The organism is Paenibacillus sp. P13VS (assembly GCF_015143645.1).
GTDB classification, from domain to species: Bacteria; Bacillota; Bacilli; order Paenibacillales; family Paenibacillaceae; genus Paenibacillus; species Paenibacillus xylanilyticus_A.
The window spans coordinates 461,373-519,043 of sequence record NZ_WYEV01000005.1; the positions used below are offsets into that span (position 1 = coordinate 461,373).

Here is a 57,671-nt window from a genome sequence, read left to right on the forward strand (position 1 = left end):
CTGCGGCACTCCATAAGTGCTTTGAATCCCAGAGCCAGCACATCCAGTACCGTATAATCATCCAGCCCTTCCGGTACCTGGGCTACATAGCCGATCCGTGTATCCTTTTTGATCATCAATTGCCCTTCGTCCGGCTGATTCAGCCGGGCCATCAGGCGCATCAGTGTCGTTTTGCCGCTTCCGTTGCGGCCGATAAGGGCGACTTTGTCCCCCTCCATAATTTCAAAAGTAATGCCGTCCAGCACCAGATGTGCTCCGTGGTATTGAGTCAGTTGTTGCGCGCTAATGATCATCATAATAAGGTTCCTCCTATGGTATGGAAGATCCTGACCGCAACACAAAAAGAGCCGCAGAGGTTAGCTCCGCGGCCCTTCAGAATTCAAGCTTAATCGCTTATCGTCCGAATGAGGTCAAGGCAGGCATCTTCTCGCAATGGTTAACTTCCGTATATTCAAAATTGGACAGACTTCTCCCGTTGTAGCAAAAAGTGTGAACAATGCCAGCCATAGCAATCGGCAGCTGGCTAATACGGTTGTTAAGCATCTCGTGATTCACCTGTCTTCACCTCCCTTGTCATAATTAATGCCAATATATCACAGACGATTGCATCTCTGCAACCATGTCATGCGCCTAGCATCAAGTCCAAGGCTCTTTCCCCCAAGACCTGATCATTTCCTTCTCCGACGCTGCAGCACCAGAGCCGTAATGGCGACCGTGATCAACGTTAATAAGCCCGATGTACCCAGAGCTGCACCAAGCAGCGCATAACCGATACCGTTCCATCCACCCATATCGATGCTGATCATGATTACAATAGCCCCTCCGAGCAAAGTCACACAAGGCAGGATGGACTGAACCCATGTCATTCGGCGGCCCTGGATCCGGTACACAAGCCATTCCAATAACAGCTGTACTGTCCACATGCCAAGCGTCCATAGAATAACGATATCCACAAAATCCTCTCCTCACAGTTGGAGTCTGCTGCTCATCAGCTTATTTCAACCAATCTGCAAAAAACGTCCGGTACCCTTCCTTCATAATTGTGCGCGAAAAGGCTCCAAACGCATACTCACGGTTGTCCTCCGATACATTGCGCGGTGCAGCAGCAGCCATATTCACCAGCTCAAACCAGTTATCCTCATTGCCTGCAAAGGCATGTGTAGAACGAATATGGCCGTAGCACGCATGCTCAGGCTTCACGATCATTTTGCCCATAGCCATCGCTTCCGTCAGGGGCATCGCGAACGTATCAAACGCAGAGCAGCTCCAATATACCTTGGCAGAGTTCATCAGAGTAAAGACTTCATCCTGGGTCAATGCAAACTGAAGTTTCACATTGTCCGGTATGTCATATTTCTTCATGCTCTCCTCATAACGCCGTCCGCCAAATACCATGTACACTTCCTTGTCCGGGTTCTGCCGGGCATATTCCAGCACCAGATCCGGGCGACGATTCGCTTCATCCCGGCCGATCCAGAGCACGCGGTTGTGCACGACCTGACTTGGGTCATAATGGCGGTGTGCCAGCTCCTCATTGAAGCCGATCGGAATGACGCTCACATCATGTACGCCGAAGTTACGTCCGAGTTCTGTTTTCAAAAACTCCGTTTGCACAATGGCTTTATCCACCATGGTATAGAATGGCTTCATCATCTCATACCCCGTCAGTGCCGGGTCAGGGAAGCTGTGCGGAAACAGCACACTTTTGGGCAAAAACATCTTCAAAAATGTAAACCCGGATACCGTGTAGATGACATGCTCTATATTTTGGCTATAAATCTGGTCCAGCACGATATCGTAGTTTACCAGATCTCCCTTCTCGTGTTCATAACCGGGCAGCCAGTCATACCCGCTCACATGGCGCTCCGGCGATATAAACACAATATCTACCCCAAGCTCCAGACCGATCTGCTTCAGCCGATCAGCGAATACGCGTGGTCCCTGCGCCTCGGTGAATTGAATTTTGCGCATAACGAGTCCTACTTTACGCATGTTCTGCCCCCTCATGTCTATTCGGTAAATAGCTGGTTCATGCACTGTTCCAGCGTGGCTGCCGTCTCATTCCATTGATTGCGCAGCTGCTCCTCCGGCCATACGCAGTCTGCCTTCTGCAGATCCGAATCAATCAAGCGCAGCATCCAGAGCGAGAATACAACGGCATACGCTGCATACCATCTTCGAAAAGAAATTCTCTCGGTCCGCTGTCCGCGCTGCTCCAGCTCGTTCAGATACGTCTGAATGATCCGCTCCCGAAGCTGTGGTGTAATATGTCTCGGAAACAGCGGATGAGACAGATCCACCAGATGATATACATCCCAGAGGGGCGTATTCAGATGGGCATGTTCCCAATCGATAATGACAAGTCTGCCATTCACATCGGCCATATTGCCGGGATGCAGATCCCCGTGACACAGGACAAGCGGAAGTTCTTTGTCAGCTGTTTGAATAAGTGCCCTGATCTCGTCCCAATCAGATGCAGAGAGCGTCATTCCCAGCTTGGACAGCAATTCATCCGTTGATTCCTGGGCATCCCGGAGTTCCTGCAGCATGTTCCCAATGGACGGCTTCTGGCCCACACGGGGCAGCTCGTCCCATTGAGGTGCCCAGAGCGTGTGCCATTCCGCCATATGTACAGCTGCAGACAGCAATGTATCTTCCTGCAAATCATGCACAAGCGGCCCAAGGTCCTCGTAGATCAGCCAGCTCTGTTCCGGAGCAACGGCTTCCTCCGAGGAATCGATTAGCGTCGGGTAGATGGAGGGCAGTAAGGACAGTACATGCCTGGATATCCACCGTTCACGCCCATGCTGCCCCAGATTCGTGAGTGGTTTGAAAATGTAACTCTCTCCGCTGTGGACCGTAAATCGCTCCACATACCTGGCGTTCATCCCCTTATAGAGCGGTTCCCGGCTGGTTATAGCCTGTTCATTCAGGGTCCCTTCAGCCGTGACCCAGCCATGTGCATGTTTGTTCATGATCAACACCGTCCATTCGTCCTTCCGTACCTGCTCATTGATATGTTCTATCCATCATACGTTGCTGCGCACATGCCCGCAAGCGTGAAACGAAGTACTCTCGCCCAAGGAAAACAAAAAAAGACGCACATGAGGATAATCCAGGATTATCTGCATGTACGCCTTTTTCTTCGTCATTGCTCGCTCTGCTTCATCATCAATATCGCAGTTCGGACTTGCTATACCAGGGAGGCTAAACTTCGACCGACAACCTTTCATAGAAACGACGAATAACACGCTCTGCCGGTTTACCATACACGCCGTAACCATTATCGGTCAGGGCATTCTTTTCCTGATACAGGTTCGCACTCCAGTCCCATAAACCGAATCCCCGCACCCAATCCCGCTGGCTGGCATGCCTAAACATGGCCTCGTAGAAACGCTCCTGTTCCTCTACACTGACCGCACCTTCCAGACCCCAGTCATTCGGTACCTGGGCTGATCCACTGCGGCTGGGACAGCCTGCTTCGGCGAAGAAAAAGGGTTTCTTGTAATGCGCAATCTCCTGTTCAATACGGTCCAGCTGCGCTTCCCAGTCTCCGATGGGATAATATCCGCTCGATGAGATCACATCCACTGCATCCCACCATGTCACATGACCTTCCTGATACTTGTCCGTATTGTACGACACAAGTCCGGAGTACACCTCACGTACAGCCGCAATCACCTCGCGCCATTCCGCGCTTCGACGCTCGGACTGTACCATCTCGCAGCCAACGATAAACATCTCGCATTTCTCCTGCTCCGCAATGGCTGCATAGTGCTTCTGATAAGCGGTATAACTGCGGAACCAGTCCTTCCACTTCGGCTCACACGGCACATCAATATCAAAAAAGTTAATGTGTGCACGCCACGTGCCATCAGTGCAATTAACGGTTGGTTTCAAAATCACGCGCAGCCCAAGGGTGCGGGCGTAACGAATCATGTCCAGCAATTCGTCATCCTCCACCATATGCTCTCCCCGATACTTCACTTCTACCGCCTGCGGGTGATCCTGGAGTGCCGCCAGCGCAAAAATGACATGTGAACTGCCCGTTCGTTCAGCCATCAGGCGCAGAGACTCTTTGGCTTCCGGTTTACGGAATTCCCCTCTGCCGCTCATCCAGCCAAATGTAAATCCCTTAATGTACTCCATATGCATTGCGCTGTAGAGCCCCTTTCATGTTCAACATATTTCTAAAATAAACAGACGATCTTTCCACTCGTCACTCCGATTGCAGCACCATCTTCCGATCGCCGTTATCCCCGGATTTTCTTTTAATCCCTTTATTAAGGGTAAAATCCGGGGATAAATGCGAACGCTCCGCTTCTTCAGATTGGTTCTGCACTCTCCGTTGTTGTGTAAACCATAGCTTCATTTTAAATTGTTTCACTGCAATTAAAGCTTGCCTTCCTCGCGGTCTCCGGCGATGACTTCGTCGGTCTCGATGACGTAATTTACGATCTCTTCCACGGTGGTATACGCCACGCCAACATACGTATCCGCTGCACCATAATAAATAGCGATTCGTCCTGTCTCCGCATCATGCAGTGTAGCGCATGGGAAGATGACATTGTCCACAAAGCCTTGCTCCTCATACCATTTCTCAGGGGTCAGCACGAAATTCGAGGAGCGATATTTTACTTTCGATGGCTCATCCAGATCCAGAATGACTGCACCCATGCTGTATACAAAACCGTTGCACGTTCCGGTGACACCATGGTAGAACATCAGCCAGCCTTCAGATGTTTCAATCGGAGCAGGACCGCCGCCAATCTTGACCGATTGCCACCAGCCCTGACCGCCTTTGCTCATGACATGGCGATGCTTGCCCCAGTACACAAGATCAGGACTTTCACTCAGGAAAATGTCGCCGAATGGTGTGTGGCCGCTGTCACTCGGTCTGGACAGCATGACATAGTTATCATTGATTTTGCGTGGAAACAATACGCCATTGCGGTTGAACGGCAGCATCGGGTTTTCAAGGCGCACAAACGTTTTGAAATCATCCGTTTGGGCCAATCCCAGCGCTGCACCGTAGAAATCAGTACACCAGATGATATAATACGTGTCTTCCACCTTAACCAGACGCGGATCGTACGCATAGTTCGGCATGAAGGGATCACCATTCTCATCCACAAAAGGAATACGCTCCTCTTCAATGATCCATGAAAGACCGTCTTCACTCGAACCCATATGCAGGTGCGGACGACCATTAATCGTTTCGGCGCGGAACACACCAATAAACTTTCCTTCATAAGGAACAACGGCACTGTTGAAAATGCGGGCAACTCCTTTGACCGGGTTACGCGGCACGACCGGATTGGCTGAATGTCTCCAGACCGGCCCTTCTGTTCCCTCCGGTTTATCCTCCCAAGGCATATTCGGCAGGGCATCTCCAACAATGTGTACGTTTTTCGGTTTAACAACTGTCATCGTTTCATTTCTCCCTTCGGTGATAAAGGCGACTATGTTTCTCCAGACTTTTACTGCCCTCTCCGTTCCTGGGCATGTTCCATATCCATTTCATACAACCTTCGCATCTTATTTCACAGAGCCTTGTGCGAAGCCGTTGTAGATGTACTTCTGTAACAGCAGGAAGATGATCATCGTTGGAATAATGGCAATCATGATGCCTGCGCTGATAACCTCCCACTGGGAACCGAATGGCCCCTTGAATTTGAACAAGGCAGTAGATATGACCTGCAAATCGGTCTTTGGCATGTATAGAAACGGTGTGTAGAAATCGTTGTAGATGTTGACCCCTTTTACGATAATGACCGTAACAATCGCCGGTTTCAGCAAGGGCAAAATAATTTTCCAGTAGATCGTGAAGTAGGAGGCCCCATCCAGCATGGCGGATTCATCGAGTGCATTGGAGATGGAACCCAGGAACTGGAGGAAAATATACACGGCAATGATATCTGTCCCCAGATACATCACAATGGCTGCCCAGCGGGTGTTGAACAGATCCAGGGCGTTAATAATCTGGAATGTGGCGACCTGTGTCGTAACACTGGGTATCAGGGTAGCGAGCAGGAACGCGGCAACCATGATTTTTTTACCTTTAAACTTGAAACGATCCAGCACGTAAGCGATCATGGAGCCCGTTAAAGTCGCACCCACGATGGAAATGATCAGGATAATAATCGTATTTTTGAAACCGACCAGCATGTTGCCGTCCACAAAAGCCTTGGTATAGTTCGCAAAGTTCAGCCAGTTGGCTGGCGGGGCAAGTGGACTGCTCGTGGCATATTCGGCGTTGGTCTTAAGTGATGCAAACAGCACCACAACAATGGGTACAAGCGCAATGAACGCTGCAAGAATAAGTGAGGCATATTTGAATAGGCTCGCAAGGGTGTATTTGAGTTGATGCACGTTCATTCCTCCCCTTTCATGGTCACACGCTGAACGAGCGTAACGAGAATGACGATGAACAGCAGCACAACGGCCATTGCCGATGCCAAGCCCAGTTTGCCGTACTTAAATGCCAAGTGGACAGTCTGGATGACAAAGGTCTCACTTCCGTTGGAGCCGTCGGTCATAATATATGGAATATCGAACGCACTGATTGCGCCGCTAATCGCCAAGATCAGGTTGAGCTGCAGGATACGTGTAATACTCGGCAGGATGATATGGCGGAACTGCTGCCAGCGATTGGCCCCGTCAATATCCGAAGCTTCATAGACATCCTTTTGAATGGAAGAGATCGCACCGAGGAAGATGATGAAGTTGAAGCCCATGTATCTCCATACGGATGCGCCTGCAAGTGACACGTTAATAATATTCGGATTCCCCAGCCAGAGCTGGGTATACTGCCCAAGTCCAACCGCCTGCATGAGAGTATCGAGGGTACCGTCCGGTTTGAAGAAAAAGAGGAAGATAAATCCGATAGCTACGCCATTCAGCAGATAGGGGAAGAACAATATCCCTTTAAAAAAGTTTTTGCCTCGAATTTTGAAACTCAGGATGGTTGCAAAGTATAGGGCCAGGCCCATCTGTATGAACGTGGCAGCAAAATAGTAGAGACTGACAATAAACACTTTGAAATATTCAGGGTCACTGAAGATCCGCGTGTAGTTCTCAAACCCAACATAGTCGAATCTTTTGCTGTATCCGTTCCAATCGGTGAAGCTGTATTTAAACATGTTAATGACAGGTAAATAAGCAAACGTGAACAGCAGTGCCAACGGAATAATTGAGAAGGCACAGATGATAAATATGCGCTGCGCTGAATAACCCCAATTCGAAATCTTTAAGTATTTCATGCTCTCCACACCTCCAAGCGGTTCTGCCGCTTTTATATCGAAAGACTCCCGCCCAATTACGCTGATATATCCACTACTGAAGATGGCATTTCACATCCGTTAAACAGATGCAAAATGCCTTGATGAAAAAGGGAATCCCTTCTTCCTTCAGTCCGTGTGCGATGCCTCGCTGTATGTCAACGGTGGTCAGACGTACGTATTGCAGTGACAACGATGCATCTGCTGTAAACTGCTTACTTCGTGAGTTCTGCCCGCGCTTTCACCCATTTGTCATTCAGATCCTTCATGATGTCGTCATACGATTCGCTGCGGTTACCGATGGCTGCTTCGATAATGCGTTTCTTGAAGTCCGGCTGCCAGAGGCCGATCTCGCCTTCATTGTCGATTTTATCAACCAAGCCCTCCTGTCCTTCTTTGGCAGGGGTTAATGTGGAGAATGTAACGTCCTTGTATTGATCCAAAATGGGTGGCAGCTCCGCATTTTTGTCTGCGCTCATGCCTCCGCCTTGCTCAACTGCATAGTTGGATTTCGCGAGGAACCAGTCGATCCATGCTTTCGCAGCAGGCTTGTTCTCGCTGTTCACGTTCATGCCGATGTTATAGTCTGCGGCGAGCGGAACGACGACCTCACTTGCATTTGTAGGGAATGGCAAGAATCCGATATTATCCGGTGTATCCGTCAAGCCCTGGATTTGCGTAATCGCCCATGATCCAAGTGCCATCGTTGCAATTTTGCCGTTCGCAAGGTCAGCCTTGGAGCTTTCCCAATCGGTTGTGGTTGGATCCTTCTCGATCAGGCCATTCTTGGCAGCATCGTACAGCACTTTGTACAGTTCATAATGCGGCTTGCCGGCCACAAAGTTCTCATCCGTGTTCGGCTGATCAATGTTAACGTAGTCCACACTGCCTGCAACCGTCGCCAGATCGGACTCCCACTGCGTCAAAGCCCAACCGGACGCATAGTTGGTGTACAGAGGAATTGCATCTGTATTGTCTTTCACAAGTTGGAGAGCTGCCTGGAACTGCTCAGGCGTCTTGGGCACTTCTGTAATGCCGGCATCCTTGAATACCTGCTTGTTATAGATAATTCCAGAGAACGTGATGACGGTAGGGATACCATACACCTGGCCATCGACCATACGTTCTTCAATCCCTGTGTACTTGTCTTTCAACTCGTCATACGTGCCCAGCGGTTCAAAAAAGTCCGGGATATCGGCAATAGGTACGCTGGTCGGAATCATCAGCACGTCACCGTAGTCTTTGGTACTCATCCGGATTTTCACTTGGCCCTCGTAATCGGCCAGTGACTGGAAGTTTACTTTGACATCCGGATACTCCTTGTTAAATGCTGCTGCGTAATCCTTGAACACGGTATCCACAATATCCGTACGCTGCGTCAAAACGGTAATCTCACCTTTGATATCCGCAGGATCTGTGCTGATTTCCTCCCCTGCTTGTGAAGATTCACCTCCTGAAGAGCAAGCTGCGAGTAGTGAAGTAATGAGCAGCATGGTAAGCAGAAGCATCCAGCCTTTGTTTTTCTTCAATCGATTCGACCCCTTTGCTAAGTTAATTTAAGTTATCGTTAAGGTTACAAAATGGATTTTATTATGGTAACGCTTACCTGTCAATTAAATTATTTATTACTTAACAAAAGTTTTTCTCAAACGACTCGTTGACAACATCTATATCCGAATCTAATATTATTAAATAAAGTTACCGATAACTTAAATAAACTTGATCCTGTAATTCAAAGGGGCGCTTACTTATGACGAACAGCAGTGACATCCGGACTGAAATAAAAGAACACTGGGAAGGACATATTTTGCCATTTTGGTCTGCCCTCAAGGACCATACCCACGGCGGATTCTATGGTTGGGTTGCCAATGATCTTCAGGTCGACCCTCTCGCTCCCAAAGGCGGAATCGCCACGGCACGACAGCTGTGGTCTTTTGCAGCAGCTTACCGGGTAACCGGAAATGAAATCTGGCGTGATCACGCAGAACACGCTTACCGTTTTCTGGCGGACCATGTCCTTGATACGGAATTTGGCGGGTTGTATTGGATGGTGGATGCCCAAGGAGCACCACTCGATACGAGTAAACATGTGTATACGCAATCCTTCGGGGTGTATTCACTGAGCGAGTACTACCGTGCTACTGGGGATGCCTCTGCTTTGAAACTTGCAAAAACGCTTTTTGCTCTGATTGAGGATAAGGGCCTGAATGCAGAATTACCTGCGTATAAGGAACAATTCGACCGCTTCTGGAATGAACAGCCGAACGAAATGCTGAGTGAGAACGGCGTGATGGCGGATTATACGATGAATACACATATCCATGTGCTGGAGGCCTATACCACCCTCTACCGAGTATGGCCGGATCAGCAGGTGAGAGCGGCGCTAGAACGCCTGCTGGGCATCTTGTATGAACGGGTGTACGACAAGGACACGAAGTTTCTCGGGGTATTTTTCAACAAGGCGTGGGAATCCATTATCGATCTGCAATCCTTCGGGCATGACATTGAAGCCAGCTGGTTAATTGACGACACGTTGAGAGTGCTGGGGCTGGATCACCATCCGGAGTACTCCGCGATGGTGACGGATATTGCCTATAACATTTCCAATGTGGCCGTACAGGCCGACGGCTCTCTGATGAACGAACAAGAGGGAACTCATGTGGATGAGAAACGGATATGGTGGGTGCAGGCAGAGGCGATGGTCGGCTTCTATAACGCCTATCAGCGTACAGGCGACCCTATGTTTCTGGAGAGAGTGAACCGCTTGTGGGCATATACGAAGGAACATATTATCGATCGTCGTGCTGGCGGGGAATGGTACTGGTCGGTAGACGGAGACGGCGTTCCGGATCAGAGTGAAATTGCCGGACCATGGAAATGCCCGTATCACAATAGCAGGTTTTGTATTGAACTAATCGAGAGGATGGGATAACGATGATACACCCAAAGTACAAGGAGTTACTGGAGCAACAGGAGCAGCTGCTTACACGCCAAAATGAGATTGATCCTGCATTCTACAACGGTGTATATGATCGGTATCGTTATCCAGTGATTACTCGCCATCACGTGCCGCTCCACTGGAGATTCGATCTGGACGATACGACCAACCCCCATTTCATGGAGCGTCTGGGTATTAACGCTACGCTTAATCCGGGGGCCATCTACTTCAATGGCAAATACGTGATGGTCATCCGAACCGAAGGGTTGGACCGCAAATCGATCTTTGCTCTCGCTGAGAGCGACAACGGCATCGACGGATTCCGCTTCACGGGCAAGCCATTGGTGTGGGAAGACATCGATCAAGAAGAGACCAACCAATATGATATGCGACTCGTTCAGCATGAAGATGGCTGGATCTACGGCATCTACTGCTCTGAGCGCAAAGACCCCGAAGCACCGGCATTTGATACGTCCAGCGCGGTGGCACAGGCAGGTCTTGTGCGCACACGTGATCTGGTTAGCTGGGAGCGCCTGCCCAACATTACGACAGGCTCACCACAACAGCGGAATGTGGTTCTGCATCCGGAGTTTGTCGATGACAAATATGCATTTTACACCCGCCCACAGGACGGATTCATCTCCACCGGCAGCGGCGGCGGAATCGCCTTTGGGCTGTGTGATGATATTCTGAATCCGGTTATTGCCAAGGAAACCATCATCGACGAGCGCAAATATCATACGGTTTACGAAGTAAAAAACGGCCAGGGACCTGCCCCGCTCAAGACAGATCACGGCTGGATTCACATTGCGCACGGGGTACGCAACACGGCGGCGGGTCTGCGTTATGTACTGTACACATTCGCCACGGATCTGAATGATCCGGCACGAATCATCGCCAAGCCGGGCGGGCATTTCATTGCACCTTATGACGACGAGCGTGTAGGCGATGTATCCAATGTTATTTTTTGCAACGGTGCGGTGGTTAATGAACAGGGTAAAGTCTTCATTTATTACGCATCCAGCGATACCCGCTGTCATGTGGCGACAACGACGCTGGATAAACTGGTTGATTACACCTTCAACACCCCGGCCGATCCGTACCGTTCCCTGGATTGTGCCAGCCAGCGTGGTGATCTGATCGAACGGAACTTGGAACTTTTGCAAAAACAATCGGTTTAATATGAAGACCAGCCTTCAACCCAAAAACGCAAGATGCTGAAAAATTAGCGCAGATCCTGCCAGAATTTCTTTATTCCATGTGGGTAACGATGTATACTGATATGGGTGGTTATTATGTTTAAGTAAGCGCTAATCATAATGACAGCACATTGTATGTAAACCGGCTTGAAGGAGGCGACCAAAGCTGAAGAACAATATCACCATGCGGGATATCGCCGATAAGCTCGGAGTTAGCAGTGTGACGGTCTCGAAAGCATTAAATGATAAAGATGGCGTCAGTGGCGAATTGAAGGAAAAAATCAAAGTGCTTGCCGTTCAGATGGGCTATCGGTATAATGCTGCAGCCCGCTCGATGAAGGAAGGCTTGACTCATAATATAGGCGTTATTATCCCGGAGCGTTTTACCGGACCTACCCAATCGTTCTACGTACGCGTATTCCAGCGCATCACCAAGCATTTGGAGGACCAAGGATACTATGGCATTCTGCACATTCTGAATGGTCAGGACGAAGAGGATTTAACACTGCCCAAACTATACAGCGACAGCAAAGTGGATGGTTTCATTGTACTTGGGCAGATCAGCAAAGAGTATATCGAACTGGTGCAGTCGATGGACGTTCCCAAAATGTTTCTTGATTTCTACGACGAGCATGCGGATATCGATTCTGTCGTTACCGATAACTTTTACGCTGCTTACGAGCTGACCAACGTTCTGGTCCAGCAGGGACACCGACGTATTGCTTATGTCGGGAATCTATATTCTACAAGCAGCATTCAGGATCGATTCCTGGGATATTACAAATCATTGCTGGAGCATCGGTTGCCGATGAATCAGGAGCTTGTGCTTAACGACAGGGATGAGCGGGGTACGTTCATTGAGATCGATCTGCCCGAGCAGCTGCCGACGGCTTTTGTATGCAATTGCGATCAGGTCGCTCATTTACTCGTTCAGAAACTGACCTCCTTGGGGATACAGGTGCCCGCACAATGCTCCGTGGTTGGTTTCGATAACGATATCTATGCCACGCTCTCCGACCCCCAACTAACTACGGTTGAAGTCGATGTGGAACAGATGGCGCGCACGGCAGTTCAATCCATGCTCAAAAAGATTGATAACCCAAGTCGCAGCTTCGGACGCGTACACGTGAAGGGCAATATCATTTATCGTGATTCGGTGAGCGCTGCACCTGCCTCTCAGGATGATGGATTGGTTTAACTAAGGACTTCTGTTGCTTAAAAAGAGTGCTCCCGGCCATGGTGGCTGCAGGAGCACTCTTTGTTTATAAAAAATGCGGTGGAGCGGGTTGGCATCCCCCACCCCTCATTCAATCATCACATTACCTGCTGCATTGGGTTATCTAGTAGCTCGTCTTCAGCCAATTGTCTTTGGACCAGGTTAATTTGCCTGCACCCGCTCCACTTGATCCCGTCAGTCGGGCATTCAGCGTCGCCGGATCATCCGTGGTGTAACTGTAAGGAAGGGACGAAAATCCGTTCCAGGAGAAGCTCTTCACTGCAGCCGGTACCGGGCTGAGCGGACTGCCTGAAGTATCACTGCTGCCGCGGAATGAGCTTCCATCCAGGGAATACATCGTGTCCGTCACCCGAATTTTGCCTGTATACGCAGCATCGGCCGGATCCGTCTGATTATTCCGAACCGGGAACTGTACGTCCTTGATCACCGATTTCTCCACCAGCACCGCCCCGTTCTCTGTAGAGATGGCCCCGTTGCTGATGATATCAAAATGATAGCCTTTGGACGAGATCGCAGCAGCCATCGCCGACATAATTTTGGATTTGGCTGCACGCGCTCCTGTCGCATCCATTACGATATTATAGGCATGTGCATTCCCTCCACGCAGGCGCGGCATGCGATCCTGAATGTCCTTGTACAAGTTATGGTGCAGGGTCATGGACAGATTGGCGTTAGCTGATTCGAAGCTCGTTGAGCCAACCAAATGTCCTTTTTTCTGAGGGGACGAAATGGCAATGATATCAGCTTTGCTGAGCCCTACCGCGCTGCTGCGCAGATAGTTGTACATCGGATAGGATGCTTTGTTCGCTTCCAGCTCATTGATCTGCTGGGTAACCCAGCTGTTCGCGCTGCCGTCATCCCCTTTGAACAGAGACCAGGAAATGGTCACACCGCTGGTTCCCTTTTTCGAATCCACAAGCCCGTCGTAGGCTTTATTGAATGTGCAGTGGTCAATCCATACATTACTGTTCTCTTCAAGGGTGATATAATCCCAGTCGTTTTTGTCATAATCGCCCTTGGTTGCTTCATCCCATTCCCATAACTCGTCAAATTCAAGGTTACGAATGATAACATTGGAGCTGCGTTTGACGCTGATGGCTGCATGTTTGATCTTGGCCCCGTTAGCAGAGAAAATGGTCAGTCCATTGAAGCTGTCAATCGTCAGCTTGCTTACGCCCGTCTGCTTCAGTACGGGGTGAGTCAGTGCATCATTATGCTTCGCAAAAGGGGATGTCTGGGCGGCGCTCGGAATTTCGTTCCACCCCAGATTCAGGTCGTTCATGATCTCGACGACTTTGACACCGGAGTTCTTTTTCAACGCTGCAGCCAGATCCGCTGCATTATAGACCTTTTTATACCTGGACGTATCCGATTCGCTGATGGAACCCCCGCCCGTGTTCCCCTGGGAGAAACCTGTAAGATTGTAATCTGCGTTTCCTGCTGCCTGTACACTTGTTGGGCCAGACAGTAGGGTCAGCCCCAATGTAAGAGCCAGTGCGGCACTGCACCATGTTCGAATCCTGCTTTTCATAGAACGATTCCTCCCTGAATTATAATAAGCATGTCCGTCCAACCCTGCCAGTGCAGGTCATGTAGGACATGTCCACAATGTACATCCTGAAAGCGATTACAACAATAATCCCTATTTTAGGTTCTTGATAATCGTTGTCGGAGCTGCATGGGTACTGCGAGGATTGTACTCTAGGCAACCACCAATCGTACGAAATTAACTTCTAAGGAAGTTCTTCAGGGATAAGGAAAAGCAATGAAACCGAAACTGCTCACAAAAAAACAGGCCTGCAGCGCGGCATGCCTGTCTTATCCTATTTTTTGATCGAGCGTGTCCAAAATCCGCCATGGAACTGCTTCGGTTCTACAGTGATCACGAATGCCTTCGGGTCCAGTTCCAGAATGGTCTGGTACAGCAATTTCTGATTTTTCCGTTTCGCCAGAATCTCCATGACCAAACGATCTCCGTCACGTCCACTGCCTACCCAGGCCGTAACCCCATAACCTCTATCTCGCAGCGCATTGGCTACATTCCCGCCCATCTGATTACAGATCACTTTAACCGTAACATAACCGAGCGCAATCTTTTCTTCAATCCAGGCTCCGAGCAATACACCCAGGCCATAGCCTACGGCATAAACGATCAATGCAGACGGTTGGGTCAGGTACTTCAAGACCAAATTCAGCCCCAGTACATAAATGACGATCTCACCCATGCTGATGAGGGCTGCGATATATTTCTGTCCTTTGAGTGTCAGAATCATCCGAAGCGTATACGCCGACACATACACGATTTGGATCAAAAAGATAAACAACAATATTTTAAGCAACGACAATCCCTCTTTCCTGGCATGCACAACGGCTGGCCCACGATCCGGGCTGCGGTCCGTTTCCTGTACGTTTTTCCATATCTCCATCATTGGACATTATGCGAGCTTTTTAAACGGTTAAAAGCAAATCTCGGGCTTTCCTGTCGAATGCCACGCTGGAATTGCCATTATAGAACCGTTTGTCCCGATTATCAACCCGGCTGAAGACCCAGGGGCGAAACCAGGTTTTGGTGAATAGAATGAAGAGCAGTGAACGGAGAGCAAACACTCAGACGACTTGATGGGTACAAGGTGACATAAGGGGGAAGGGCCATGCTGCTATGGCAGGAAATGGAGCGCGAAGGCCTCGAAGAACTCGTGTTTTGTCATGATCCGCACAGCGGACTGCGGGCTGTCATTGCCATCCACAGCACCGTCCTTGGACCGGCACTGGGAGGCTGCCGCTGCTGGTCGTATGCTTCGGAGGAAGACGCTGTTCGTGATGCAATCAAGCTGGCCAAAGGCATGACTTACAAAAATGCCGTTTCCAACCTGCCGTATGGCGGCGGAAAAGCCGTGGTCTGGGAGCTGCCGGCGGCAGAGCAAGTATCGGGCGTGGAGCCGCCCGGCAATAACAGCTTGAACCTGAGTGTCTCTCAACGTGCACATATCTTCCGCTCGCTGGGACGCTTCCTGGAACGACTGAATGGACGCTATGTTACAGGCCTTGATCTGGGGACTACGGCAGCGGACATGGACCAGATCCGATTGGAGACCACCTATGTGACGGATACAACCGGGTCACTGGGGGCACAAAATGACTTCACCGCCGAGATGACTGCCTACGGGGTGTATACAGGCATTGTGACCTCGCTGCAGCATCAGGGGGTCACTACTCTTCAGGGCATTCCCATTGCCGTCCAGGGACTGGGCAAGGTTGGTCACGCCCTGTGCCGTCACCTGCATGCAGCCGGGGCACGGCTCATTGTGGCAGACGTTGTACCGGAACGTGTACAACGTGCCCTTGTGCAGTTCAGCGGCGCTACCCCGGCCGATCCGGCCCATATTCACGCCGCTGACTGCAAGGTGTTCGCCCCCTGTGCACTAGGGGGCGTCTTGACCCCGGCAACCGTGGAGGAGCTGCGCTGCTCCATTGTTGCCGGGGCGGCGAACAACCAGCTCAGCCACCGGGAGCCGGTTGTTCGCCGCATGCAGGCGCGGGGCATTCTGTACGCGCCTGACTATGTGCTTAACGCAGGCGGCATCATCAGCACCGCCTACGAGCTGGAGGGTGAGGGGCCGGACCAGATCCGCCAGCGGGTGGCGGAAATCGCGGATACACTCACCCAGGTCTACCAGCTAGCTGCGGCATCAAGCATCTCCACTGCTGATGCAGCGGACCAGATGGCTGAGGCCCGACTTGCTCAGCCATGAATTCCCCTTCCTCTTTCTTGACCAATGATCTTCAAAGGCAAAAGGCCAACCTGGTTCAGATGAACGGGTTGGCCTTCGTTCTTATAGTTTACTATCGTGCATTTTGTTCCTTGCCTGTTTCTTACCTGTTCCTTGCTTGCTCCCCCAGTCCCTTCAAACCTGAACATGCACCCGCTTAACCCGGTAAAGCATGGTCCAGAGCAGCACATTGGTCACAATCAGAAGTCCACCGAAGATCCAGATGCCTCCTGGCAGCGTACGAAAGAAAACATGAATTCCCCATAGCAAGGCAATCACCGGAAATGCAGCGAATACGAACCAGCCATCACTTTGCTGGGCAATACTAAAGGACAGGGAGAATGGCGGCTTGCGCAATAGAAGTTTGCTTGTTAACGGGATCAGCGCTGTACCCACCAGCAAAATCACCGCCAGATCAGGCAGAATCCGCAGCCCAAATGTCCAGGTGAACACAATGGCATTCAGCAGAAAAACCGGAAAGAACATATTGCACATAAATGCCTTCAGTGCACCCTTATAGAGCACATGTTCATTCGCAATCGGTGCAGCCCGGAAGGTCCAGAATGCCTTGTATTGGCCCGAATATTTCAGCATGATAATCACCGAAACCACAAGAATCAGCATGATGTACAGCGTATAAAAGAACGAGCCCTCTCTAAGCTCCGCCCACGTGGAGGACTGCAGCTGGGTGAACCAGAATACATAAGGCAGGACAAAGGATAATCCAATGGATGGATATACCTTCAGCTTGAATTCCCGCTCGTTCCGCATCATGCTCGCTGACAGCCGGAAGCAGGCCTGCTCCTCTCCGGAACGGCAGAACACTCTGGCAAGCGTGCGATCCCATGACCCTTTTCTTCGCCCCGAGGTCGATCCGGAATGGGCCATTTTCTCCAAATACAGTTCAAAGGAAGGCATCAGCTTCACATAGATAACCAAACTGATCATTGGAACAACAACAGCCAGTGCGCTGAAGGTATACAGCCATACATCCCCACCACCACCGAACAGCCATTCATATACAGCTGCATACCACACGGGAGGAAGTAAGAGCTGCCACCAGGTTGGTGTGAAGACCATGTCAAAATCGATGATACTGAATGACCTTGCCACCAGCTGATATCCAACAGCGATGCCAACGGATAACAAAATCTGTACCATGTTGATCATGTCTTTCAGCTTCTCTCCATCGAGGAACTTCATCATGAACAGGTAAACTAGAGAGGTGGTGACCAGGATGAACATATTAATCAGAATGAGTTCCGCAATGAATAACAGGAAGAATCCGATGCCATGTGTGATTAAGCCTGCCACCAGTGGTACGGCTGTCAGGGAACCTGTCAGCAGCAGCAAATACACTCCGGCATGAATAGCCCGGGCCATGCCAACCGTACGGGCATTCACCGGCTTGGTCATAATGATATTCCGATCCCGGATATCCAGCAGCACAGAGGAAAAGTCCGAGATCATGGATGTCATAATGATAAACATCAGCACAGCGGTGACCAGACCCATCTGGAGCATATAATGACCCGTATCCCACACGACAAATGGCACCAGAAGCAAACCCATTAATCCGTACAACCAGAGGGACCGAAGGTACAGATTGCCTTCCTTCTGCTCCTTATTACCGCTCCGCGACGACAATACAGTTGGTACCCTGCGCTGATCCATCTGAAATTTCACTTTCAATATAAGCCGCAGTACATCATAATCCGCACCCGTCTTCGTAATGATATGGCGAAAATGATCCAGAATCTTCAGCGTACGGAATTCGGAGGATTCCGCCATATCAATACACCTCCTGTACAATCGATACAAAGCGTTCAGCTATCGCCTTATGCTCATTAAAGCCTGTCAATTGGTTAAACACCTCTTCAAGCGTGCCTTCCATGGACTGCTGCTGCAGCTGCCTGAATGTCCCGTCTGCCATCACTCTTCCTTCCGCAATCAGGATGATCCGGCTGCTGATCTTCTCCACCACATCCATGATGTGTGAGGAATAGAAGATGGTTGTCCCTTTGGCCGACAGCTGTGACAATATCTCCTTGACCACCATCACGCTGTTGGCATCGAGTCCACTGAGCGGTTCATCCAAAAACAACAGATCCGGATCATGCAGCAATGCTGAGATGAGCAGCACCTTCTGGCGCATCCCCTTCGAGAACGAGGCAATGCGGGAATGATAGGATTTTTCGAGTCCAAAACAATCCATCAGCTGCTTCGCCTTGTAATCGGCATCCTCATAAGACAAGCCATACAGCTCTCCAATAAAGGTCAGGTATTCTGCTGGCGTCAGTTGTTCATACAGCTCCGCAACTTCGGGGACATAACCGATTCTGCGTTTATATTCTGTATCGCCATCTGCGATATCCTTGCCAAAGATGCAAACCTTGCCCACATATCCCTCAACCAGTCCCAGCAGGATTTTGACCGTGGTGCTTTTGCCGGCTCCATTGGGACCGATGTACCCGATCATCTCTCCCCGCTTCACCACAAGATCAATTCCGTTCAGGACATAACGTCCGTTATAACGCATCCGCAAGCCTTCAATGGAAAGTACTTGTTCTTCATTCACTTCGTTATCCAGCTCCTGTCTCTATCTATTTCTATAATTCTACTAGTTTACCACAGTTTAGGATGTTATGATCTGGATGAGCACTATGTCTACAAACAGACCTTCAAAAGGGTATGAGAAGAAAGCCAAAAAAGACGCTTCATATGAAGCGTCCTTTACCATGAGCATGCAGCTTTCATGAGGTATTCTCTTTAGGTGTACGAGCATGCTAAACTGTATTTCTTTTTCTTTTAATCGTTGTATTAACGTTCCTTCATTAATCCTCGTCGTCAAAGTCCTGGTCTAAGGACAGCACTTTACCTGTATTGGCATCCACATCAACATCTGCTTCCCCATCCGGGGTTCTGATCTCGATCTCGTAGACATAACGTCCGTCATCATGGTCCAGCTCAATTTCGGTTACTTTTCCACCTGTCACCTGTTTCAGGGCAATTGCAGAGGCTTGTGCTTCGGTCAGTTTAACCTGTTTTGCAGCAGACTGGTTGGAAGAAGTACTTGTAGCAGAGCCATTGTAATTATCATCGTCGTCATAGTCTTCATCATCCACAACCGCCAGGATCTTGCCTGTGTAGGCATCCAATCGTACCACAACGTCATTGCTTCCTTTGCGGTCAATTTCGACTTCGTAGAACGTTTGGCCGTTTCTGCGCTCCAGATCGATGTCGTCCACTTTACCCTCAGCCGCTTTTAACGCTGCTGCTTTGGCTTGCGCTCCAGTCAGCAATTTGCCCGTACTGCTCTGATCCTGTGAGACCGACTGCGAAGTCGATGATGGCGAGGTTTGTACCGACTGTCCGTTTACACTGCTGCTCGCCGCTACCGCCGATCCTCCAAGAAGTACCGCTGCCGAAATACTGCCAATCCATAATTTGTGTTTGTTCATCATCCTGTTTCATCTCCTCGTTGTTATTCTCGTTCTCGTCTACAGTTATAGAATAACCTGTGCGTATGAGAGAACAGCGAGAGTCAGATTAGAATTTGATGAGAAAATGAGACGAACATTCACAGCATTATTGCATCTCTATTTTTGAGTCTTTACTTAATCTTCTTCTTCATCCCAGGTCACGGACCGGATCGCTCCGGATATCGCGTTCACCTGCACGATAGCTTCCCTGCCATCCTCCAGATCAATCTCGACCAGGTAATAGGGATTCCCACTATTCGTTCCACGGAGCTCCGTGTCATCCACTTCCCCGGGAACTCTGGCAAGTGCCTTTTGTTCAGCTTCCTTCTCACTAAGAAACTGCGGAGCATCATTCTCGTTTCCCGGTTCCGAAGCTGGAGCATCCAGCGTCTGGGAAGATTGCTTCTCCCCGTTATATGGATCAACCGTCCACTGCTCACGGCGATTATCCTTCAGTTTCAATACAGCCAGATAAACCGGACTCCCCTGCTGTTCCACTAGTTCCAGTGATACCAGCTGCTCATCGGTTTGCTTCCGTAACTCCGTCTTGATCTGCTCCCGGCTGAGCAGTGTTTTTTCTTCAGCCTGAGGATTGGATTCCAGCCGCTTGATGGCATTGACTGTAGCAGTTACTGCATCCAGCTGTACATCATATAGCCCTGTTTCGGATCGAAGCTGCATGATATACGTACCGTCCTTCAACGTGGAATTCACAATTTCTCCAGGGTATTGTTCCAATACGGCCTGAGCCGCTGCATCCGCACTCAGCATCACACGGCTGGATTGCCATGGCTGCCACCAGCCCACGATTGCGACAAGCAGCACAGCCACAATCCCTGCTCCCCACCATATCGGTCGCTTGGACCTCCCGGTCGTCTTCTGCTGTTCCCGTTTCATTTCCGGTGGTACCTGTGACTTTTCCAATCTGCCTCCCCCTTTCATACGTGCATCTGCTCCCGTGACATTCTTGGCATCAGTATACAAGAGAAGAATGAGAATTTCATGAGAACAGGTTCGTCTGAACGGATACTGGCAAAATAATTGAAGCCTCGGTGCCTACACCTTCGGCGCTCTTCAGTTCAACACGTGCCCCTATAGCCCCTGCGATGTCCTTCGCGAGTGACAATCCCAAGCCCGATCCACTTGCTCCGCCGCTGCGGGTTCTTGCCGGGTCCACACGGTAGAAGCGATCAAATACTTTGGTTAGCTCTTCCTCCCGCATTCCAATCCCCGAATCAACGATGCATATCCGGCATTCCTGTCCGTTGGATTCCAGTCTGACTTCAATGGCATCTTCGCTATACTTGCGGGCATTGTCCAGCAGAATAAACAGCATCTGCTTCAGCTTACTCTCATCACTGATCACCCAGATACTGCCCGGATCATCACAATCAACTTCCCGGTGATAGGCTTCCCGGAAGGCTCGGGTGGATTCCTGAGCCAAACGTGTGATATCAAGCCTTTCCAGCTGTATGTTCCATTGCTCTGGCTGCTTGGCCAGCAGGAGCAGCTGTTCGGTCATCTCCCGCATGCGGACGGATTCGGACAGTATGGCTTCAACCGCCTCATCGAACACCTCAGGTCGTTCCTTGCCCCGTCGCTGCAGCAGACTCGCATAACTCTCAATAATGGTCAGCGGTGTTTTAAGCTCATGCGAGGCATCCGAAACGAAACGCTCCTGCCGCTCGAAGTTGGATTCCAGCAAATCCATCATGCGGTTGAATGTCTGGCCCATGGTACTCAGTTCATCCTTCGATTGGGCAGCCAGCGGAAGCCGCTTAAACTGTCCGCTTGACTGGATATCACTCATGGTACGGGTCATCTGCTGAATCGGCCTTGTCATCCGGTTCGCCAGAATTCGGCTGGAGATAATCGCAGGGATCAATGCAATAATCGTTACCACGACCAGAACCGTACGCAGCACGGACAGGCCATTCTCGGTATCTGCAACACTTTCGATGACTTGTACATTCACCACTTCACCATCAGGCCAGATTACCGGCACAGACACCCAGACATACTCCATCTCTCCAACCCGGGTATACTCCGATTTCTTTTGACTCTCGTACTTATACGGCAGCTTGCTTAGCATCTCGTTCAGTTGGGGCTCTGTCGCTGTCGTTACTGGATCGGAACTGGTACCATCCTCATTGACAATGCGGAGCATTCCTTCCACCGGCGCATAGGCACGCAGCAGATCGTCCGGTGGAATGGATTCAGCAGAATCACGCACTCCTGTTACGATCGACCCGGCCTCAGCTTCGACACGCTTGATCTCATTAGACATGGTAATCCGTTCAAATACGATATACACGGACAGGTTTACAGCGATGAGCAGTACCGCAAACAATACGGAGGAGTATCCATAGATTTTACTCCGCAGACTCATGATTGCTCCTTCAGAACGTATCCAACACCACGAACAGTATGTATTAAAGGCGGAGTGAATCCGTTATCTACCTTTTTGCGCACATAACGGATATACACATCCACCACATTGGTATCTCCATAATAATCGTAACCCCAAACGGCCTGTACAATCTGATCACGACTCAATACCTGACGCTGATTCTGCAGCAGATACACGAGAAGATCGAACTCACGTGGAGTAAGATCGATCGGTATTCCATCCCGGGATACCTCCCTTGTACCCTCATTCAACTTCAAACCAGCGGCAGTAAGCCAGCCTGTATCTTCTTCACTCATATGGCTTGTTGTGTCTTGATTGGCATGTCGTATTACCCCGGATGAAGAAGCGGCTGCGGCACTCAGCCGGAGCGCTGCCCGTACTCTGGCTAGCAGTTCTTCGATTCGGAAAGGTTTAGTAATGTAATCGTTGGCGCCGAGATCAAGTCCCGACACCTTGTCCTCAACTGAATCCTTCGCTGTTAGCATCAGGATGGGCACCAAGGCATCTCTGGCACGAATTCGCCGCAACACCTCAATTCCGCTCAGGCCTGGCAGCATAATATCCAACAGAATCAGATCCCACTGGCCACCATGATACATTTCCAATCCTTCCGTACCGCTCCCTGCCTTACCCACCTGATACCCCTCATACTGTAATTCAAGTTCAAGCAGGCGTGCGATTTTGGGTTCATCTTCAATCACCAGCACGGCTTCATTCATACCGAGTTCCCCCTCGTTCCATTCTCACGATATCTTACAATAGAACTCTACAGTTTGCCCAATGCATCCTCCACGAGGTCGTCCCCGGCAATCAGGTCAAACGCCATTCGATATGTCTTCTCTTCCTGCAGGGATGCTGCGATAACACGAGCTACATCCTCACGCGGTATACTTCCTGGTTTCAAGTCTGTTCCTACGGCGATTTTGCCTGTTCCTGGTTCATTTTTCAAGCCACCAGGACGAATAATCGTATAATTCAGTTCGCTCGCAAACAGCGCGCGATCGGCATAATGCTTCGCCACATAATATGGTTTAATGGCATCCGACCATTTCTCCCGCTGATCTGCACCAAAAGCACTGACCAGAATGTATCTGGAAATGCCCTGCTGCAGCGCGGCTTCCATTGTTTTTACAGCCCCGTCGAGATCAATAAGGAGTGTCTTGTCTGCACCTGTAGAACCACCGGACCCTGCCGTGAAGACGACGGCATCATGATCCTTCATCACTTCAGCCAGATCATTCACACTGCCCTCCAGATCACCCATGACTACATTTGCACCCAGCTGTTTCAACGCATCTGCCTGTTCCGGTTTGCGAATCATTGCCGTTACCTGATGCTTGCCTTCCTGGGCGAGCTGTTCCACAAGCATCTTGCCGATCTGTCCGTTTGCTCCAATAACCAATACATTCATATGTCATGCTCCTCTCGGTTAAACGGGTAACCCCGTGTAGCTTTATCCTTCTCTGGACTTGTCTTTAATTTAAACGAAAGCCGGCGCTTCTAAGCGCCGGCCGCTGTGATCCCATCCGTTTAGCGCATGTCAGCGCATAAAAAATGCTTCATATACATCTTAATATACCATACACCCTGTACTGTCTATACCTGACCCAGCTCATCAGTTCTGCAGCCCTTTTAACCTCACTTGCTCCTTAGCGTTTAACCTTGGCTGAAGCAACGCAAAAAGGGTGCCCCAAGGGGCACCCTTTTATGGATGGCTACTAAATTAGTACGCCAGTGCGAACAATCCGTGGATGTGAGACAGGTAACGGATGTTACTTGCTTCTTTCATCATGGTTGCTGGCAGACCTTTCAGACGAGTCTGGTTGCCACCGATCATGCCGACAGCATCCTTACGACCCAGACTTCCCAGTGTACCGGAGAATACTGGTGTGAAGGATTCCATTGCGCCACCTTTGAACATTACGCTCAGGTTGTGACCAATGGTTTCACCCATTTGCCAAGCCAGTTGTGCAGTTGGAGGATAAGGGCGAGCGCCTTCGCTAGGGAAGACCACTGCGCTGTCACCAGCAACGAACACATCTTTGTGGGATGTGGATTGCAGAACTTCCGTAACTTTAGCACGGCCGCGATCCACTTCAATTCCACTGTTAGCAACAACCGCATTACCTTGTACGCCACCTGTCCATACGAGTGTGTTCGTAGGGATGGAGCTGCCGTCTTTCAGCAATACTTCGTTTTCTTTCATCTCTGTGATCGCTACGCCAACGATGAAGTTAACGCCACGTTTCTCGAGACTCGATTTTGCACGGTCAACCAATTCTGGCGGGAATCCTGCAAGAATGGATGGACCTGCTTCAACGGTATACAGGGAGATATCGTTGAAATCGATACCTTTTTCTTGGCATACGCCTGGCAGCAGGTCAGCGAATTCGCCGACAAGCTCGATACCAGTCAAACCGCCGCCACCAATAACAAACGTTGCGTCTGCTTTGTTGCCGGATTGTTTGTAAGCATCCAGACGTGCTTCAACATGTGCACGAATGCGGTTAGCATCGCTAACGGATTTCAGCGTGAAGCTGTACTCCTGCAATCCCGGAATTCCGAAGAATGCCGTTTCGCTACCCAGGGCAACGACGAGTGCATCATAAGAGTAAGTAGAGCCGCTGGTCATCAGAACTTTTTTCTCGTCCGGCTTGATAGTATCCACCGTATCGATTTTCAAGTTCACGTTTTTACCACGCAGCAATTTTTCAAGCGGAAGAGCAACTGCCTTTTCAGCAATGCTTCCTGCTGCAAGACGGTGCAGTTCCGTAATAATTTGGTGCGTAGGGTAACGGTTCACGACTGTAATTGTCGCTTCTTCCGGTGTCAGGTATTGACGCGCAGTCAGCGCAGTCAAAAGACCACCGTAACCTCCGCCCAAGATCAAAATTTGCTTCGACATATCCATCCTCCGTTCTTCTAATCTTAACGTTGCTGTTGTTGACGCTCGTTCAGAATGCTCAGGAATGATTGAGCAAAACGCAGCGTTTGTTGTACGTTTGGATCTTTAAGCATTTTGAGCATAGCGAACAGACCAACCGAAGTTTGCTCTGCTTGCGCACGATCACTTGCTTCGATTGCAGCGGAAGCCACACCTTTGGCTTTGTCTACAACTGGTTTAGCGAATTCACCCATTGCGCTCATTGTGTCGCTGATCAGAACTTTGTCTGTAGCTACGCTTTGTGCAAAGTCATAAGCTTTGGTCATGGCAGTAACCATTTCAGCCAGTTTAGGCAGGTTTTCAACCAGAACGGTCAGAGACTCCTGTACCTCAGGCTTCATCAGTTGATCGAGCACGTCCAAGGACTGGCGCTCGGAAACGTTGGCACCTTCTGTAACTGGCACCTCTTGTTGAGTAGGCGATTGTGACATAAGAGAAAGTCCTCCTTTACTTTGGGATAGAAGTCCGCGACTTTCATGATGCCTGTCAAGCAGAGCCGAACCACGAATACAAGCGATACATTGAAATGTACCAAATTTCACACAATAGAAAGAGCGAAGCCCATGGGCCGCTCTAGGATCATGTATTGTATTGGGTCTATTGCGGACAACATGTGTTGACGCAAAACGACAAGCAGGCCGAAACCGAACTCTATACCCTTATATTACACCTCTTACACATGAACATGAAAAAGAAATTTTTTACACTTGTGAAGATATTGTGAACATTGTAACAAATCCGATTTTTTTGTCAAGCTTCGCGGTCGGAATGTAACCGCTTATCATTCTACTCCAGATCTGCACTCCTACCACATGTGGTATTAAGACAAGATCACATACGTCCATATGTGCGAAAAAGTACATATAGAGGATTTTTTCAGTCTTATTTTTAGGAAGTGTTTTCCAAAATCATGAATTCCATGCAACGAATTTGGTCACTATCGTTATTATGCAGCTTGTCATGCTGGCTTATTCCCTATTGGCTCAATTCTTCCCGATGAGAATCTTGACCTTATTTCAGGCCCTTACGACAGCTTCTTTTGACAGACAACGTTTAAAATTACAGGAACCCGGTTAATAAGGACTACACCAGAAATGAAGGAGATGTTCGATATGAGTAATTCAACTAGCGATAAAATCAAAGCAGGCGTGAATAAAGCCAAAGGCGAAGTGAAGGATCAGATCGGTAACGCAACAAACAACAGATCCCTTCAGGCTGAGGGTAAAAAGGACAAGGCGAAAGGCGCGGTTCAAGATAAAATTGCCGATGTAAAAGATCGCCACTAGGATCAGGTCTCATATGCTTCGCACGATGAAGTCGTGCACTATATACGTGATGATGTCGGCCCGTAGACATGCAGCATGAACATGTCTGTACCTACGGGGCAGAAAAAAGCCAAGGAAGGTGTTATTCCAATCACCCTTCCCTGGCTTTTTTTGATTGTACGTTGTATCAAATCGCTGGGGCCACATATCTAGCCATATCCACGATAAACTCATGACTTCCTCTCGAAGTTTGATACTGTCTGCTGAACTGTCGCACCCAATCGGGATGCTCCTGATACCAGCGGTAGGTCTTTTCCAGCCCCTGTTCCAAGGTAATCTGCGGTTTCCATCCCAGTTCTTCTCTTAACTTGCCCGAATAAACGACCAAACTGGAGCCTCTGGACTGGGTCGGTTCCTGATCTCGAATCTCGACATCTCCTGTGGAGCGCTGCAGTGATTGCAGCAGCTCGCCAATCTCCTGCATCGTCGTGCCTTGTCCTGTCGAGATGTTATACGTATGTCGATCTTGTCCATGCAGCATAATCTGTTCAATGGCTTTCAATGCATCATCGATATACAGAAAATCACGTACAGCCGATCCTTGAATATCCAGCCGCAAGCCATCCATCATCCGGCCAAAATTGCGGGGAATGATGCGGTCAGGCAGCTGCCATGGCCCATAAAGGTTGGTTAGGCGGAAGATTTTGACGGGGAGGTTGTAGCATTGGGCATAGGAATGAGCGAGCGTCTCACAGGCTACTTTGGATGCCGAATAGGGTGATACTGGAGCATATACGTCTGATTCGGAATACACTCTGCCAAATTCGCCTCCATAGACCTCTACCGAGGAGGCCAGCACAACCGGAATACGATGATTGGCTGCATATTGCAAAATGGCCTGTGTGCTTAGTGTGTTGTTACGAAATACTTCTCCTGGGTGATGGTAGGAATAATCCACATGCGGCATGGCTGCCAGGTGAATAATATAATCGGTTTCCTGGGGCAAGCTGAAGCGGTCTGAAGCGAGGTCACAACAAGTGAAGGTCATCTCATGCAGCGGGGAGCTGTGAACAAGTCTCTGACAATAGTCATCCCGGTCGATCAGGGTAATACGGTGGCCTTTTTGCGCCAAATAATGAGAAAGATTGAATCCGACAAATCCGGAAGCCCCTGTAATGACAATGTTCACCAAACCATTCCTCCTTGGATTTTACTCAGGCAGGCTCTTGAGGCGAGCGTATGTATTGAGTATAACCTTAAATTGATACGTTTTGTATCATTTTCCATTCATTTTTTATTTTTCTTTCAGCAGAACAGACAGCTAATGAGGGTAATAAACAGTGAGGTGATGATCATGAATGAATCCAGAGATAATATAGAGACCTTTTACTTCAAAGACGATGGCGTGATTCCCAACAACCCAAACTTGCCAGTATTGCTGTATAAGGGCGTATGGGCAAAAGACCCGTCCCGAGCAGAGTCGCTGCTCAACAGCAATCACTGGGGAAACAGCTGGATTAATGGTGTGTTTGACTATCATCATTTTCATAGCAATGCCCATGAAGCACTAGCCGTGGTTAGCGGTTTCGTTCAGCTGATTCTGGGCGGGGAACAGGGACAACGAGTTTATCTGCAAACGGGAGATATTGTTGTACTTCCTGCAGGGACAGGACATAAGCGTCTGGAAGCCAGCTCTGATTTTCGTATAGCAGGTGCTTACCCTGGCGGCACGAGCTACAATACCCGTACAGGTGATCCGGCAGAGCGTCCTGAAGTGCTCCGGGAGATTCAGGGTGTGCCCATCCCTGATACAGATCCTGTCTACGGGAACGAGGGACCATTGTTGGAATTATGGAATAAAGGTAAATAAGAGGGTGCCTGCATATGAGTGAAGCAAACAGAAAACAGACTGTTAACGAGAAAATCAGTTCCTCGATAACAGTCTGTTTAGCTTATGCGCGTAACCGGATGCCTTAGAACCGTATATGCATGCGGCTGATCAGGAAGAAATGGTGTTCCCTGAAGAGGGATTGGATTCGTTCCGTTTCTCCTCAGAGGATGAACGGGTGAAGTGTCTCTCCAGCTTCCGACTGGCCCATAAGGATACAGCGATAAACAGCAATACACCGATCCACCTAACAGGATGTTCGAGGAATTGTGCCACATTGGAGCCAATGTAGGTCACGCAGAATATCATAATGCCCTTACCAAATCCTACGGCGAGCAGGAAAGACATAAGTCTCATTCGGGCAATACCTGCCGCCACATTAATGATGACAAACGGACCGACCGGAAAAATGCTCAGCAAAAATACATAACTGAAGGCATTCCGCCGAATCCATACCATGCTCCGCTGAACACGCGGTTTGCTGGACCATCGTTCCACGAAGGCCGATTTTCCAATCTCCCGGACCAACAAGAAGGTCAGGGTACACCCCAGCAACATCCCGATCCACGAGTACAAAAATCCCGCCCATAGTCCGTACACCGCCCCATTAACCCCCACGATCAGCAGGGTTGGCAGCGGTGGCACGAAGGATTTCATAAAGGTAAGCAGTATACCCGGAAGCGGCCCCAGGGAACGAAACTGCTCCAGCCAGTAACGAATATTCTCTTCCGTAATATAGGACATGATGTCCAGAGGTACCGGGGTCATGTGCATCCTTCCAATCTATTCAGTCTCCATCCGTTTACACCGCAATTCCTGTGCTCGAATGATCTGGGTACGGTTCATCTTCTTCTCACAGTATAACGCACGAATCCACATCAAACCGTTGTTAATTTGAAGAAATATTCACAGATGAGACCAACATAACAAAAAAGCACACCCTGACCTGTACAACAAGTCTTGGTGTGCTTTTCTATATTGGTATTCCTCCTCCTAACAGGAGAAGAAATAAACATATTCTATTCCAGCTGCGCTTCCTGCATCTGCAGTTCGTTCAGTTCCTCCTGATGAGCGGCATTCCATTCGGGTATGCCGGATTGCATGAACTCGTCTGCATCCATTGCCGCTTTGGACTGGTTGCACAGATTGCAGGCACAAACACAGTTTAGCGGAGTGGTATGACCGCCTTTGGCCCGAGGCAGAAGATGATCGATCGTATCCCCATATGATCCACAGAAGTAGCAGGTATACTGATCCCGGGTCATGATGTACCGTTTGAAATCCTTGTTGCTGAATAATCGGCGAATCGTGTACCGATTGACAACAACTGCGGCTTTTTCCTTGACCAGCGTGACTGCAAGCTCCATGTCAATCTCCTGATGCCAGCGGCGGCCTTTATCCGTCTTGCCACGCATGCGGACCATGCCCTGCCTGTTCGTACGCAGCGACGACGGATCTTCCGGATCAATGGCTGCCGGAACTGCCGGAGTCTGACGGCGCGGCCGGCCATCTGCGCCCGCACTTCGACTGCGGGCATGATGGGAATGGGGACGGTGTCCGGGATTTGCTGCCCGGGCACCGTCTTCACTAGCGGCCTTATGCGCACGTTCTTTGCGCATTGGCCGTGCCCTGCTCCCGTGCGGACCCTGCGGCCGCACGGGAGCCGAATCGGCTGCCCCGGCCGCAGCAGATGCTGCCTGGCCCGGGTCCAGCCCTGGAGCGGCAGGCTGTGCACCTGCCGCCAAAGGCCCGTCGACCGTGGCCGCAGCGCCACGGTCGCTCGCTGGCACCTCGGACTTGACCGCGATGCGGTCTGGTCCAGTGCCAGCGCCGGGCGGCGCCGAGCGTTTGCGGCGCCGCTTGCGCTTGCGCCCCGCTGCGGTTTGCTGACCCGCAGCTGCTGTTCCCGCTGCCGGATCCTGCGGATCTTCCGGCAGCGAAGCCTCGCTGGCCGCCACAGCTGGCTGCGCGGCGGCTTGTTCAGCACGCACATTGGATATCGTGCGTCCACCGACCTTCGGATCACGCTCTGCCTGGCCTGCGGCGCTTGATTCCGTGATCCGTTCAGACTGCTCAAGACCTGGCTGTGCCTGCTGCCGTTTGGACTTTCGTCTGCGTCTTCTTTTCTTCCGATCACCTGATGGCTCCGAGGAGGCGGAAGATAGAGGTTCAGCTTGGCTGTGCTGTTTCTCAGAACCTTCATCCACTGTCTCTTGAATCACCCGTTGATTGGCTGCAGCACTTGATTCATTTGTAATCTTCTCCGGTCTTTGCATCCGCATGTGCAAGCTCTGTCCCTGCTGCACCAGGTTGTCGCTAACGTCAGCCTGTCCACTGCGCTGACGACAACGACGACAGGCCCCTCGTCTGGCACCGGGCCCCGCCCTCTTTCCGGTTCTGCGCCGAAATTCAGACAACGGACGCTGTTGCCCGCAATACATGCATACCTTGGTCTGCTGCGCTTCATGTTCCGTCATGTCCTGCCGGAAAGGGGCTGAGCCCGTCTCCATGTTGTCACCTCGGTTCCGTATGAATCCGGTTTCTTTCTATTGTATCACATCTGCTCGCGGACACACTCATATCCCTGTGTCTGTGGCGGATAGGCATCTGTGCTGTACTCTGTTGTCTGTCCATTGCATTCATGAAGAATGTGCTCTACATATTCCAATATATCTTGCATCGGTTTCCCGCATTGTTCACATGTTTTCATTTATCTCACCTTGATCCTGTTCTGTAAGTCTCGCATTTATGATTTGTGTTCCGCCTTCTCATTACCCCTGGCAGCTCCAAAAGAAACATTCGTTCCCACATGATGCTCATTGATCGCATGAAAAAAACCGTTCCCCGCTCAACCCTAAGGTCGACCAAGAAACGGCTTATTATTCCTGTAATGGCAATTAAATATTAACGAACATCGAGCTGTCCCGAATTGGATTGAGGGATAACCCGTGGTTTTGGTTTCGGCAGATTACCGAAGATGACCCAGGCAAACGGAATGAACCTTGCAGTCAGCCCCACTACAATCCATGAAGCGAACAGCGCTACGGCAAAGCCTCCGGCATACCATAGGTGAACCAGCCAGGAGACCCCGGTTTGCGGCGGGAATTCCCGATACAACAGCAGGAAAAATGGATGGATCAGATAAATTCCGAAGGACAGCGCACCAAGTCGATTAAGCGGCTTGGCAATCAATGCAGGCCCCTTGCGATACAACAGGTATGCAATCTGAATCAGCACGAGCGCACAAGCAAAGGTATGCAAATTCCAGAAAAACTCATACCACAGTGTATTATACGTGGCAATCTTCATACGAAGCAGGTAATAAATATATACATGTCCGAGTCCGGCAGCAATCCAGACGGCCCACAGCAGAATCCAGGATGCTACGCGGCCTTTGGTCGCATTTTCACGACTGATGACAAACCATTGCTTGATCTTTGGAAAATAGACCCCAATGAACGCTCCCAGCATGAAATAGGAGAAGTACGAGAAGGCCCAGCTTCCTTTGTTCGGCACCTGGAACCCGTATTTGTTACTTACGATAAATGCCCACTGGATCAGCAGGCCAATTGGTACAGACCACTTAACCACCGCAGGATACTTCTTAAGCAGCCACAGAACAAGCGGGAATAACAGATAGAATTGCATGTTGATGAATACAAAGTACAGATGCGTATACGCCTTACCCGTGAACAGTTTGGTAATGAAGCTGATGGCAGATTCACCAAACGGACGGCCTTGATAATGGGTGAAATGCAGAATCACAAAATAAAACAGGGAAAACAGGAAATACGGCAGCAAAATGTAAACGAATCTCTTTTTATAAAAATTGCTGACCAGTTTCTTGTCCAAAGGACGGGAATAATAGTTATAGAACAACACGAAGCTGCTCATGAAAATAAAAGTTGGCGTACCATATTTCATGAAGATATTAATAAAGTTGTACAGCCAGTAGTAGCCCGAACCCGTCATGTCCACCGTCGCATAGGACGTGGAATGCACACACAGCACGCCGATAATCGCCATGGCACGTACCAGGTTCAACTCCGGTATTCGCTCTCTTTTCAATGTCTCACTCATGTTTAGCGTTTCTCCTTAATGTGTTCGTCAATATGTCAGATATGACTTAGTACGATAAGCTCTCTATCTATTAAAAGGCATAATGCTTAAGATGGGTAGTCCATTTTCTTAACAATTCCTAAATTTTCAGTGGATTTCACACACTTTTCATGTCTATAAATGTAAAAAAGACCGCTATAATGCGGTCTTCGAGCGATGCTGCCTCAGCAGGATTTATTTCTGGTTCACTGGGATGAAAATGGTAAACTCGGGCTCCGGATCATATGGATCCTGATCCATCGGATATACTTCGTAGTGTGTAAGTGGACCTTGCGACACCGCATGACCCTGTTCTTCAATCCAGGCATAGATGCGATTGTAGGATGCTTCCACACTCTGTCCTTTGACGTGGCTGCACTTGGCGTAGTCATGTGCCGGGACATCAACTTTCACCATTCCAGATGGAATGGTTGATGCTCCATCTTTGCCAACCTCGACTGCGACATAATGAACAAATCCTGTATCTGTCGTATGATAGGACAATCCCAGAAGCTCCTGTGGGTGGAGCACATCACTGATCTCCTGCAGACGACGCTTGAACTCCGTTTGCACTTCACGAATGCCCCCTGCCCCTGCTTCCGCGAAGGTTCCCTCCCATTTCAGTCCGATGATGGTCGCCGCCTCCATACGCACCAACATTGAAGAATTGACTTGTTCCATACCCTCTCACCCTTTCATTCATGCTCTCCCTATCTTCAAGTTGATCCTGTTGCCGTAAGTCCTGACTCTATTTTATACTAATATAGTGACAAAATCTGTCAGTATATCTATATTTCTATCAGGAGCAGATGGAACATGACCAAAACGCAGCGTTTGATTGAACTTATGATGCGAGTGTATGACAAACCTACGTTTACCGCTGAAGAAATGGCTGCTGAATTCGGGGTTTCTTACCGTACTATGCTTCGGTATTTACATGAGCTTAGTGGAATGGGTGTGCCTCTATATGCAGAACCTGGACGGCGGGGAGGATATACTTTGCTGCAATCGGGTCGAGTTGCGGATAGGGCAGGTCAACGAATTGCCAAGGCTCATCCATTTGAGCGGATGGTACGGCCGCAGACATATGTGGTCGGCCTTGAATTCCAGGCTCCTTTTACAGCTGTATATATGTCACAAGTGATAATTCCTAAGCTTTGGAATGAATTAGAACGCAGACAACATGAAATCCCCCGCCAAATTCGGACGGGGGTGAAGACGGGCGTATCTCTGAGTCGCACACGCCTCTATCACTATATTGCCGGAGTAGAGGTATCCCACTTCCATGAAGTGCCGGAAGGCATGGTTGGTATAATCCTTCCAGCCCGTGAATACGCCGTATATACCCATTTCGGTGCTCCGGATCGGGTAGATATTGATCAGACGTTTCTCCTGCTCATGGACAAGCTGAGACAGCAGGGCTTCGAGCCTGACATTTCAGGCTATGCCTTGGAGATCCGACCATCCGATCCTCCCTCCAGCATCACTATACACATTCCGCTGCATGGTATTAATCCTTCTGACGACTCGCCAGAATTTGTTTATAGACCTCTATAGCCGCCTGTCTGGATGCCTTCAGATCCACAATCGCACCCTCGCGTGGTTGATGGATATCCTTGCTGTGCAGATCCTTCAGTTCAGGCAGCCATTTCCGGATATAATCTCCCTGGGGATCATACTTCTCCGACTGTGTTACCGGATTGTTTACCCGGAAATACGGAGCAGCATTCTCACCAAGGGATGCGCACCATAACCAGTTCCCCCGATTCTGAATGTTGTCATAATCCAGCAGCTTGCGTCTGAAGTAGGCCTCACCCAGGGGAAATGGGCACTGCAGGTTCTTGGTCAGGAACATCGCCGTCAGAATACGCAGTCGATTAGGCATGCGCCCCGTCTCATTCAGCTCGGTCATCGCAGCATCAATAATCGGTATTCCCGTCTCTGCCCTGCACCAGCGTTCGAAGTGATAATCACTTAACGGTGACAGATCGTATACCTTTTCATATGTAAAATAGTGACTCTCATATACTGCACGGTACAGATAAAAGTCACGGAAGCACAGCTGTCTAATCCATTCATCCGGCTGTTCAGCCCGGTAAGCGGCATCGTACATCCTGCGGATCGAGATGGCCCCTACCGCCACATAGGAACTCAGATGGCTTGGTTCGTATGCTTCATATTCATCCCGATGCTCCCCATACTCCGCGATACGCTCCTTCAGGAAGGCATCGAGCAGTCCATAAGGCTCTTCAGCCGGCTCGATATCCGTAAGCGCTGCAGGAACCCTGAATGAATCAGGAAACTTGATGGACAGCTTACTGATCTTAAGATCAGCGACCGTTATTACCGAAGGAGGATTCGGGAATTCATTCATAAATTCCACCCAGCGCCGGTGGAAAGCAGCGAACACTTTATAAGGCTCCGATTTGCCTGTAAAATCAGCGAACCGCGGAAGATCGATCAGCAGATGATCCGTCAGCTGTGTGAACTTGGCCTGGTATTGGTCCACAACCTTGCGTATGCTGCGGTCCCTTTCGATCGCGTAAGGGGTCATATCCCGGTGAACGACCACTTCATCGATAATGTCTTCCGTGTGTCCCAATATGTAATCCACAACTTCTGCTGGCTTGCCATGTGCCACATGCAGCAGCTTGCCAGCCTCCCGGTACTGTCTCGCAAGCCCGGCTGCATGCCTCAGAAAGTTGATGCCGCTGTGTTCCTTATCGCGTCCCTGACGAAGCAAAAAGGGGTCGTAGATAAAAAGGTGCACACTCTCATCTTCCTGGTTCTGCAAATAATCAAAAGCCTGAAGATCCTCCGTACGCAAATCCTTGCGATGTATAAATAATTTCACGACAATCCTCCCGCCCGGCCTGTGCCTACTTCGCCGTTAGTTCTTGAAAGAGGCGGCTCGTTTCCGGTTCCGGCTGATGCCCCAAATCCTCCAAGAGTGTCTTGGCAAATGATGAATATACTTGCAGTATGGCTTGTCCATCACCCATGGATGCATATACCTTCATCATTAATCGGCAAATCTCTTCAGCATAAGGCTCTCTTTCCTGTAAATCGAGTAACTGATCGATGGCGTCCTTGCCTCTTCCTTGCTTCATGTTCCATTCAGCCAGGTCCATGACCAATTGTATATATTTGCGTCTTAGCTCACGTGCCTTTGATTGTGCCCAAGGGTAGTCATGCTCTTCAAGATAGTCTCCGCGATATAACAACATGATCTCCCGCAGCTCTTCCACATTGGTAGAAGTGACTTCTGCATATCCCGCTCCTAGTTCAAACTGCTCCACGTCACTCACCAGATTGCCCGGCAGCAAACGGTAACGATTCATGTTGTATTCCAATTTGCCTGTCATACTCCATTCTTTGAGCAGTTTTCGAATCTGGTATACGGATGTATGCAGATGGGTTAGCCCTTTCTCCAAGGTGACATCAGCCCATAATTTATCAAGCAGAATCTCTTTGCTTACCCATTCTCCGCGATGGTGAAACAGAAATGCGAATAGCTCCTGGGATTTGGTCGTCCTCCATTTATGCTTGGCTGCCTCCGGTTTCAGGCTTCTGTAGATATCCAAATGTTTGAAGGTGAGCAGTCCCGGTAACTGGATATCATCCTCGGCAGCATTGGAAGCTGGTTCCTTGACTTCAGTGGTTGCTGCCATTTCGGGCATAGCAGATTTCCAAGCAGCAATCCGGTCAATGGTTTTGCCCAATCTTGCCGAGCTTACCGGCTTCAGAACATAATCCAGTGCATGCAGTTCAAATGCTTCGACTGCATGATCAGCGTACGCTGTTACAAATATAATTCGAATGTTGTTATCCAGCTGCTGTATATACTCAGCCGCTTCCAGTCCGTTCATTTCTGGCATGCCAATATCCAGAAACACCACATCGACACGTTCTTTTGCCAGAAAATCCAGTCCATCACGGGCTGTTGAAAAACATTGCACGGGTGTAATCCGTCCGTCCGACAATAACAGGCGCTCCAGGTGGAGCTGCGCCGGCTTCTCGTCATCGATTACAATGGCTCTCACTGTTCTTCCAGCCTCCTGCCCTTACGTATTCTTCTTCGTTCTATATCAAAGGAATTACAGAATTGACTTCATCAACTTATTAGTCTGTTAACCATTATGATCCGTCTCGGCACAACTCTGGGCTAATTAACCTCTCGGCAGAGGAATACGGAAATGAATTTTCGTCCCTTTGCCCACATGGCTTTGAATATTCAATCCCTCGCCATATAAGGACACTAAACGCCGGTTGATATTTTGCAGGCCCACGCCTCCCGGTCCTTCTGTCCTTCCTGAATGAACCTGAGCCAAGCGCTCCGGAGGGATGCCCACCCCATTATCTTCAACCTGGACGATGATACGATCGTCTTCTCTGACAATTTTCAGAGTCACGGTTCCACCCGCGGCCCGCTCCATCACACCATGACGAATGGCATTTTCAACGAGTGGCTGAATGCTAAGCGGCGGCACATAGATCCGAACGTCCGGTTCCACTTCATAGTTGACCACCAGCCGTTCTTCAAATCGGGCCTGTTCCAGATGAACATAGGACTCCACCAGCTCAAGTTCCTTGGTCAGCGGCACCAGCTGGTCCCGGTTCTGAAAGTCGAAGCTCCCACGCAGATAGTGACTCAGTTCGATCAATAGATCTGTTGCTTTGTCCGGGTTAACAGCACAAGTAGCGATAATGACATTAAGCGCGTTATATAAAAAGTGGGGTTTGATCTGTGCCTGCAAAAAAGCCATCTCTGTGCGAATGGCGCCTTGAACGGAGGCCCGCATTTCAATCAGGGTTCGCACCCTTGCACGAAGCTCACCTGCATCGACCGGCTTGCTTAGGAAATCATTAGCACCTGCCTGAAAACCCAGTCTGATATCTTCAGGCAATCCACGCGCCGTCAGCATCAGGATAGGCAGTTCGGACAGAGAATTATGCTCACGCAGTTTGCGGCATAATTCAATTCCGGACATCTGCGGCATCATCCAGTCGGTAATCACCAAGTCGATTCCCGGGTGTTGTTCTCGCATTTTCAAGGCGGCAGCACCACTATCAGCAGAAATGACCCGGTATCGCTCTGTTGACAACAGATTGTACAATACCTGGAGATTTACCGGATCGTCGTCCACAATCAGAATCGTATGCTCTGCTGCAGGGCCTTCTTCTGATTCATCAAGTTCTGTAGAAAACCCTGTAGATGAATTAGCACGCTCGGCAGGCACGTAGCTCGCTGCAGTCGGTCTGGAAACAGTATGAAGCAGCGGCGTTTTGGCAATGGGCAGGGTGAAGTGAAAAATGGACCCCTGACCCGGTTCTGACTGGGCCCAAATCATGCCTCCGCCCAGCTCTACAAGTTTACGCGAAATACTGAGACCAAGCCCTGTCCCGCCGTTAATTCGTTCACTTGTACCATTCTCCTGCTCATAGGACTGGAATATATCCTCCAGCTTCTCTGGAGCAATGCCAACCCCGGTATCCGCCACAGACATTCGGATCTGCTCTCCCTGCACAATCGCATATAGCCGTATCTCGCCTTGCTGCGTGTACTTGTATGCATTGCCAATCAGATTATAGAGAATCTGCCGTAACCGATCCTCATCTGCTTCGACCAGTGGCAGGGATGGAGGCCAGTCCTGTATTAACACAATAGGCTTATCCCCGAAGGTAAATCCCGAAACTTCAACCACTGTGCGGGCAACGGACTCCAGATCCACCGCCTCCCGCTTCAGCTCGATCTCACTATTCTTGAGTTTGGAGAAATCCAGAATGTCATTGACCAGCAGGGAAAGCCTCTTACCGGTAGACGTGATCATGGACAGATTTCTGGCCTGCTTCGGCGTCACAGCCCCTGCCGCTCCTTCCAGCATGGACTGGGCAATATTAATGATGCCATGCAGCGGGGTCCTCAGTTCATGCGACGTATTAGCCATGAATTCATCCTTCAGGTTATCAATCACAAGCAAGCGCTCGGATAACGCCTCAACTTCACGAAAGGACTGCGCGAACCGGATCGCCGTAAGAATCATCTGAGCAAAGACAAATAACAATAGCTCGTATAGGGCGAGAAAAGCCGTATCCTGCGTCGTGAATGCGCCGATGGTATACAGAATAACGACCATGAGGATGCTCATCATGCTGATCAGCACGTAATGGCTGTCGTTGGGCCTCTTTTTCAACCAATAAAACATCGCCCGAAGAGTGTATACAATGACGCTAAGCGACACCATCAGCATTAGAGGCTCCAGTTGCGAGAATAGTACCGGAGACAAGGTAAGGCCGATTGCGCATTGCAAAATCACCAGCGTAATTCCAAGACGTACGTACCATTTGTGAATTGCACCCGGAACAAGCGCATCCATATAGCGTAGCAAATAGTAATAGGCAAGTGCTGAACTTATTAATTGAAGCCTTAGAATTTCAGTATTCGGTAGAAACGGTACAAAGGTGCCCAGGAGTTTCTCCCCATGCGTCAGTGCATACATGGCTCCGGAGAGACTGAATAAGCCTAGGTAGCGAAGTTCCTTCTCACTCCGGCGCAGCCTGAACAGGAGCAGGAAAAACGCCGCAGGAAGGATAAAGCCGAAAAGGGTCATCAGATCCTTGAGCCAGTCCCACTGCTGGCTGTACAGAATGCTGTGTTCATCTCCAAATAATAGGGAAGCTACGATTCCTCCGGAAGAGTATGTATAGTTGGAAACTTGAATGATGATGTCTGCATGGTCTCCCTCAATTGAGGTAAACCCGGTGAACGGCAAGTTGTATTGGAGGTCCGTTTCCCTTGTTTCCCCAGGCAGTCCCTTGCCTCCGATCTCTTTGCCATCTATAAAAATACGGTGTGCCATACGAATATTCTTTGTACGAATGCCATAGTCATTCTTCTCGGAGCTGGGCCTGAGTTTGACACGAAGGTGGTAGGTTCCGTAGCCATGAGCTTCACCCATCGTCTTATTCCACCTGGCCGGGACTTGAAGAGCTTCAGGTGGCCCAAGTGGTTTGCGTCCGGACTCATCCGCTTCAAAATCAACCGGGGTCAGTAATTGGTTCGGGTAGAAGTCCCAGACTCCGTCCAATGTGGCTGCACCCTTTTTGGTGAAATCCCATGTGGTCAAATCGATTAGGCCTTGTTTAACTACCGGATTCCCGCGTTCAGTTATAATACTCTGCACAATCCACCCCACAGGGAAGACAACAATACAAATGAAACTAATCGTCAGCATAATCCAGTGTTTTTTCATCGAATGAAATCCTTCTGACATGTGACGATAGGCGTCACTTTTTGTCGTTTTATCTTCTATGATCCATGTTACACGTTTCTGCTGCCCACGGAAATAGAAGGAAACTAAAAAGAATCACATTTTTTAAGGCCGTTCACCATCTCGTGCAAACTCTCCATGAAAAGCTCACAAAATAAAAAAAGGACGGCCAGCTGTTCAATCAGGAAATGACCCTGATCGCAACTGACAATCCTCTCTTATTGGCTTACAACCTGTGCCAGTTTCTGCACGATGCCTGACCAGCCCTGCTCCATTCGCTCGCGCACGATGGCATGCGCCTGTCCGAATTCAGTCAGTTTATCGGCATCCCAACCGCTGTGAATCAACGTAAATGCTGTACCTTCGGGCTGTTTCTGTAGTTCGAAGGTAAGTGCCCAATCCTTGCCCCATTGAAAGGATAACTTATGAAGCGGCTGAACTTCCGTCACCCGGCATGGTGATTTGCCAAAAGGTCCCGCCTCCAGCACGAATTCATGTCCTTCCACCGGCTCCAGATTACTTGGCATAAACCAGGCTTCGATGCCTTCTGCCGTTGAGACAGTCTCCCATACCTTTTCCAGCGGTGCATGAAGTACCAATTGCTGCCGAATGTCCGGCAGTGCGCTCGATGATGATGTCATAACCATCGCCTCCTTAAATAGATATTACTCATTGTTCGGGATATGAAGATGGGTGTCAAATGAATTCATTTAACAACCAAATCTAGCATCGGATCTCCTCTTAAACGCACCTCATTTTGAACGCATTTTTAAAAGATGTGCATCTCCCGCCTTAGTCTGCTCTGTACAACGGAATCCCAACCGTGACCACTTGGTTGTCAAAAAAGCAAAATCAGGCCGCAGCATAAGGTTCACCCTTGCCGCGGCCTGTCTTACAAGCTGATATATGTTTTAGATAAATTAATAACCGCGGGAATATTGCTCCGCAATCGCTGCCTTATCCTTGCTGACGCCAAGCTCCAGAGCCGCATGGTTAGCCCAGTACGGATCGCGCAGCATGCCTCTGCCCACTGCAACCAGATCGGCATCGCCATTGCCGATAACGGCTTGAGCGAGAGCTGCGTCATCCAGCAGCCCTACTGCAATCACCGGAACGTTCAGTTCTTCGCGGAAACGACGGGCAAATGGAACTTGATAACCTGGGTAGTTACCCGGCTTCCGTTGTCCGGCAGGTCCTTCTCCGCCAGAGCTGATGTGGAATATGTCCACACCTGCTGCCTGATAGGCACGAGCCATTTCCAAGGTGTGCTCAATATCGTAGCCGCCATCAGCGTATTCAATTGCAGATATGCGCATGATGAGCGGCATGTCTTCCGGCATTTCCTTTTTCACCGCACGAATAATCTCAACGCCGAATCGTGCCAGATCCTGTCCATATACATCTTCACGATGATTCATCAGCTTGGAATGGAACTGGTGAATGAGATATCCATGTGCTCCGTGCAGCTCAATGGCATCCACTCCAGCCTGTACTGCGCGGCGAACACCGTCCGCAAATTTCTGTACCATCGCTTCTACTTCTTCGGTAGTTAACGCACGAGGCTCCCTAAAGTCTTCACCCGGGAAAGTGACCACGGATGGAGCTACCGGCTGCTCTGCATCCTCTGCTTTTCGCCCAGCATGTGCAATTTGAATGGCCACTTTCGAGCCATGGGCATGCATGCCATCCACCAGCTTGGCAAAAGCCGGAATATGCTCGTCCGACCAGATGCCCAGGTCGTTATCAGTAATGCGGCCATCTGGATCAACGTCTGTCATTTCGATAACAATCAGACCTGTACCCCCAACCGCACGACTTACATAGTGAACCTGATGCCAATCATTCGGGATGCCATCCTTGGCTGTTACCGAGTACTGGCACATGGGCGCCATAACTACCCGGTTATTCAGTTGAAGCCCCTTGAACTGATAAGGGGAAAATAATTTCTCTGACATATGGATACATCTCCTATTCAATATATTAGTATATGTTGAGGCAATCGCTTGTTTTTCAACATGAAAAACAGTTACCCAATCTTGTGCAGTCTGTCTCGCCAATCCTTCGACCATTCTTTATTATGAAGCAGCCTCCCCTGAATGCAAGTACGTACATTTTTGTGCCATAGTACCCTTTTTTATACCTAGGACTACCCCGCTACCACTCATAGCCCCTACACGAAGTAGGTCCAAAACATGATATGATACTTTCATACACAGGAGATAATATACCCCATAAAGCTGAAGGAGCGATGATGGTGAAAGATATTTTAATCGAGCGACTGACAACTTATGCTCAAATGGATACACAATCGGATGAAAACAGTGAAACCTGCCCCTCCACGCCGGGTCAACTCGCCTTGGGCGAATACCTTGTAGGGGAATGCAAAGCCATTGGTTTACAGGACGTAACGATGGACGAGAATGGCTATGTCATGGCAACTCTGCCATCCAATACGGACAAGGTGGTTCCCGTAATTGGCTTCCTGGCTCACTTGGATACAGCGACAGACTTCACTGGCAAAAATGTTAAGCCGCAGGTCATTGACCAGTATGATGGTCAGGATATCGTATTGAACCAGGAGCTGGATGTGGTACTGTCTACCACTGACTTCCCCGAACTGCGTGAATACAAAGGCCACACCCTCATGACAACGGATGGGACAACCTTGCTGGGTGCTGACAACAAGGCAGGTATTGCCGAAATTATGACGGCAATGGCCTATCTGATCGATCACCCGGAGATCAAACACGGAAAGATCAGGGTTGCCTTCACTCCCGACGAAGAGATTGGACGCGGACCACATAAATTCGACGTGCCTGCTTTTGGAGCCAAGTATGCCTACACGGTAGATGGCGGACCACTGGGAGAGCTTGAATATGAGAGCTTCAATGCGGCTGCAGCCAAAATCACAGTCAAAGGTACGAATGTTCACCCTGGAACCGCAAAAAACAAAATGGTCAATTCGGCCAAAATCGCCATGGAGTTCAACCGCCGTCTGCCTGCGGAAGAAGCTCCCGAATTCACGGAGGGGTATGAAGGGTTCTACCATCTTATATCCATTGAAGGCGATGTTGAGCAAACGCAGCTCAGCTATATCATTCGTGATTTTGACCGGGCGAAGTTTGAAGAACGCAAAGCCTATGTATTAAAGGTTGCGGAAGAGCTCCAAGGCAAGTATGGAGAGAAGAGCATCACCGTGCAGCTGAATGATCAATATTACAATATGCGTGAGAAGATCGAACCTGTGCGCCAAATTGTTGATATTGCGCATGAAGCCATGACTCGTCTGGACATTGAGCCCGTTATTCGCCCCATCCGCGGAGGAACGGACGGTTCCCAGCTCTCGTATATGGGCATGCCTACACCAAATATCTTCACAGGCGGCGAAAATTACCACGGCAAATTCGAATATGTTTCGGTTGATAACATGGTGAAAGCCACTCAGGTTATCGTGGAGATTGCTCAATTATTTGAAGAGCGTGGCGATATTTAATCTTTGCATTCAAAGAGCACCCATTGCTTAGGCATAGGGTGCTCTTTGCGTTACATTTGAGACTTTCACATCCATGGAGCCGATCTTATTCATACATGTTCCCTCCAGCAATCTCGCGCAATTCTTCCAGATGGCAGATGACAATCTTGCGCTGTTCCTTACGGATAATCTGCCGATCACAGAGATCATGGATTACCCGGTTCAGATGTCGGTAGCTCGTCCCCAGCATATCCGCCAGCTCTGTCAGCTTGGACGTTTGGATCTCTTCCGTCACCTGCTCGCCCTGCTCCATCGTTGACAACAGATAGCTGGCAAACCTGCTTTCTACCGGGTACAGCAGATTCAGGCTCGATAAATTGGAGAACGTATACAGCTTATGGGTCACATGACTAAGCATGAAATGCAGGAATTTCGGATTATCCGCATACGTATTTTGAAGGTAACGATAGCTAACGCCCAGCAGCAGACTTTTGTTGACAGATTCAACCGTATTCTTGGCTTCCTTTCCATTGACCAGCTCCAGATCGCCTACGAGGGCTGGCGGCGTGCTGAAACGGAGCAGCAGTGACTTGCCGTTAGGCAGTGTCGTATAAATCTTCAGTTTGCCTTCAACAAGAAAATAGAACCGTTCCGGCCGTTCTCCCTTCGCACATATAATCTCACCTTTGGTGGCTTCAAGTAGTCTTAATTCTGCAAGTGCAGGCTCATCCAGCACCTGATCCAGACCATGTTCACGTGCCAGCTGACGCATTCGCCCAAAATCCATGATTTCTCTCATTTCCGGTAACCCCCACCCAAGTATTTAACGTATAGAAATGGACATATGTCCCAATTTCGGCATCAGACTGCTCAAATATCCTGATATAAAAATAGTTACAACTAACACTTATATCCAATAAATCATTTTACATGGGAAAATTCTCAGATTTCGTCCGTAATTCGTCATCATTTTATTTAAAAATGGAGTTAATGATAGCGCAATCTTATCCGATGATAATTAAAGCATTATGTACGTTTTTTGAATTCTAATCGCAAATTAGGAATAATGAAAGGATGGTTCGACCCCATGAATGTTGTAGATGCACTTCTGAAAGTTATGCCTTATATTAGCCTGATTCTTAGAGAACCAGCCGGTTTGACTGTGTATGATCATGAGAAAGTATTGTACGCCGTTGCCAATGAGAGATTCAATCTCGGTTTTGAAAAAGGTGAGCCACTGCTGGACGATTATAAAAACTTTACAGCTCTGACTAACGGGCGCGAACCTTCGCTCACCAAACTGCCCCCAGAAGTCTACGGAATTGAGCTGGATATTTTGAACATTCCCATCTTTGATGACAATAATGAAGTTGTTGCCATTTTCTGCATATCCTACGATCAATCCAATCAGAATCAACTAGAAGCCATTATACAAGAAAATCAATCCATTAATAGCAACCTGGTGGAGATGGTTCAGCACGTAGCAGCTCATGCCGAGGAATTGCAGGCGACCAGTGAACAAATTCTGGAGAACACACGCCTTGCAGTCCAAAACTCCGCTGAAATCAATAAGGTTGCCGGATTCATCCGGGAAGTCTCCGAACAAACGAACCTGCTGGGCCTGAATGCCGCTATTGAAGCAGCGCGTGTAGGCGAGGCTGGTGCAGGCTTTGGCGTTGTTGCTTCCGAAGTGCGCAAGCTCTCCGTGGACGCCAAGCAGGCGACAACCGATATTGATGCAAGTCTGAAAGACGTCCAACAGGTCATTAAACAGATGGAAGTGGAAGTTTCACAGATTGCTGCCTCTTCCCAGGAACAAGCCACTCTTGTATCCTCCTTCACCGATGTCATTGAGAAACTGAATGAAACGGGCGACCGGATGAAAATGCTGGCAGATCAACTGATCAGTTACTCTGTTCATACAAAGTAAAATGGTATCCTGAGCGATCAATAGGTATCTGAAAATATACCAAATAATGAAACAGGACCCCGCGAGCCCTATTGGTATCGTCGGTGTCCTGTTTTTTTGTTTTATTATCCTACCCGGCTCTTATCACCCGAGCTACGCTAATCCTATTTTGCAATCTTCATCTCTTGGGTTCCTGTTACACCCGCTTCAGACTCCCAGCACTCCACCTCACCCGGAATATGAATAAGGTCACGGGTAAAGACGGGGTCACGCCCCTCAGCCTTCTGTCTTTTGTAATCCTTCAGCGCCTCAAACGTGACCTTGGACAACATGAGGATCGCAATCAGATTGACGACGACCATCAGCCCCATAAAGAGATCCGCCAGATCCCAGACCAGCTGCACTTTGGCTATTGCACCAAACAGCACCATGGCGATGACGCCAATCCGGTACACCCACAGCCACATTTTATTGGACTTGATAAACTCAATATTGGTCTCCCCGTAATAATAATTCCCGATGAGTGTACTGAAGGCAAACAGGAATACCATAACAGCCAAAAAGCCTGATGCCCAAGATCCGATATGCACACTTAATGCTGCCTGGGTCAATTCAATGCCCCCCAGATTGGAGCCTTCGTAGACTCCGGACAGCAATATAATCATGGCCGTACTTGTACAGATGACAAGGGTATCGGTCAGGACGCCAAAAGCCTGAATAAGTCCCTGCTTGACCGGATGTGTCGTATCCGCCGTAGCTGCGGCATTAGGCGCACTACCCATTCCCGCTTCGTTGGAGAACAATCCACGCTTGACGCCGTTCATCAGCGCTGCACCCAATGTACCACCGGCGACCTGTTCAATGCCGAAGGCATTTTTTACGATTAGCACAATCATGGCCGGAAGCTGGGTGATATTCGCCAGCACTACAAATGCAGCAACCCCGATATACAGCACAGCAAGGACCACCACAATATATTCGGATGCCTTGGCAATCCGTTTCACGCCGCCCATAATGATTCCGGCGAAGATCACCGCCATTACAATACCTACCGTCAACCGATCGAGACCGAACGAATTCTGGAATGCCACAGTGATCGTGTTGGACTGCACAGCGTTAAAGACAAGGCCGAACGATAGTGTGATGAGAATGGCAAACAATACCCCCATCCACCGTTTGCCTAGCCCACGTTCCATATAATAAGCCGGTCCTCCGCGGAAGCCCCCATTATCCTTCACTTTATAGATCTGTGCGAGTGTACTCTCTACGAAACTGGAGGCTGAGCCGATAATTGCAATGATCCACATCCAGAACACAGCACCCGGTCCCCCAAGGGCAATAGCCAGCGCAATTCCCGTAATATTACCGGTACCTACACGGGCAGCCATACTAATACAGAACGCCTGAAAAGGCGAGATTTTATCCGCTTCCTTGCTCTTGGGTTCAGCCAGCACCTTGACCATGTCTCCGATCATGCGGAACTGCATGAACCTTGTCCTGGTCGTGAAGTAAATCCCGCATACGACCAGCAATAGGATCAACAGCTTGGACCATAAAAAATCGTTGAAAACAACGACAATATCTTGTATCGTTTGCTCCATTGGCAATACTCCTTTTATTCATATATTGTTAAACCGCATTCCATTTGCATGTCTGAGCGTAAAATTCCCATACTATTGCATATAGAATCCCATGGCATACTTCTGAATGATGATCTTTCGTTCCGTTTGGCATTTGTACCATTCCACACAATTCATAGCCAGCTCATTCAGATGTTACTTATACTACAGTCCTATCTACGAAAAACGACACTTTCCTACAACAAACATTGGATTTTTTTTATAAAAAGGCCGCTTTCAGCAAAACTTTGTTACGTTATCTGACATATTGGCTTATTGCTGCATGGCTGGTTCTATGCAGAAAGGAAACGACGAAGTATGATAGGAATTACATTGACCACGACTCAGGGCAGTTCATCTGTCTGAACATACATTGGCCCAATTACATCCGCTGAGGAGAGGAGGATACCGAAAATATGCGTTATTTTATCGTGGATGATGATCCTGGCGTTCGTTCCATGCTAATGGATATTATTGAAGATGAGGGATTGGGCGAGATTGCCGGAGAAGCAGAGGACGGAGCTCACATCCATGCCGAGCTGCTGGAATTACAGAAGGTAGACGTGCTGCTGATTGATCTGCTCATGCCCCATCGGGACGGAATTCAGACCGTACGTGCACTGGAAGGAAGATTCGAGGGCAAGATCGTGATGATCTCCCAGATTGAATCCAAAAACATGATCGGTGAAGCCTACTCGCTAGGCATCGAATACTACATTACGAAGCCGATCAATCGGCTGGAGATTCTATCTGTTCTCCGTCTGGTCGAAGAACGTCTGCGGATGCAGCAGTCCATTCAGGATATTCAGCGGACATTGCAGGGATTGACCAGCATCCAATCTGCCGGACGCCAAACCGCGCCTGCTCCTAATAAAACCATTGCGACCGCAGGAAATTTCCTTCTCTCGGAAATGGGCATGATTGGTGAAGCAGGCAGCAAGGATCTGCTGGACATGCTCGAATATCTGGAACAGATTGAAGCTGAAGATCACACCATCTCGCCTTATACATTCCCGTCGCTCAAGGATATTTTTCAGAATATCGCAATTCGCAAACTGGGAACGGATGCCTCGGCCACCGAGATAACCAAAGAGGTCAAGGCCTCAGAGCAGCGTGTTCGCCGGGCGATATTTCAAACGTTAAGTCATGTGGTGTCCCTGGGATTAACCGATTACACACATCCCAAGTTCGAGAACTATGCGTCTAAATTCTTCGATTTTACGGAAATTCGCAAAAAAATGCTGGAGCTGCAGAACAATGTGGAGCCTTCCTTGTCCCAGACTCGAATAAATACCAAAAAATTTGTTCAGGTACTGTATATGGAAGCCAAGCGGCTTTTGCACTGATCCGGCGCCAAAATACATGCGGGCATGAATTAACAGGAATCAAGCAGCTTTGAGAAGAAAGCTGTCCTTCCGGTTATGTTCATGCCCGCATCGTCATATGTACTCATCTATGTTGTCCAACTATTATATGAATTCCTCAAGCTCTTGTCTGGTTTCGCTTCATTCGATTATATTCATTAATCAATTCATCCAATGCCATGGATTGTCTGATGACATCCGGATGCCCAAGCCCACCCTCGTGATGTTCTACCAACATATGAAGGTTATGTCTGGCTTTTTCGATTTGATTTTTTAAATCCAAACTCATAACCATGCCTTTGACCTCCTTATTTCTGTGTTATATTTTAGTTTTTACTGTCAATCTATAGTTGGATTAACATATGGCATAGTCGGCATGGATGTTTTGTATCCTTCCCCAGTTTTTGAAAGTCATGAATAACTATGTTTTCCCGGATGCCGCAAAAGTGGCGCTACCAAGCCATTTCTGCAATGAGATGCATGTTTTGCATCCATATTTTCTCCCCCTATCCTACTTCTTGTATGAATGTGTCTTTATTGTGTATTTTGGAAAATGAACAACAAAAACACCCCTTTGGCAGGCAAACTGAGCAAAGAGGCCAACCTGCATGCTATGGAGGGGTGTTTGAACGTTCAGGATGTTGCATTCGCGCGGTGAACAAATTCCTTTCCATAACCGGGCCATTCAGGTACAATAGGGCGATGTGTGTGTCCGGACCCGGCGGATACGAAAGTTACTAAAGGACTGTATTCTTGTTTACATCCTGATTTGATATCATTGGAGGCTCATCAAGACCATGCAAACCGATTCACGGACTCAAGTTAAAATCATAAACGCCGATCCCAGCGCAATGGGATTATTTGGGCTGGCTATTGTGACCCTGGTCGCTTCCTCCCAGAAACTTGGCATTACAGACGGACTCAGCTATGCTATCCCATGGGCGATCTTCCTGGGTGCATTTGCACAGCTGTTCGCCTGTATTCAAGATTCCAAACGCAATAATACATTTGGCACGACTGCTTTTGGCGCATACGCATTTTTCTGGTTTGCGATGGGTGCCAACTGGCTGATCAAAATGGGCGTGTTTGGCTCCACCCTGGCAGAACAGGCTGACGGTAAGCAGCTCGGATTTGCTTTTGCCGGATACCTCGTATTCACCCTGTTCATGACGCTGGGCGCTGTGGAAGCCAATAAAGTACTGCTCATCATTTTCATTCTGATTGACTTCCTGTTCCTTGGCCTGACGTTTGATGCTTTCGGCGTAGCTCCTCACGTCTTCCATACCATCGCAGCATATGCTGAAATGGGTATTGGTATCGTGTCGCTCTACGGCACAGGAGCTTCTGTACTGAACGCTCATTTCGGATATACTTTCCTGCCCGTAGGCAGACCGTCCGGCATCTTCAAAGCCAAGGCTTAATATACAGCAGCACCAACCGCCCGCGCGCCGGTCCGCGCCTGGCGGTTTTTTTGGCAATCATGAAATCATTGGAATATGAACTTGGTGGGCACCTATACTAGGAATAACATAATAGAAGATAGATCTGGTACATGCTACAGAGACGCAGCAGCCAGAGGGTCAGGAGGAAGAAACATGAGAGAGATACCTAAAGATACGGGGTCCGAACAAGCGGAGAAAAAATATGTGCGCGAGACGCGCTGCTTCAAGACTGCACGAGTATTTCCGACCGATGTGAACAACCATAACACTTTATTCGGTGGCAAGTTAATGTCCTATATTGATGATATTGCATCCATTGCCGCTTCCAAACTATGCCGGGTCAACACAGTTACGGCTTCAACCGACTCCGTCGACTTTCTGTATCCCATCAATCCAACTGATTCTGTTACACTGGAATCCTTTGCGACCTGGACGGGACGCAGCTCCATGGAGATATTTGTGAAGGTCATTCGTGAGGACTTGAAGACAGGGGAGAAAAAGATTGCGGCAACCGCATTTCTGACCTTTGTGGCGTTGGATGAAAATAATCGAAAACTCATTGTCCCCCGACTCATTCCGGAAACGGAAGAAGAGAAGAAATTATATGAGACCGCTCCGGATCGGGCGGCCATGCGGAAGCAGCGGCGGGAAGAGAGCAAGAAATTTGCCGACTTCCTTACCGTTACCTATCCTTGGGAGTAGTTACAACATCAGCTGGAGGTAGCCGGATACGTGGACACTGCTCTGCTATCCGGTAGTTCCCCGCCCATGGAGACAGTCCATTGCTGATACTTCCGGTAAGCTGCTCCGCTATCCAGCAGACTTTGGCAGGTATAAATACCCTCTTCAATTGAATCAACGCGCCCTGTCACATACAGACGGAAGCCGCCATTCAACAACACCTGATTCACAAAAGCGATATGCCCCTCTCCGCTGAGCACCGATTGTGCCACTCCAAGCTGTTTCGCAGCTGTCCATGCCATCTCGGGCACAGGAATATCCAGCTCATAAGCGGCAGGGTCCACCAGCTCCAGCCGTGTATCTCCGTTTTCCACAGCATACACACGTGTAGGCCGATCAATATAGAGGTCTTCCGAACCTTCCATTCCCTGTACCACGTAAGCACGGCGGTATCCGAAGCGGGTTAGCAGCTTCGCGATCCGATCCAGAAATGTATTATGAAATACGCCAAAAACAAGATACGGCGAATGGTTAAAATCAATCAGCTTCTCCGCTGTGTTAAACACGGTACGAAAGCCAAGTTCTTCTCGAAGTGGTCTTAGCTGCCGAAGCGGAGCGCACCAGTCTTCGGAGGATACGTACATCACATCCGTTCTTTGCGCCGCCACTCTGGCTTCTTCCCGATCCAATTTCCTTGTATCAATACCCGCTTCCCTGAGCAGCATGGACAAGGTTACCCCCCACTTGGGGGGCAGAGGTTCGCTTCCGTGCAAAGTCACCGGGAGCCCGGCTGCTGCCAGTACAAAGGCAACCGGAAAGGTAGCCATGAACGATTTGGTCCGTCCATCATATGGACCTGCACAGTCAAGTCCATCCTGGAATAAGGACAGGCGGTCTGCACTGTTCCGGCATGCGTGGACAAAGGCCTCCAGTTCCTCAACATTCTCCATCTTCATTCGCTCCGCCATTAGAAAAGCAGCTGTCTGAGCAGGTGATACCTCCTGTCTCAGAATGTGCTCGGCAACAGCCAGCGCTTCGGCATAATTCAGATCACGTGAACCACGTTTCCCACGTCCAACCTCCCTGAGAATCTCAGACATATCCATGATGCATCCTCCTTTCAATTACGACTGTAGCAGTTGATGCGCCTTCACGATTGCCGTGGCGACATCCACCATCCGTTTACGTTCATCCATCGCTCTCTTGCGTAACAAGTCATAAGCTTCCGACTCGGAGATTTGCTTCAGATCACATAAAATGGCCTTAGCCATATCTATCCACTTTCGATCCTCCAGCCGGGATTGCAGCTGTTTCCGTTCCTGCTCCCACTGCTTGCGTTCCATATAACGCTTGGCGGCAAAGTGCAGCGTCCAGTGTATCTCAGGCCCAATCATGGATGGGGTCAGTATTCCGTCCATTGAAGCCTCTACCTCGCAGGATTCCACCGAGGAAGAGGCTGTGTCCGGTGCGCACCACCATATCAATGGGGTGTTCACCTTCCCCTTTCCCAGGCAGCGTACCCAATATTCCACATCGGCCAGCGACAGATGCAGGATGGATGCCTCTGCATCAGCTGCCAGCTTCAGAGCCTCCGTCTCACTGTCTGTCACCTGCACATGGTACCCGTTTGCCCCCAGCAATCTCTCAGGAGTAAGAGGGATTGCATCGGTTGAGGCCGCTATTGTTGGTTCTACACGGATGACCAATAAAGATCGCATGATGGATCAATCCCTCCCTAATGCATAGGCAGAATGGTTAGCTTAACACCTAAAATAGTTCATCAAGTCAACATGTTATATAACCTGACAATATCTTAAGTTGAAAATATACATGTTTGAAACCCATTATGCATGTCGGTAACCTCTCGGGCTCATTTCCATGATGATAAATCGGGGCCTTTTCTAACTCCGTCTCTTGTTATTGCCGAGGGTTGTATGCCTCTTCTTCCATGTAACCGCTGCGACTGCGGACTTCACGTTGCGGTACACACTGCTCGTTCATCGTTCAGTTCTTGTTTCTATTACACACATGTAAACATAATTAACTTCAAATTTCAAATATTTTTTTGTGTTAACTATATTGACATGAATGGAAGGATCTTTTATAGTTAGGCCATAACAACTCCATATTTGAACGATCACAGTTACAACGGCGTAGCTGGTTGAAACGGCAATGAAGCCTGTTTTGCAATCTCGGATCCATGGCATGCGTATGCATATGCGCAGTCCACCGAGGCATGACAGGCTTTTTCTATTTTTCCGGAACGAAAAGCGAGGCAGTTCGCAGAATGGAACCAAGGGGGCTAATCACAATGAGTACAACGAAAAAACTGGTGCTGGTCGGCAATGGTATGGCAGGTATTCGTACAATTGAACATATTCTTAAACTCGCTCCGCATGCTTATGAAATTACGGTTTTTGGTGCTGAGCCGCACCCCAACTACAATCGCATCATGCTCTCCTCTGTACTTGCAGGCGGCACGAGCATTGAAGATATCGTAATCAACGAATGGAGCTGGTACGAGGATAACGGCATTCGGGTGTACCCAGGTGATCCCGTGATTCGAATTGATGCCGAGCGCAAGGAAGTAGTGTCCCAGGCTGGTGTCCGTGCTTCATATGACGAGCTGATTCTGGCAACCGGATCGCAGGCGTTCATTCTTCCAATACCCGGAGCAGATAAGGAAGGTGTCATCGGTTTCCGTGATATCAAGGACTGTGAAACGATGATGGCAGCCTCACAAAAGTATCGCAAAGCGGCAGTAATCGGGGGTGGACTGCTTGGACTGGAGGCCGCACGCGGGCTGCTCAATCTGGGAATGGATGTCACGGTTATTCATATTAACGGACATCTGATGGACCGGAATCTGGATCTGCCTGCAGGCCTGATGCTTCAACGGGAGCTTGAGGAGCAGGGTATGAAGTTTCTTCTCAACAAACATACCGAGGAAATTACGGGCAAACATCGGGTAAAATCACTGCGCTTCACGGATCAGACAGTGCTCGAAACCGACCTGGTTGTTATGGCTGTCGGCATTCGCCCGCAGGTTGAACTGGCCCGTCAGGCTGGCCTGGACGTGAGCCGCGGCGTCATCGTGGATGATTACATGAACACCAGTATCCCTGGCATCTCGGCAGTCGGTGAATGTGCAGAGCACCGCGGCATCGCGTATGGATTGGTAGCCCCGCTGTATGAACAGGGCATGGTTCTGGCCAAGCGCCTGGCAGGTGCAGCAACCGAAGGATATGAAGGGTCTGTGACATCCACCAAGCTGAAGGTGTCCGGTGTGGATGTATTCTCTGCAGGCCAATTCAAGGATGCGGCTGATACCCGCAGCATTCGTATACAGGATGACGTAGACGGAGTTTACAAAAAGATGGTTATGAAGGACGGACAGCTCATCGGAGCTGTACTGTTCGGAGATACCTCAGACGGTGCCTCCCTCTTTTCCCTCATTAAAAGCGGAGAGAATATCAGTGGACGTGAAAAGGAAATTTTGCTTGGGGTAACCGCCGGCGGTTCAGGGTCCGGCCCGTCGGTAGCCGAGCGGATGGCAGCTATGCCAGACGATGAGATCGTCTGCGGCTGTAATGGTGTCACCAAAGCTGCCATTGGAGATGCAGTGCTGAACAAAGGGTGCAACACCCTTGGTGCCATCAAGTCCTGTACCAAAGCTTCCGCCTCCTGCGGGGGATGCAAGCCCATTGTTGAATCGCTGCTCGTCCATTATGCAGGGGATGCTGCCTTGGAACAGGTGAAAGAGGGTATCTGCGGCTGTACCTCCTACGACCGCGATGAGATCGTTGCCCAGATCAAAGAGATGGGGCTGAAAACCGTTAAGGAAGTCATGAATGTGCTTGGCTGGAATGAACCGGAGGGCTGCTCCAAATGTCGTCCGTCCCTTAACTACTACCTTGGCATGATCTGGCCAGCTGAGTACGAGGATGAGCGGGTATCCAAGTTCACGAACGAACGCTATCATGCCAATATTCAAAAAGACGGAACCTACTCGGTTATTCCACGAATTTATGGAGGTGTCACTTCCCCGGCAGAACTGATCAAGATCGCAACCGTTGCCGAGAAATATGATGTGCCGATGGTGAAGTTCACAGGTGGACAGCGGCTCGACTTGCTCGGTGTACAAAAGGAAAACTTGCCGAAAATCTGGGAAGAGCTCGACATGCCTTCCGGATTTGGCTACGGGAAGGCGCTCCGCACGGTGAAAACATGTGTCGGCAACACCTTCTGTCGCTTCGGAACTCAGGATTCCATTGAGATGGGCATTCGTCTGGAGAAGAAACTTGACAAAATGGTTGCTCCAGCCAAAGTGAAGCTTGCAGTCTCCGGATGTCCGCGGAACTGTGCGGAAGCCACCATTAAGGATCTGGGGGTTGTCGCGATTGACGGTGCATGGGAACTGCACGTTGGCGGCAACGGCGGGGTCAAGGTCCGTGCAGCAGAATTACTGTGCACCGTGAAAACCGATGCCGAAGTCGAAGAGTGGACTTATGCTTACCTTCAATATTATAGAGAAAACGCACGCTGGAATGAGAGAACGGCAGCCTGGATTGAACGTGTCGGTCTGGACCATGTGAAGAAGGCACTTGAGAACCGTGAAGAGCGCCTGGCTCTGGTCGAACGGCTTGAACTGACACTGGGCCGTACCGTTGATCCATGGAAGGAAATTATTGAAGACGAAAAATTGCGTAAAAACTTCACCCCACTCGCTGGCACCCAGCCGGCAGCCCACTAGAAGAGGAGGATCAGCGATGAATCGATTGCGAATTGGACATCTGGCGGATATTGACGAAAAGGGAGCTCGGACGTTTACGGTCTTGGATACCGAGATTGCCGTCTTCAAATTGAGTGATGGAACGCTGCACGCCGTAGAGAATCGCTGCCCTCACAAGGGCGGCAGGCTGTCAGAAGGCATGGTATGCGGAACGGCTGTCCACTGCCCGCTGCATGACTGGAAAATCGACCTTCGCAGTGGCAAGGTACATGAGCCGGACGATGGATGTCTGAACACATATAAAACCGAGGTCGATGATCACAGCGGTGAGATCTACATTACCATTGCAGGTTAGTCTTTAATCAGAAGATATGCCTGACATCATGAATGAGGGAGGCGTGCACGATGGATTTTGTTAAACCGGCAGAAGTCCTGCAATCGATGGTGGACGCAGGCGAGAATAAAGCCAGAATGAACCGGGTGCAGATGTTAATCCGTGGTTTTTTGGCCGGTGCGATTCTCGCTTTTGCAACAACGCTGGCATATACCGCTGTATCTCAAACTTCCATTGGTTTGGCAGGTGCACTGATATTCCCTGCAGGGTTCGTGATCATTATTCTGCTCGGACTTGAGCTCGTGACAGGCAGCTTCGCCATGATTCCACTCGCGGTTATGAAACGCAGAGTCACACTGATGGATATGCTGCGTAATTACTTTTGGGTAATTGCAGGCCATATACTTGGATGCCTGTTCTACGCTCTGTTATATGAACTCACACTGACGAAGATGGGAACCGACATGAGCAGTCCCCTCGTTCAAACGCTGATTCAGACCAGCGAAGCCAAGACGCTCGGATATCAGCATCTGGGCGGCGCAGGTATTGTTTTGATCATCATTAAGGCTATTCTATGTAACTGGATGGTGACACTAGGTGCGGTCATGGCGATGACGTCCACCTCCACACTCGGTAAAATCGTGGCCATGTGGCTGCCGATTACGATATTTTTTGCTCAAGGATTCGAACACGCTGTTGTAAATATGTTTGTCATCCCGGCGGGCATAATGCTGGGTGCTGATGTCAGTATTGCCGACTGGTGGCTGTGGAATCAGATTCCGGTGCTGTTTGGCAATTTCATTGGTGGTGCCCTATTTACCGGGTTAGGGCTGTACGCTGCACACCGCTGGGGAAACCCCATCCCGATGGCATCCAAACTCGCAACCATCCATGGCGGTCGTTCAGGACTGGGTAATGCAGAGTCTGCGTCCAGACTGGGGACACGATCATGAGCCGGGGCCTGGTAAGTATCGTAGGTGCTGGACCTGGAGATCCGGAACTCATTACGGTGAAAGCTCTGAGACGCATTCAAACGGCAGATGTACTACTGTATGACCGACTGGTGAATGATGACTTGCTTGCCGAAGCTCCTGATGCAGCACTCCGGATCTATTGCGGGAAGGCCCCTGGGCTGCATTCCATGAGTCAGGAGATGATTGGTCGGTTACTGGTTGCTCACGCTGCGGAAGGCAAGCAGGTGGTTCGGCTCAAAGGCGGTGACCCGTTCATCTTCGGGCGCGGCGGTGAAGAAGCCCTCGTGCTGGCTGAAGCCGGAATTCCTTTTGAGGTCATTCCTGGCATCACCTCGGCTGTGGGCACTTCCGCCTCATCCCTGATTCCGTTAACCCATCGGGGAGTGGCTTCAACCTTCGCTTGTGTCACAGGTACAGGGAGTGATGGCCGTGTATCTTCCGTTCGCTGGGATCTGCTCGCCCATAGTGTTGACACGCTGGTAATCTACATGGGTATCAGCCAATTACCCCTCATTCAACGTGAATTGCTGCAATCCGGCAAAAGCAGCAGTACACCAGCAGCCTTGATTGAACGCGGAACCACCGCGAACGAACGAATCATTACCGGCACACTCAGCCAGCTTTACGCTCTTTCCCTTTCAGAGAAGGTGAATAACCCTGCGCTAATCATCATTGGCGAAGCCGTTCTCGTACGCGAACGACTGATTCAGCTCCAGCGAGCAGCAGATACCTCTATGACGGGATAGCTGCCTGCTTCCCTTTTCTCAATCCAATAGCATACGTTCGTGAATGGTCCGACCCTTCTGTCCTGGTTCAATCAGCAGACGGGTCGGTTTGATGTTTATTAATGCCGTCAACTGCTCTCCCATATAATGCGCAGAATATTTGAATCCTATCTCTGCCCAGTGCATGATGACACCCACCGTGGCAGATATCAGGTAGCTCAGCATAATATCATAATTGATTGTGTACTCACTATCTTCAGTTACCAGCACGAAATCCTCGGTCAAGTAAGTCCGGAACATATTGCATAGCCTTAGGGCCATATCACCATGCATGGTCATCAAGGCACGGAAGACATCCTGATGAGCTTCAATATATTCAAATACCGGCATAGTTGAAGGAAGTAATCCGGTCATATCCACTTCCTTTAATTCAGCATACGGTTTGGCATAGGCTTGGCCCACTCCCTGCATGAAATCCTCCAAAATGAAATCAAGCAGCTCCGGCTTGCCAGGAAAATGCAAATAAAAAGTGCCCCGATTGTAATCTGCACGCTCTGTAATGTCACGAATGGTGACGGCGTCGGCTCCCTTTTCCAATATTAATGAAACCGTCGCAGCGATAATCGCATCCTGCGTT

53 protein-coding genes and 1 pseudogene (2 of these 54 cut by a window edge) are annotated in these 57,671 nt (G+C 49.5%); 16 read left to right on the forward strand and 38 right to left on the reverse strand.

Annotated features, from left to right (window positions below; all coding sequences use genetic code 11):
• The 11 genes from abc-f to GUA98_RS15845 all read right to left on the reverse strand — a co-directional run.
• On the reverse strand, window positions 1–296 hold the start of the coding sequence (gene abc-f / locus GUA98_RS15800) for a ribosomal protection-like ABC-F family protein (RefSeq protein WP_193723676.1). 1,630 nt of this gene lie to the left of the window's left edge; the window shows 296 of its 1,926 coding nt (coding positions 1–296); the start codon lies at window positions 294–296; its stop codon lies beyond the left edge, outside the window.
• Window positions 297–393: 97 nt separating this feature from the next.
• A complete protein-coding gene (locus GUA98_RS15805; RefSeq protein ID WP_193723677.1) occupies window positions 394–555 on the reverse strand; it encodes a hypothetical protein in 162 nt (53 codons plus the stop codon).
• 113 nt (window positions 556–668) lie between these two features.
• A complete protein-coding gene (locus GUA98_RS15810) occupies window positions 669–953 on the reverse strand; it encodes a hypothetical protein (RefSeq protein ID WP_193723678.1) in 285 nt (94 codons plus the stop codon).
• A gap of 40 nt (window positions 954–993) precedes the next feature.
• The gene (locus GUA98_RS15815; protein WP_193723679.1) at window positions 994–1,992 is read right to left on the reverse strand and encodes a glycosyltransferase; all 999 of its coding nucleotides are present in this window, start codon (window positions 1,990–1,992) and stop codon (window positions 994–996) included.
• 17 nt (window positions 1,993–2,009) lie between these two features.
• Complete coding sequence (locus GUA98_RS15820; protein ID WP_193723680.1) at window positions 2,010–2,975, reverse strand: phosphotransferase family protein; 966 nt, start codon at window positions 2,973–2,975, stop codon at window positions 2,010–2,012.
• 232 nt (window positions 2,976–3,207) lie between these two features.
• The gene (locus GUA98_RS15825; RefSeq protein ID WP_193723740.1) at window positions 3,208–4,149 is read right to left on the reverse strand and encodes a glycoside hydrolase family 113; all 942 of its coding nucleotides are present in this window, start codon (window positions 4,147–4,149) and stop codon (window positions 3,208–3,210) included.
• A gap of 70 nt (window positions 4,150–4,219) precedes the next feature.
• Window positions 4,220–4,372, reverse strand: coding sequence for a hypothetical protein (locus GUA98_RS29595; RefSeq protein ID WP_221805898.1), 153 nt, complete (start codon window positions 4,370–4,372; stop codon window positions 4,220–4,222).
• A gap of 20 nt (window positions 4,373–4,392) precedes the next feature.
• Complete coding sequence (locus tag GUA98_RS15830; protein ID WP_193723681.1) at window positions 4,393–5,430, reverse strand: glycoside hydrolase family 130 protein; 1,038 nt, start codon at window positions 5,428–5,430, stop codon at window positions 4,393–4,395.
• 108 nt (window positions 5,431–5,538) lie between these two features.
• Entirely contained in the window at window positions 5,539–6,378 is an 840-nt protein-coding gene (locus GUA98_RS15835; protein ID WP_227779688.1) for a carbohydrate ABC transporter permease, read from the reverse strand.
• Window positions 6,375–7,262 (reverse strand): carbohydrate ABC transporter permease, encoded by an 888-nt coding sequence (locus GUA98_RS15840; RefSeq protein ID WP_095290862.1) that lies wholly within the window; start codon window positions 7,260–7,262, stop codon window positions 6,375–6,377. The genes GUA98_RS15835 and GUA98_RS15840 overlap by 4 nt, the downstream gene beginning before the upstream one ends.
• Window positions 7,263–7,495: 233 nt before the next feature.
• Complete coding sequence (locus GUA98_RS15845) at window positions 7,496–8,809, reverse strand: ABC transporter substrate-binding protein (RefSeq protein ID WP_095290861.1); 1,314 nt, start codon at window positions 8,807–8,809, stop codon at window positions 7,496–7,498.
• A gap of 221 nt (window positions 8,810–9,030) precedes the next feature.
• Between GUA98_RS15845 and GUA98_RS15850 the strand changes: the two genes are divergently transcribed.
• The 3 genes from GUA98_RS15850 to GUA98_RS15860 all read left to right on the forward strand — a co-directional run bounded on the left by GUA98_RS15850 (window position 9,031) and on the right by GUA98_RS15860 (window position 12,615).
• Window positions 9,031–10,212, forward strand: coding sequence for an AGE family epimerase/isomerase (locus tag GUA98_RS15850; RefSeq protein WP_193723682.1), 1,182 nt, complete (start codon window positions 9,031–9,033; stop codon window positions 10,210–10,212).
• A 2-nt stretch (window positions 10,213–10,214) separates the two neighbouring features.
• The gene (locus tag GUA98_RS15855) at window positions 10,215–11,399 is read left to right on the forward strand and encodes a glycosidase (RefSeq protein ID WP_193723683.1); all 1,185 of its coding nucleotides are present in this window, start codon (window positions 10,215–10,217) and stop codon (window positions 11,397–11,399) included.
• 202 nt (window positions 11,400–11,601) lie between these two features.
• On the forward strand, window positions 11,602–12,615 hold the full coding sequence (locus GUA98_RS15860; RefSeq protein ID WP_095290855.1) for a substrate-binding domain-containing protein: 1,014 nt from the start codon (window positions 11,602–11,604) through the stop codon (window positions 12,613–12,615).
• Window positions 12,616–12,757: 142 nt separating this feature from the next.
• On the opposite strand, the gene GUA98_RS15865 is transcribed toward GUA98_RS15860, so the two are convergent.
• Together GUA98_RS15865 and GUA98_RS15870 are read right to left on the reverse strand one after the other, a co-directional pair.
• Window positions 12,758–14,185, reverse strand: coding sequence for a hypothetical protein (locus GUA98_RS15865; RefSeq protein WP_193723684.1), 1,428 nt, complete (start codon window positions 14,183–14,185; stop codon window positions 12,758–12,760).
• A gap of 292 nt (window positions 14,186–14,477) precedes the next feature.
• The gene (locus GUA98_RS15870; protein ID WP_095290851.1) at window positions 14,478–14,993 is read right to left on the reverse strand and encodes a DUF2179 domain-containing protein; all 516 of its coding nucleotides are present in this window, start codon (window positions 14,991–14,993) and stop codon (window positions 14,478–14,480) included.
• Between the two features lie 357 nt (window positions 14,994–15,350).
• Here GUA98_RS15870 and GUA98_RS15875 point away from each other — a divergent pair, with 357 nt between their 5' ends.
• Window positions 15,351–16,406 (forward strand): Leu/Phe/Val dehydrogenase, encoded by a 1,056-nt coding sequence (locus GUA98_RS15875; protein WP_321573884.1) that lies wholly within the window; start codon window positions 15,351–15,353, stop codon window positions 16,404–16,406.
• 153 nt (window positions 16,407–16,559) lie between these two features.
• Here GUA98_RS15875 and GUA98_RS15880 read toward each other — a convergent pair whose 3' ends face one another.
• The 9 genes from GUA98_RS15880 to GUA98_RS15920 form a co-directional block, all read right to left on the reverse strand.
• A complete protein-coding gene (locus tag GUA98_RS15880; protein ID WP_193723686.1) occupies window positions 16,560–18,215 on the reverse strand; it encodes a hypothetical protein in 1,656 nt (551 codons plus the stop codon).
• Window position 18,216: 1 nt separating this feature from the next.
• Window positions 18,217–19,002, reverse strand: coding sequence for an ABC transporter ATP-binding protein (locus GUA98_RS15885; RefSeq protein ID WP_193723687.1), 786 nt, complete (start codon window positions 19,000–19,002; stop codon window positions 18,217–18,219).
• A gap of 256 nt (window positions 19,003–19,258) precedes the next feature.
• Window positions 19,259–19,888 carry a PepSY domain-containing protein gene (locus tag GUA98_RS15890; RefSeq protein WP_193723688.1) on the reverse strand — a complete coding sequence of 210 codons (630 nt, stop codon included), beginning with the start codon at window positions 19,886–19,888 and terminating at the stop codon, window positions 19,259–19,261.
• A gap of 153 nt (window positions 19,889–20,041) precedes the next feature.
• Complete coding sequence (locus GUA98_RS15895) at window positions 20,042–20,830, reverse strand: PepSY domain-containing protein (RefSeq protein WP_193723689.1); 789 nt, start codon at window positions 20,828–20,830, stop codon at window positions 20,042–20,044.
• Window positions 20,831–20,906: 76 nt separating this feature from the next.
• Window positions 20,907–22,295 (reverse strand): sensor histidine kinase, encoded by a 1,389-nt coding sequence (locus GUA98_RS15900; protein WP_153980355.1) that lies wholly within the window; start codon window positions 22,293–22,295, stop codon window positions 20,907–20,909.
• The gene (locus tag GUA98_RS15905) at window positions 22,292–23,035 is read right to left on the reverse strand and encodes a response regulator transcription factor (RefSeq protein ID WP_153980356.1); all 744 of its coding nucleotides are present in this window, start codon (window positions 23,033–23,035) and stop codon (window positions 22,292–22,294) included. Before GUA98_RS15905 ends, GUA98_RS15900 begins: the two co-directional genes overlap by 4 nt.
• 47 nt (window positions 23,036–23,082) lie before the next feature.
• Window positions 23,083–23,727: an SDR family oxidoreductase gene (locus GUA98_RS15910; protein WP_153980357.1), complete on the reverse strand. Its 645-nt coding sequence runs from the start codon at window positions 23,725–23,727 to the stop codon at window positions 23,083–23,085.
• A 312-nt stretch (window positions 23,728–24,039) separates the two neighbouring features.
• Window positions 24,040–25,221, reverse strand: a complete 1,182-nt coding sequence (locus GUA98_RS15915) for an NAD(P)/FAD-dependent oxidoreductase (protein WP_095290835.1) — start codon at window positions 25,219–25,221, stop codon at window positions 24,040–24,042.
• A gap of 23 nt (window positions 25,222–25,244) precedes the next feature.
• Window positions 25,245–25,691, reverse strand: coding sequence for a DUF1641 domain-containing protein (locus tag GUA98_RS15920; RefSeq protein WP_095290826.1), 447 nt, complete (start codon window positions 25,689–25,691; stop codon window positions 25,245–25,247).
• A gap of 681 nt (window positions 25,692–26,372) precedes the next feature.
• Between GUA98_RS15920 and GUA98_RS15925 the strand changes: the two genes are divergently transcribed.
• The gene (locus GUA98_RS15925; RefSeq protein ID WP_082704104.1) at window positions 26,373–26,546 is read left to right on the forward strand and encodes a CsbD family protein; all 174 of its coding nucleotides are present in this window, start codon (window positions 26,373–26,375) and stop codon (window positions 26,544–26,546) included.
• Window positions 26,547–26,712: 166 nt separating this feature from the next.
• Here GUA98_RS15925 and GUA98_RS15930 read toward each other — a convergent pair whose 3' ends face one another.
• Entirely contained in the window at window positions 26,713–27,714 is a 1,002-nt protein-coding gene (locus tag GUA98_RS15930; protein ID WP_193723690.1) for an NAD-dependent epimerase/dehydratase family protein, read from the reverse strand.
• 165 nt (window positions 27,715–27,879) lie between these two features.
• Between GUA98_RS15930 and GUA98_RS15935 the strand changes: the two genes are divergently transcribed.
• The gene (locus tag GUA98_RS15935) at window positions 27,880–28,395 is read left to right on the forward strand and encodes a cupin domain-containing protein (protein WP_193723691.1); all 516 of its coding nucleotides are present in this window, start codon (window positions 27,880–27,882) and stop codon (window positions 28,393–28,395) included.
• Window positions 28,396–28,524: 129 nt separating this feature from the next.
• Here GUA98_RS15935 and GUA98_RS15940 read toward each other — a convergent pair whose 3' ends face one another.
• From GUA98_RS15940 to GUA98_RS15955, 4 genes and pseudogenes are all read right to left on the reverse strand, one after another.
• Window positions 28,525–29,181 carry a TVP38/TMEM64 family protein gene (locus GUA98_RS15940; RefSeq protein ID WP_415753029.1) on the reverse strand — a complete coding sequence of 219 codons (657 nt, stop codon included), beginning with the start codon at window positions 29,179–29,181 and terminating at the stop codon, window positions 28,525–28,527.
• A gap of 251 nt (window positions 29,182–29,432) precedes the next feature.
• A pseudogene (locus GUA98_RS15945) lies at window positions 29,433–29,870 on the reverse strand (HNH endonuclease); the annotation flags it as partial.
• A gap of 1,447 nt (window positions 29,871–31,317) precedes the next feature.
• A complete protein-coding gene (locus tag GUA98_RS15950) occupies window positions 31,318–32,493 on the reverse strand; it encodes an acyltransferase (protein WP_110758396.1) in 1,176 nt (391 codons plus the stop codon).
• Between the two features lie 213 nt (window positions 32,494–32,706).
• Window positions 32,707–33,171 (reverse strand): GyrI-like domain-containing protein, encoded by a 465-nt coding sequence (locus tag GUA98_RS15955; protein ID WP_227779689.1) that lies wholly within the window; start codon window positions 33,169–33,171, stop codon window positions 32,707–32,709.
• Window positions 33,172–33,327: 156 nt separating this feature from the next.
• Between GUA98_RS15955 and GUA98_RS15960 the strand changes: the two genes are divergently transcribed.
• A complete protein-coding gene (locus GUA98_RS15960; RefSeq protein WP_193723693.1) occupies window positions 33,328–34,068 on the forward strand; it encodes a GyrI-like domain-containing protein in 741 nt (246 codons plus the stop codon).
• Here the strand turns inward: GUA98_RS15960 and GUA98_RS15965 are convergent.
• The 5 genes from GUA98_RS15965 to GUA98_RS15985 all read right to left on the reverse strand — a co-directional run bounded on the left by GUA98_RS15965 (window position 34,022) and on the right by GUA98_RS15985 (window position 41,737).
• Window positions 34,022–35,365: a cryptochrome/photolyase family protein gene (locus tag GUA98_RS15965; protein ID WP_193723694.1), complete on the reverse strand. Its 1,344-nt coding sequence runs from the start codon at window positions 35,363–35,365 to the stop codon at window positions 34,022–34,024. The two genes, GUA98_RS15960 and GUA98_RS15965, sit on opposite strands and share 47 nt — an antisense overlap.
• Before the next feature lie 25 nt (window positions 35,366–35,390).
• The gene (locus tag GUA98_RS15970) at window positions 35,391–36,554 is read right to left on the reverse strand and encodes a response regulator (RefSeq protein ID WP_193723695.1); all 1,164 of its coding nucleotides are present in this window, start codon (window positions 36,552–36,554) and stop codon (window positions 35,391–35,393) included.
• A 126-nt stretch (window positions 36,555–36,680) separates the two neighbouring features.
• Entirely contained in the window at window positions 36,681–39,764 is a 3,084-nt protein-coding gene (locus GUA98_RS15975) for an ATP-binding protein (protein ID WP_193723696.1), read from the reverse strand.
• 236 nt (window positions 39,765–40,000) lie between these two features.
• Window positions 40,001–40,423, reverse strand: coding sequence for an SRPBCC family protein (locus GUA98_RS15980; protein WP_415753030.1), 423 nt, complete (start codon window positions 40,421–40,423; stop codon window positions 40,001–40,003).
• Window positions 40,424–40,702: 279 nt separating this feature from the next.
• Window positions 40,703–41,737, reverse strand: coding sequence for an NADH:flavin oxidoreductase/NADH oxidase (locus GUA98_RS15985; RefSeq protein ID WP_193723698.1), 1,035 nt, complete (start codon window positions 41,735–41,737; stop codon window positions 40,703–40,705).
• A gap of 299 nt (window positions 41,738–42,036) precedes the next feature.
• Between GUA98_RS15985 and pepT the strand changes: the two genes are divergently transcribed.
• Window positions 42,037–43,275: a peptidase T gene (gene pepT / locus GUA98_RS15990; RefSeq protein ID WP_193723699.1), complete on the forward strand. Its 1,239-nt coding sequence runs from the start codon at window positions 42,037–42,039 to the stop codon at window positions 43,273–43,275.
• A gap of 85 nt (window positions 43,276–43,360) precedes the next feature.
• On the opposite strand, the gene GUA98_RS15995 is transcribed toward pepT, so the two are convergent.
• Complete coding sequence (locus GUA98_RS15995) at window positions 43,361–44,053, reverse strand: Crp/Fnr family transcriptional regulator (RefSeq protein ID WP_193723700.1); 693 nt, start codon at window positions 44,051–44,053, stop codon at window positions 43,361–43,363.
• 288 nt (window positions 44,054–44,341) lie between these two features.
• Between GUA98_RS15995 and GUA98_RS16000 the strand changes: the two genes are divergently transcribed.
• A complete protein-coding gene (locus tag GUA98_RS16000; RefSeq protein ID WP_153980366.1) occupies window positions 44,342–45,184 on the forward strand; it encodes a methyl-accepting chemotaxis protein in 843 nt (280 codons plus the stop codon).
• Between the two features lie 143 nt (window positions 45,185–45,327).
• Here the strand turns inward: GUA98_RS16000 and GUA98_RS16005 are convergent, their stop codons facing one another.
• Window positions 45,328–46,764, reverse strand: coding sequence for an alanine/glycine:cation symporter family protein (locus GUA98_RS16005; RefSeq protein WP_193723701.1), 1,437 nt, complete (start codon window positions 46,762–46,764; stop codon window positions 45,328–45,330).
• Between the two features lie 434 nt (window positions 46,765–47,198).
• Here GUA98_RS16005 and GUA98_RS16010 point away from each other — a divergent pair, with 434 nt between their 5' ends.
• Window positions 47,199–48,128, forward strand: a complete 930-nt coding sequence (locus GUA98_RS16010) for a response regulator (protein ID WP_193723702.1) — start codon at window positions 47,199–47,201, stop codon at window positions 48,126–48,128.
• A 136-nt stretch (window positions 48,129–48,264) separates the two neighbouring features.
• On the opposite strand, the gene GUA98_RS16015 is transcribed toward GUA98_RS16010, so the two are convergent.
• The gene (locus tag GUA98_RS16015; RefSeq protein ID WP_321573885.1) at window positions 48,265–48,435 is read right to left on the reverse strand and encodes an aspartyl-phosphate phosphatase Spo0E family protein; all 171 of its coding nucleotides are present in this window, start codon (window positions 48,433–48,435) and stop codon (window positions 48,265–48,267) included.
• A 508-nt stretch (window positions 48,436–48,943) separates the two neighbouring features.
• Here GUA98_RS16015 and GUA98_RS16020 point away from each other — a divergent pair.
• Entirely contained in the window at window positions 48,944–49,567 is a 624-nt protein-coding gene (locus GUA98_RS16020) for an acetate uptake transporter (protein WP_193723703.1), read from the forward strand.
• A 174-nt stretch (window positions 49,568–49,741) separates the two neighbouring features.
• Window positions 49,742–50,290: an acyl-CoA thioesterase gene (locus tag GUA98_RS16025; protein ID WP_193723704.1), complete on the forward strand. Its 549-nt coding sequence runs from the start codon at window positions 49,742–49,744 to the stop codon at window positions 50,288–50,290.
• A gap of 8 nt (window positions 50,291–50,298) precedes the next feature.
• Here the strand turns inward: GUA98_RS16025 and GUA98_RS16030 are convergent, their stop codons facing one another.
• Window positions 50,299–51,375, reverse strand: a complete 1,077-nt coding sequence (locus tag GUA98_RS16030) for an anthranilate phosphoribosyltransferase (protein WP_193723705.1) — start codon at window positions 51,373–51,375, stop codon at window positions 50,299–50,301.
• Window positions 51,376–51,393: 18 nt separating this feature from the next.
• The gene (locus GUA98_RS16035; protein WP_193723706.1) at window positions 51,394–51,987 is read right to left on the reverse strand and encodes an ANTAR domain-containing response regulator; all 594 of its coding nucleotides are present in this window, start codon (window positions 51,985–51,987) and stop codon (window positions 51,394–51,396) included.
• 593 nt (window positions 51,988–52,580) lie between these two features.
• Here GUA98_RS16035 and nirB point away from each other — a divergent pair.
• From nirB to cobA, 4 genes are read left to right on the forward strand one after another with little or no spacing between them, the layout of a single operon-like run.
• Window positions 52,581–55,022, forward strand: coding sequence for a nitrite reductase large subunit NirB (gene nirB / locus GUA98_RS16040; protein ID WP_193723707.1), 2,442 nt, complete (start codon window positions 52,581–52,583; stop codon window positions 55,020–55,022).
• A gap of 16 nt (window positions 55,023–55,038) precedes the next feature.
• Window positions 55,039–55,356 carry a nitrite reductase small subunit NirD gene (nirD, locus tag GUA98_RS16045; protein ID WP_095360200.1) on the forward strand — a complete coding sequence of 106 codons (318 nt, stop codon included), beginning with the start codon at window positions 55,039–55,041 and terminating at the stop codon, window positions 55,354–55,356.
• Between the two features lie 50 nt (window positions 55,357–55,406).
• Window positions 55,407–56,288, forward strand: coding sequence for a formate/nitrite transporter family protein (locus GUA98_RS16050; RefSeq protein ID WP_193723708.1), 882 nt, complete (start codon window positions 55,407–55,409; stop codon window positions 56,286–56,288).
• Entirely contained in the window at window positions 56,285–57,055 is a 771-nt protein-coding gene (cobA, locus tag GUA98_RS16055) for a uroporphyrinogen-III C-methyltransferase (RefSeq protein WP_193723709.1), read from the forward strand. Before GUA98_RS16050 ends, cobA begins: the two co-directional genes overlap by 4 nt.
• A gap of 18 nt (window positions 57,056–57,073) precedes the next feature.
• Here cobA and GUA98_RS16060 read toward each other — a convergent pair whose 3' ends face one another.
• On the reverse strand, window positions 57,074–57,671 hold the 3' portion of the coding sequence (locus GUA98_RS16060; RefSeq protein WP_193723710.1) for a TetR/AcrR family transcriptional regulator. Its footprint extends 38 nt past the window's final position; only the last 598 of its 636 coding nucleotides appear in the window; its start codon lies beyond the right edge, outside the window; its stop codon occupies window positions 57,074–57,076.

What these genes read in the sequence shown, in the direction of transcription:
- GUA98_RS15815 (WP_193723679.1), bottom strand. Translation starts at nt 1,992, where the DNA reads ATGCGTAAAGTAGGACTCGTTATGCGCAAAATTCAATTCACCGAGGCG.
- GUA98_RS15820 (WP_193723680.1), bottom strand. Translation starts at nt 2,975, where the DNA reads ATGAACAAACATGCACATGGCTGGGTCACGGCTGAAGGGACCCTGAAT.
- GUA98_RS15825 (WP_193723740.1), bottom strand. Translation starts at nt 4,149, where the DNA reads ATGGAGTACATTAAGGGATTTACATTTGGCTGGATGAGCGGCAGAGGG.
- GUA98_RS29595 (WP_221805898.1), bottom strand. Translation starts at nt 4,372, where the DNA reads ATGAAGCTATGGTTTACACAACAACGGAGAGTGCAGAACCAATCTGAA.
- GUA98_RS15830 (WP_193723681.1), bottom strand. Translation starts at nt 5,430, where the DNA reads ATGACAGTTGTTAAACCGAAAAACGTACACATTGTTGGAGATGCCCTG.
- GUA98_RS15835 (WP_227779688.1), bottom strand. Translation starts at nt 6,378, where the DNA reads ATGAACGTGCATCAACTCAAATACACCCTTGCGAGCCTATTCAAATAT.
- GUA98_RS15840 (WP_095290862.1), bottom strand. Translation starts at nt 7,262, where the DNA reads ATGAAATACTTAAAGATTTCGAATTGGGGTTATTCAGCGCAGCGCATA.
- GUA98_RS15850 (WP_193723682.1), top strand. Translation starts at nt 9,031, where the DNA reads ATGACGAACAGCAGTGACATCCGGACTGAAATAAAAGAACACTGGGAA.
- GUA98_RS15855 (WP_193723683.1), top strand. Translation starts at nt 10,215, where the DNA reads ATGATACACCCAAAGTACAAGGAGTTACTGGAGCAACAGGAGCAGCTG.
- GUA98_RS15860 (WP_095290855.1), top strand. Translation starts at nt 11,602, where the DNA reads ATGCGGGATATCGCCGATAAGCTCGGAGTTAGCAGTGTGACGGTCTCG.
- GUA98_RS15865 (WP_193723684.1), bottom strand. Translation starts at nt 14,185, where the DNA reads ATGAAAAGCAGGATTCGAACATGGTGCAGTGCCGCACTGGCTCTTACA.
- GUA98_RS15880 (WP_193723686.1), bottom strand. Translation starts at nt 18,215, where the DNA reads ATGGCGGAATCCTCCGAATTCCGTACGCTGAAGATTCTGGATCATTTT.
- GUA98_RS15890 (WP_193723688.1), bottom strand. Translation starts at nt 19,888, where the DNA reads ATGATGAACAAACACAAATTATGGATTGGCAGTATTTCGGCAGCGGTA.
- GUA98_RS15900 (WP_153980355.1), bottom strand. Translation starts at nt 22,295, where the DNA reads ATGAGTCTGCGGAGTAAAATCTATGGATACTCCTCCGTATTGTTTGCG.
- GUA98_RS15905 (WP_153980356.1), bottom strand. Translation starts at nt 23,035, where the DNA reads ATGAATGAAGCCGTGCTGGTGATTGAAGATGAACCCAAAATCGCACGC.
- GUA98_RS15910 (WP_153980357.1), bottom strand. Translation starts at nt 23,727, where the DNA reads ATGAATGTATTGGTTATTGGAGCAAACGGACAGATCGGCAAGATGCTT.
- GUA98_RS15915 (WP_095290835.1), bottom strand. Translation starts at nt 25,221, where the DNA reads ATGTCGAAGCAAATTTTGATCTTGGGCGGAGGTTACGGTGGTCTTTTG.
- GUA98_RS15920 (WP_095290826.1), bottom strand. Translation starts at nt 25,691, where the DNA reads ATGTCACAATCGCCTACTCAACAAGAGGTGCCAGTTACAGAAGGTGCC.
- GUA98_RS15925 (WP_082704104.1), top strand. Translation starts at nt 26,373, where the DNA reads ATGAGTAATTCAACTAGCGATAAAATCAAAGCAGGCGTGAATAAAGCC.
- GUA98_RS15935 (WP_193723691.1), top strand. Translation starts at nt 27,880, where the DNA reads ATGAATGAATCCAGAGATAATATAGAGACCTTTTACTTCAAAGACGAT.
- GUA98_RS15940 (WP_415753029.1), bottom strand. Translation starts at nt 29,181, where the DNA reads ATGACCCCGGTACCTCTGGACATCATGTCCTATATTACGGAAGAGAAT.
- GUA98_RS15950 (WP_110758396.1), bottom strand. Translation starts at nt 32,493, where the DNA reads ATGAGTGAGACATTGAAAAGAGAGCGAATACCGGAGTTGAACCTGGTA.
- GUA98_RS15955 (WP_227779689.1), bottom strand. Translation starts at nt 33,171, where the DNA reads ATGTTGGTGCGTATGGAGGCGGCGACCATCATCGGACTGAAATGGGAG.
- GUA98_RS15960 (WP_193723693.1), top strand. Translation starts at nt 33,328, where the DNA reads ATGACCAAAACGCAGCGTTTGATTGAACTTATGATGCGAGTGTATGAC.
- GUA98_RS15975 (WP_193723696.1), bottom strand. Translation starts at nt 39,764, where the DNA reads ATGAAAAAACACTGGATTATGCTGACGATTAGTTTCATTTGTATTGTT.
- GUA98_RS15980 (WP_415753030.1), bottom strand. Translation starts at nt 40,423, where the DNA reads ATGACATCATCATCGAGCGCACTGCCGGACATTCGGCAGCAATTGGTA.
- GUA98_RS15985 (WP_193723698.1), bottom strand. Translation starts at nt 41,737, where the DNA reads ATGTCAGAGAAATTATTTTCCCCTTATCAGTTCAAGGGGCTTCAACTG.
- GUA98_RS15995 (WP_193723700.1), bottom strand. Translation starts at nt 44,053, where the DNA reads ATGAGAGAAATCATGGATTTTGGGCGAATGCGTCAGCTGGCACGTGAA.
- GUA98_RS16000 (WP_153980366.1), top strand. Translation starts at nt 44,342, where the DNA reads ATGAATGTTGTAGATGCACTTCTGAAAGTTATGCCTTATATTAGCCTG.
- GUA98_RS16005 (WP_193723701.1), bottom strand. Translation starts at nt 46,764, where the DNA reads ATGGAGCAAACGATACAAGATATTGTCGTTGTTTTCAACGATTTTTTA.
- GUA98_RS16010 (WP_193723702.1), top strand. Translation starts at nt 47,199, where the DNA reads ATGCGTTATTTTATCGTGGATGATGATCCTGGCGTTCGTTCCATGCTA.
- GUA98_RS16015 (WP_321573885.1), bottom strand. Translation starts at nt 48,435, where the DNA reads ATGAGTTTGGATTTAAAAAATCAAATCGAAAAAGCCAGACATAACCTT.
- GUA98_RS16020 (WP_193723703.1), top strand. Translation starts at nt 48,944, where the DNA reads ATGCAAACCGATTCACGGACTCAAGTTAAAATCATAAACGCCGATCCC.
- GUA98_RS16025 (WP_193723704.1), top strand. Translation starts at nt 49,742, where the DNA reads ATGAGAGAGATACCTAAAGATACGGGGTCCGAACAAGCGGAGAAAAAA.
- GUA98_RS16030 (WP_193723705.1), bottom strand. Translation starts at nt 51,375, where the DNA reads ATGGATATGTCTGAGATTCTCAGGGAGGTTGGACGTGGGAAACGTGGT.
- GUA98_RS16035 (WP_193723706.1), bottom strand. Translation starts at nt 51,987, where the DNA reads ATGCGATCTTTATTGGTCATCCGTGTAGAACCAACAATAGCGGCCTCA.
- nirB (WP_193723707.1), top strand. Translation starts at nt 52,581, where the DNA reads ATGAGTACAACGAAAAAACTGGTGCTGGTCGGCAATGGTATGGCAGGT.
- nirD (WP_095360200.1), top strand. Translation starts at nt 55,039, where the DNA reads ATGAATCGATTGCGAATTGGACATCTGGCGGATATTGACGAAAAGGGA.
- GUA98_RS16050 (WP_193723708.1), top strand. Translation starts at nt 55,407, where the DNA reads ATGGATTTTGTTAAACCGGCAGAAGTCCTGCAATCGATGGTGGACGCA.
- cobA (WP_193723709.1), top strand. Translation starts at nt 56,285, where the DNA reads ATGAGCCGGGGCCTGGTAAGTATCGTAGGTGCTGGACCTGGAGATCCG.